Origin of the sequence: Abyssibacter sp., assembly GCF_964229365.1 — a bacterium.
GTDB lineage: Bacteria > Pseudomonadota > Gammaproteobacteria > Nevskiales > OUC007 > Abyssibacter.
In genome coordinates this window covers 57,672-110,624 of the sequence record NZ_CAXRDQ010000054.1, presented here as the reverse complement: position 1 = coordinate 110,624, position 52,953 = coordinate 57,672, and the positions used below count along the sequence as shown (strand labels likewise).

Genomic DNA, 52,953 nt, shown 5'->3' with positions numbered 1-52,953 from the left:
TCGCTGCAGCTCACGGCGAAGGGCGATGGCGGGCACAGCTCGACACCCTCACGGAACAGCGCCATCGGGCGCCTCGCACGCGGCCTTGCACGTCTGGACACGCAGCCGTTGCCCGCGCAGTTGATCGAGCCGGTGGGTACGATGCTTGACCAGTTGGCGCCGCACATGGGGTGGCTGAATCGGTTTTTCATCGCCAATCGCTGGCTGTTCGAACCCCTACTGCTGGACAGTCTGGCGTCGAGCCGGACGACGAACGCACTCATCCGAACCACGACCGCGCCAACCATGCTGCGCGCGGGGGTCAAGGACAACGTGCTGCCATCGACGGCCAGCGCCACCGTCAACTTCCGCATTCTGCCGGGGCAGACCATTGAATCGGTCACCGACGCGGTCCGTGGACTGATCGATGACCCCGCTGTGACCATCGAGCCCATCGACGTCTTTGGTAGCAATCCGCCGCCACTATCCGATGCTTCGTCCGCGGCTTTCATGAGAATTCGGGCGGCCATTCACCGCAGCTTTCCCGAAGCGGTGGTGGCCAGCGGGATTATTCTCGCCACCACCGACAATCGCCATTACGCGGCCGTGCGCGACAATGCCTATTACTTCGCGCCCTTCGAGTACACGGCAGATGTTGCAGAGCGAATCCACGGCATTAACGAGCGAATCGCGGTGCCCGAATATCTTCGAATGATCAATTTTTACGAAACGCTGCTGATGGAAGAGACGGTCGAAAACTAAACCATCGCGTCGCCAGGAAGCGTCTATCTATCTGAACTGTTGAGACTTGACCGATGGAATTACAGAGAAATGCTGGTGCAGTGCATTTGTGGTCATTTCTTTGTAAACACGCTATGCGATACGCTTCGGTCTACACGCTGCCAGCGCCTCTCGAGTAAAACCGGCTTTGCCTGGACGATGGGTCTGATCAGTGGCTTTTAACCACAGATGATTCATGACCGACGCCGTGCCCGATACAACCCGGTTGCAGGAAGCCTCGGCTCAGCTAGCCGCCCTGGCCGAGCCCGCGCGATTGAGCATCTATCGTCACCTGGTACGTCACGCGCCCGACGGGTTGTGTGTCGGGGAGCTGATCCCGGAGATCGGACTGAGCCAGCCAACGCTGTCGTTCCATCTCAAAACCCTGCGCCAGGTCGGTCTGGTCACGCGCCGCAAGTCGGGGCGGCATGTGTTCTACGCGCCGGAATTTCGCGCCATGCATGAATTGATGCGATTTCTGACAGAACATTGCTGCGCTGGCGACGCCGATTTGCAGCAGCCAAACAACCCTTGCGCAGGCGGCGTCGCCTGAACATGTTCGCAGACCCGGCTTGAGTGCTGGCGGCTGGATCGGCATAACAGAATCATGAGCCACGATCACCCGAACCATCACCATGATCACGGATCGCATGGCGCAGGCCGCACACTGTGGTTGGCACTTGCGCTCACGCTGGGCTTCGCCGCCGTGGAGGCCGTGGCCGGCTGGTGGGCGGGCTCGCTTGCACTGCTGGGCGACGCCGGTCACATGCTCACCGATGCCGCTGCGCTCGGCATCGGCGCGGTGGCGGCGCGGCTGTCGGCGCTGGGACCCACGCGGCGGCTGAGTTATGGCTGGAAGCGTGCCGAGCTGGTCGGTGCGCTGGTCAATGTCCTGTTCATGTATGCGGTTGTAGTACTGGTGGCCTGGTCAGCATTGCGGCGCCTGGGCAATCCAGTGGACGTGGATGCGTCGGCCGTGATTCTTGTCGGCTCGCTGGGTCTTGGCATCAACTTGTTGGTGGCCTGGCTACTTCATCGCGGCGAGCAAACCCTGAACACACAGGGCGCGCTACTGCATGTCATGGGTGATCTGCTGGGCTCGCTGGCTGCTGTTACGGCGGGTGTGATCATCTGGGCAACCGGGTGGCTGCCCATTGATCCGCTGCTCTCGTTATTCGTCTGCGCCTTGATCGTCGTATCGTCGACCCGTTTGTTGCTCAATGCGCTGAACGTGGTCATGGCCGGCGTGCCCCGCGGGCTGGATCTCGCTGAGATCCAGGCCGCCATGCAAGACGCCCACCCGTCGATTGCCGATGTGCACCATGTCCACGTCTGGTCGGTGTCCTCGGAGACCATCGCCTTGTCGGCGCATGTAGAGATGCAGACGATGAATGACTGGCCGGCGGTCCTTGCTGCCATCCGTCACCGGTTGCACCAAGCCTTCGATATCGATCACCCGACCCTGCAGCCAGAGGTTGCGGCGGTCGACCGGGACTGCGCCAGGTGTTGAGCTCAGCGGGACCCAGCCCGAACGGGCTCGATTCAGTTATCTCGCGGCCGGTTGGTGATCCACAGGCACTGGTACGGCGACAGCTCGAGCTCGCTCCAGACATCGGGCATGGCCTGGTCCGAGATCAGGTCATACCACTGTTCGTTGCGCATGAGATTCAGATCCGCGAGGGCGAATCGTTGCGGCTCGGGCGTGAGATTGTTCACGCAAAAGATGCACTGATCCCGGCTGCGGCTTTGCCGCCAGAAGGCGAACAAGCCGTCGCGCAGCTGCAGGGTGAACTGGGTTGCGTTGGGGTGAAATGCCGGCTGGAGTCGCCGCACCGCGAGCAGATGCGACATCCTCGCAAACGCCTGTGCGTGGGAGCTCTCCGGATCGTCCAGCGCTGATTCCAGTGTTTGCCGGTCCCATCGGGCCCGGTTGATCGACCGACTTCGCCCGGTTTTCTCGACGCTTGCAAGGTCGTTGCCGGTGCCGAGCAGGCTATGGATATAAATGCCGGGGATCCCCTCCAGCGCCAGCATGACGGCATGCGCGCAGATGAAGCGTTCCAGCTGCCATTGATCCTCGCCGTCCACCGTACCGCGACAGGCATCCCACAATGCGATATTGATTTCGTAGGGCTTTTGCTCGCCGCCGGCTACCGTTCGCCAGGACACCAGACCGCCAAATGACTGCATCGCCGTGACCATGGCGTCGCGTTCATTGTCGTCCAGCAAGCCCTCGACCGGACGCAGGCCGATCCCGTCATGCGAGGCGAGAAAATTGAAGTAGGTCGTGCCGTCGCGGGCCGGCGGCATGCTCATCATCCAGGCGCGCAAATGACGGCTGTTGCCGGTGCACAGCGCATGCAGCAGCAGTGGCGGCAGCGAAAAGTTGTAGATCAGATGCGCTTCGTTGGCATTACCGAAATAGGCCAGGTTCTCGAAGATCGGAACATTGGTCTCGGTAATGATCCAGGCGTCCGGTGCAGCATGTTCGACCAGAGTGCGAATGAGACGAACCACCTCGTGGGCACCGGCCAGATTGAGACAGGACGTGCCGTCTTCCTTCCAGACGTAGCCCACGGCGTCGAGCCGGAAGGCCGTCACCCCGCGATCCAGGTAGTGCCGGAACAGACGAATGATCTCGAGCATCAATTCCGGATTGGCGAAATCCAGATCGATCTGGTCGTGCCCAAAGGTGCACCAGACATGGCGGGTGCCGTTTTTGGTTTCCACCGGCCGCAGCAGTGGGGACGTACGTGGCCGCGCAACTGCGCTCAGGTCCTTTTCCGGGTCGGCCTCGACAAAATAGCCGTCGCCGGGCGCGAGACCCGCCTGATAATTCTTGAACCACTGGTGCGAGGCCGAGCAGTGGTTGATCACGCAATCGCCCATCACCCGGAAATCCTGGCTGATCTGCCGGATGTCATCCCAATCCCCCAGTTCCGGGTGAACGACGCCATAGTCGGAGACGGCGAAGCCGTCGTCCGATGTCCACGGGTAGAAGGGCAGGATATGGACGGAGGAGACCGTGTCGCGCAGGCGATGGCGCATGAACGCCGCAAGGCTGTCCAGCGGATGCTCGTCGGGCGATGTCACCGTATCGCCGTAGGTGATCACCACCGAATCGGCTTCGCTCCACAGGTTGCGGCGCGATTCCGGCGTCGGCGTTTCCGGGTCCAGCCGCATGGCCGCGATGCAGGCCTCAACCAGCGCCCCGGTGTCCTGGTCGGGGTAGAGCAGGCGAATGTGATCATGGAGGCGGTCGCGCAGCCGCCAGGGCGAAGGTTCAGCCATAGTCCCGATGGTCCGCTTCGATGGCGTCCGACAGTTGATCCAGCACATCCGGCATGGCCGATCGGACCCGGCTCCAGCTCGGAATGAATGGCGTCTCCATCGGATTTTTCAGAAAGATTTCACCGGCTTTGACGATATTCTTCGCAAATAACTCCACGGCTTGTTCCTCCCGGTGGTTGTCGAAACTCAGACCGTTGACCCGTGCGTCGGCCGCGTAGGTGCTGACGAAATCCAGCGCCACCCGGTAATACGTCGCCTTGATCGAACGAAAGCTCTCGGTGGTGAACACCACGCCATTGGTCGCGAGCTTGCGATAGATGGCCTTGATGATGTCGATGGACATCTTGGCCAGCCCGCCGCTGTCGTCGTGGGCGGACAGCGCCTTGTGCTTGTGATCGTACTGATCGGCAATGTCGATCTGACATAGCCGGTTGGTCGAGTAGTTCCGGTACATCTCGGACAGCACCCCGATTTCCAGGCCCCAATCCGTTGGAATTCGCAAATCGGAGACCACCCCGGTCCTCAGCGAGAATTCCCCAGCCAGCGCGTAGCGAAAACTGTCGAGGTAGTCGAGGTATTCCAGCGGGCCAAAGATCTTGCGCAGCGTGCGGATCAACGGCGTGAGCAGTAAGCGGCACACCCGACCGTTCAGACGCTCCTGACCAACCCGCGCGTAGTAACCCTTGCAGAACTCATAGCTGAAATTGTTGTTCGCCACCGGGTAGAGCAGGCGGGCCAGCATGTTGCGGTCGTAGCCGAGAATGTCGCAGTCATGCAGCGCCACGGCCCCGGTGTAGGTCTCGCCATGGGTCAGAATGTAGCCCAGCGAATACCAGACGTTGCAGCCCTTACCGCGGGCTTCGGGCGCGAGCAGTTCGGAGCGCAGGCGTTCGTCCAGTGCCTGCAGCCGTGGCCCGTCGTTCCAGATGACCCGCGTGTTCTGCGGCAGCTGCGCGAAGAACTGACGCGCGGCGCGGTACTCGGCCTCATCCGCACCGTCCAGACCGACCACGATCTGGCTCAGATAGGGCACCTTGGCGATCTCCGAGACGATGGTCTGCAGCGCAGGTCGCGACAGCTCGTCGATCAGGCAGGGCAGCACCAGCGAAAGCGGTCGGGTTTGCGAGAACCGCAGCAGTTCACTCTCGATTTCATCAATCGGCCGTTGCCGGAGTTGATGCAGCGTCGTGATGACGCCGTTCTGGAAAAAATCACTCATAACGGTTGCGCGAACGCCGTGGGGGCGTCGCCGTGGTCTCCAATACAGATATTGATGGCGGCATTGACGCCTTCGGTCCAGCCGTCAGGCGCGAGGGCCTGCGTCCGGAACGTTCGAACTCGGGCTGTCGTCGAGGGTGCCGGGCCGCGGGGCGAGCGGACCCAGACCCCGATATGCGCAGCGTTGATCAGGGCTTCGTCATTGCCAGCATCGCCCAGGGCGATCACCGGCACTTCCGACAGGCCAACCGCGTCCAGCAAGGCCTTGGCGGCGAGTCCCTTGTCGGTGGGGCCGAGCACGTGGACAAACCGTCCGCCGCGCAGACAGCGCAGGCCAGCGGCTTCGACGGCTGTCTCGAAGGCATCAAGCGCCGCATCCGAATCCTGCCAGTGCAAGGGTTCGGAGTAGCCGCGGTTTGCTGCCTGCCGTGCGTCGTCCAACGACAGGCCGGTCAACTCGGCAATGCCCGTGATCGGCATCTCGTTGAACGCGACAAATCGCGCACCGGTGGATTGTCGTAATGCCGGCAAGGCATCGAGTATCTGAGCGCGTTCGGCGCCGAAACGCAGCGCGCCCGATTCCGGCGCGGCCGCACGCCACGGAGACTGTTCAGGAATGATCGCGGCACTACCGTTCTCCACAATGCAGGCCCAACGCAGCGACAGCCGCTCCATCAGGCCAAGGGTTTCTGCCGCGGTTTTGCTGGTGGTTGGGACCACCGGAATGCCCAGCTTCTCGCAACGTGAGAGACCGGCCAGCGCGCCGGCAATGCTGTAATCGTGGTGCCCGAGCAGGGTGCCGTCGAGGTCGGTGAAAACAACGGCCTGCGGCTGCGATGTTGTCACGAACGCACGTCCACCTGCTCAAAGCTATGGTCCTGAGCGATCCTGATCAGTGCATCACAGCGATCCGGCAAGGTCGCAAGGGCTCGTCGGGTCAGGCGTTCGTAGTGGCTGATGAAGCGCTGCAGCGCCTCCGGCGACATCGGCTGCGCGCCGTCGACCTGTCGGGCGTTTTCCTGCTCCTGCTGACCGCGCCACTGCTGAACCTGTTCGAAATCGGGCACCTGCAGAAAAACCAGCCGGTCCAAACGGGCGAACAGATCAGCGTAGGGGCCGAGTAACTCACGCTCGATGTACGTGCGCCAGAGGCCTTCTGCGTCCTCGGATGCCTCCAGCGCGTTGATGGGCGCGCCATCCTCGTCGGCGTCCACTGGACCAACGCCAAGACACCAGCCTTCGAACAACACGATGTCGATCGGACCCTGTACCCGGTGCCAGTCCGAAATCGGGGCGCGGTCATCAATCGCCTTCACGAATCGCGGGATTGCTACTTCGCTTTCACTGTCGGTTGCGAGCAGGGTTTTGATCAGCGCCAGTCCCAGCATCGCGTCGTGCGTACCCGGAACGCCGCGGGTGATGAACAGCGGGTGAACGCGCTTGCTCAGGCCGAGTCGTGCGGAATGCGTGAGGTAGAGGTCATCGAGGCTCAGGATGCAGCCACGCAAACCATGGCGGGCGGCCAATGCATCAAGAAGGTGCAACGCCAGAGTCGACTTGCCCGTTCCCTGTGCGCCGCTGAGGCCGATGACCGTGGCGCCGTCGCGATGCCACCGCGCGATGGCGGTACATAACGAGTCCACCGCCGCATCGTATGCGGGCGTGACAAACCCCTGATCGCGTTGGGCCGGGCTGTGCTTCACGGTGTTTCCTTTGCAAGCGGCGAGCCAATACAGTGCGGTGACGGTCGATCATGAACGCACGGACAACAGGAGCGCAGCCAACTCAATGCCGAGCAGACTCTACAAGCATCCTCGCTTGTTCAAAACCTTTCTTAACGTCTATCCGCCGTACTGGGGAACCGGCATCCGGGTCACGGCGCTGGCCGCGGATTTTTCGCGCATGGATGTACGCATGGACCTGCGCTGGTACAACCGCAACGCCTTCGGCACACAGTTTGGCGGCAGTCTTTACTCCATGTGCGATCCACATTGGGTGCTACTCCTCGTCGGGCGGCTAGGGCCGGGCTACGAGGTATGGGACAAGGCTGCGAGCGTCGAATTCCTCAAGCCCGGTCGCGGGGCAGTCTTCGCAAGCTTCGAGTGGAGCCAAGGGCAGGTGGACGACATTCGCCGTGCACTGGCCGACGGGGCGCGCTCCGTGCATCCGGAGCGCACCGTCGACATTACCGACTCAGGCGGCCGGCGCATCGCCCGTGTACACAAGACGCTGTATGTCCGGCACCGACGCGATAAACCGCCGCCCGGCTACTGACTGGCGGCGGCCTTGAGCTGGCGCCGTTCACGGTTCAGGCCGATGTAGAGGCTCACACACATCAGCAACAGCAACACCACAAACGGCAAGCCCGTGGAGATGGCGCCTGCCTGCAGTGCGTCGAGCGCCTGCTTGCCTCCGCCAAACAGCAAGGCGCCGGCGATCATGCCTTCCATGACTGCCCAGAACACGCGCTGGGCAATGGGGGCATCCAACTTGCCGCCTGCGGTGATGCTATCGATGACCAGGGAACCCGAATCGGACGACGTGACGAAAAACACCAACACCAGCACGATTGCGACACACGAGGTGACCAACGTCCAAGGCAGTTGATCCAGCATATGGAATAGCGACAGCGACACCTTGTCGATTCCGTCGGCCAGGGCGCCTGTCCCGTTTGCAGCCTGCTCCAAGCCGTTGGCACCGAACGCCGCCATCCACAGCACCGTGACGGCCGTCGGCACCAGCAAAACAGCGGTGACGAACTCGCGAACGGTTCGTCCACGCGACACCCGCGCGATGAACATGCCCACGAATGGTGACCAGGACACCCACCAGGCCCAATAGAACACGGTCCATCCGTGTAGCCAGGATTCGTCCTCTCGGCCGATCCAGTTGGACAGCGGCACAATATTCGTCGCGTAAGCGCTAGCCGTGGTCAGAATGTCACCGAAGATGCCGAACCCGGAGCCAACGGCCACGACAAAAGCCAACAGGATGATCGCAAGCGTCATGTTCAGATTGCTCAGCAGCTTGACCCCACCCTCAAGCCCCCGGATCACCGACATCACCGCTACGGCGGTCACGCCGGTGATGATGGCAATCTGGGTGTTGAGCGTCGCCGGGATGTCGAACAGAAAATTGAGCCCGCTCGCGGCCTGCTTGGCACCCAGGCCCAGCGACGTGGCGAGCCCGAAGATGGTCGCCAACACCGCCATGGTGTCGATGATATGTCCGGGCCAGCCCCAGCAGCGTTCGCCCAGCAGGGGATAAAACGCTGAACGGATGGTCAGCGGCATATTCTGGTTGTAGGCGAAAAACGCCAACGACAAGCCAACCAGAGCGTAGATCGCCCAGGGGTGCAAACCCCAGTGGTACATCGTCGCACCCAGCGATTTACGGACGGCTTCGGGCGTGCCGGCCTCCACGTTCAGGGGCGTGCCGTACCAGTCGGTGTAGTAGGCCAGCGGTTCCGCGACGCTCCAGAACATCAGCCCGATGCCCATGCCTGCCGCGAACAGCATCGCAAACCAGGAGAGCGTGGAAAATTCCGGTGTCGCATCAGCCCCGCCCAGGCGAATTCTGCCGACCGGAAGGATCACCAGGGCCAGGCAGAACAACACGAAGAGATTGCCGCTCACCATGAACAGCCAATCAAAGTTGTTGATGACAAATGCCTTGGCAGCGCTGAGCGCCACGGAGGCGGGCTCGGGGAACATGATGGTCCCGATCACGAACAGCACGACCAGAACGGCGCTGATGAAGAACACCGGGTTGTGCATGTCCAGTCCGAGAAACTGCACGTTGTTTTCGCCGATCGAATGCTCGGTGTCGTAGGTTGAAACATCTGACATTGCGATTTCTCCTGTCGCGATGGGCGGTGGGATGATCGCTATCGCCTCAGGGGCGAGAACGTGCGGCAGGTGCCGCGGTCAGCCGGTGAGTGGCTAGAGATAGAAATCCATGGACAGGTAGACAGCATCGAAGTCGCCTTCGCCAACCTGTCCGTTTCGGTCGACAAAACCTGTTTGGCCGAGGTACTCGACGTAAATCCAGCCGGGCCCGTAGTCGTAGCTGACGCCCGGGCTGTACGAGTAGACGGTGTCTGTGGTCGATCCCGCCGTGTCGGGCAGTGCGGCATGCGCGTCCAGATACCAGAACCACGGGCCGCGCTCGTAACCCAGCTCGAAACCCGCACGCTGATTGGCGATCTCGCGGGGCAACGCTGGTTCGCTGGCCAGATAGGTATCCGGCAACTCGCGCTGCGTGTCGATGAATTCTGCTTTGACGTAAAACGCGTCGAACTTGCCGTGATAGTGAAGCGCCAGCGCATGATGCCGGCCATCGACCGCTTGCTCCATCATCGGTACCAGCGCCTGCAGCCGACCCGCCTGCACGGACAGGGACAGGGTCTGGTGTTCAGTCAGCGGCCAATCAACGTTACCGACTACGGTCTGCACTTTGCGATATGTCGTCGAAGAACCCCAGTGGCCGTTATCGTCCACCGTGTCGGTGCTGGTTTCGCCCCAGTCGTCAGCATGGAAGTACGCGAGTTGGTAACCGATGGGAGTGGCCGATACGAGCTTCACTCCCACGTCCATTTGATCGCCATAGCCGGCCTGCAACCCGTCTCCGGGCCAGAAATTCACGGTTTTCCAGGCAAATGGCACCTGGCTCTTGCCCACAATCAGCTGGTGAGCCGGGGTCAGCGCAAAGCCGACCCAGGCCTTGTGCAAGGCGAAGGTATCCCCGGTGGAATTGTTGGCGGTGTCGGTGAAGCTGCCAGGGCCGATGCGTAGCTCGGCCGAATAGCTCCAGCCCTCATCCGTCTCATCCGCTGCGCCGTCGGCGTAGATGATGAGCGCTTCATCGGCAACATCACCGAACGTCTCGTCATCTCGATTGTCATCGAGTACGTAACGATAGTTTGCCCACACGCCCGCACCTAGCGACGAGTCTGCGCCACTGATCGCGGGTGAGAGCACAGCACCGATACTGATCGCGCTCAGCCAAATCCGTTTCATGTCCGCTCCCTGGACCCATGTCGCTTACCGCGCAAGACCACCGCGGGCAGCCGGAAAGGGCCAAAATGCATTCATTCCATTGAGCGACGACCCTACCCAATCAATCCCAGGAGTGCGAATACGCATAGGGTAGGGCTAGCGAAGGAGATTCAATATGGAAGACTGGGTACAACGTGCCCTGGCGAAATGGCCCAATGTTCCGCACCTGTACGGGTGGATCCATCTGGACCGTCGAGGGCAGTGGTTTCTGCAAGGCGAGCGTGTGGACCGACCCAAGCTCATCGACATGATGCGATTCAACTATGCGGCCGACGATCGAGGCTGCTGGTTCTGTCAGAATGGTCCGCAACGAGGCTACGTGACGCTGGCATACACACCGCTGGTGTTTCGTGTGCAGCCGGGCGGCGATTTGATCGCCCACACGGACCAAACCCCCATGCAGATCCGCCAGTGCTACCTGGATAGCGATGGCAGTGTCGTGCTGGACACGGACGTGGGCGCAGGCTGCTTGGATGGCGAAGACCTGCCCTGGGTGTTGGAACACCTGGACGTGCAGGGTGGGGGCTCGGTTGAGTCTGCCGTAGACGCGGCACTTGGGCTGCCGTCTGGCTCGCAGACCACCCTGCGCCTGGACTGGCGTGACAGGTCGATCGCGGTGATGCGCCTGGATGCCAACGCAATGCCGACAAGCCTCGGCTTTGAACGGGAACCGCAGCCACCCGAAGCCGGCGCCTGAATAAAAGAAGGGCCGGCAAAACCGGCCCTTCTAATTGCGGATGCGGTGAACTAGCCGCGGCGCGAACGCCGGGCCCGGATGAGCAGTCCGGCGAGCATCAGCATCGTCAACAGATCCAGTACCGCGAGACTGCCACCGCCCGAGACGCCGCCGGCTGAGTCGCCAGGGTCGGTGGGATCAATAGGGTCCGTCGGATCGGTCGGGTCGGTTGGATCGACCACACCCGCTTTGCAGCTAAAGGTCTGGACTTCGTCCACATACCAGCCGAGGTTGCCGTTGCAGCCATCCTGACCAAAATCCCAGCGGAACACGACGGCATCGCCGGCAGCCGCCAGCGCCGACAAGTCGACGATGCTCGTGCCCCAGCTTCCGGTCGCCAGCCCCTGGTCCGAACCAAACCAGGCCAGCTCGCCGGCCTTGGGGTTGGTGTTGGTGGCGGCGGCTTCCAACGCGGCGCCATGGGGGTTGTGCAGGAACGCGTTGGCCGGGACCACGGCAAAGTCGGCTCCGTTCACGCTGTACATGAGGTTGCCGCCGTCGTACTCGGCTTCCGTTTGCACGTAGTGATCGAATGACAGGTAGGCGTTGTCTTCGTCGACCGTCACGGCCGGCGCATCCAGCGTGAAGTTGCCGGAGATATCACCGCCAGCCGCACAGGTACCTTCCAGCGAATCCAGCGCGAAGGCCGCAAAACCGGAATGAGCCTCCGGAACGTCAGCGCTGACCTCCCAGTTCGTGCCCGGCCACGAATCGCCGGTGCCATTGCTGGCGATCGACCAGCCCGCGGGCAGGGCGCCGGATTCCCAGTCTTCCGAGAAGGCGGTGACAGGGCCGCTGCCTTCCTCACAAACGGATGGCGTTTCGGCTTCGGGCGCAAGCACCGGCAAGTAGCCACATTTCTCGGTGGGATCCTGCCGCATCTCCACTGCCAGCATCGCTGCAGCCACGGCGTCGCAATCAGCGGCGGCGATGACCTGATCCGACGGGTCGCCGAATACATCGGTGAGCGGCTGACCGATCAGATCCGCACAGGACTGCTCCAACGCGTCGGCGTGCTGGGCAAAGTTGGTGGTCGGCGTCTGGTAGACCGTCATGGCGCGGAAGTAGATGTTCGCGGCCTTGATCATGCCAATGCTGGGAATATCCACGCCGTTGAAGCTCTTGCCATCAACCAGCATGGCGAAGGCATGGTTGGGCACGCCGGAGTTGGTGTGCACACCGCCGCCATCGGAGGTGCCGCAGAAGTAATTCTCCGAGGTGATCACGCTGCCGGGCGAAGGTGACGGGAATCCGTCCGGGTCCCACATGTCCCGAAGCAGCAATGCAGCGGCAACCTCGCTCAGATCTTCGCCGAGCACCCAGCGGCTGCCCCGGTTCTCGTAGTACTCGCCTTCGGTGAGGGTGACGCCCAGCGGGCCTTCCAGGCCGTTCACCAGATCGTACATTTCACCGAAAATGTCCGAATAAGCTTCATTCAGGGCGCCGGACTGATACTGATAGATCAGTCCATGGGTGTATTCGGTGTAGCCGTGGCTCCATTCGTGGCTGACGATGTCGTCGGCATCAAAGCCAGGGCAGTAGTTTGTTGACTGCCCATCCCAATAGGCGTTGGGACAGTTCTCGTTGACCAGATAAACGCTGAACTGGATCTGATCTTCCGGAGCGGTGTCGCCATCGTCGTAGCCTTCGCGGCCAAACAGATTGCGATAGAGGTCGTAGGTGCCACCCGCGTAGATATAAAGGTTGTTGAGCGGGGTATTTGGCGTACGGTCCGAACCGGTGACATCGCCCGCGAATTCCGGATCTGCCGGCGCCAGCGCACTGCCTTCGGTGACCACCGCAGGCACATCGATGGTGGGCGTGTGAATCGATCGATTCAGCGTGTGCTGAATATTGTTGATCCGATTGAGCACGGCACCCGTGGTGGCATCAATGAACAGCTGCTCCCGAACCGGGTCGGCCGGACGGCGGTAGCTGTCGACGACATTCACCTCGTAGGCCAGCCGATTCTCGCCGGGCACGCCCTTCAGCAAGCCCATCGGATAGACGACGAGGCGACTCGACTCGATCACGGGATCGGCGCCGGGGTGGAACTTGCGCGTCATCGCCTTGGCGGTGGCCGCGACCTCGGTGGATGACTTGTGCGGCGTCATCGCCAAACTGTCCAGCCCTTCGATGAACACACCGTTCAGCCCCAGCGCGCCTGTCTCGCTCAGATGCACCACCGTACGCGCACCAAAAACGGGCACGCCCTGATGGCGCTGATCCAGATGCACATGCGTGCGTCCGGCTCGGTCGGTAAACACGCGCTGTAGCGCCAGCTGCTCGGTCGGCGTTTGAACGCCGATCAGCGCGCCGTATTCGGCCAGAAACTCGGTGGCGCGATCCAAAGGCGAGCCCGCGGCATCAAGCGTCATCAAAACACGCTGATCGGGCGTCGAAACCGCGAAATACCGCTCATTGGGTCGCGCCGTGCTGACCAGCGAACCCTGGGTCGCTGCATCCAGCTTGGCGAGAAGATCGTGCTTGGTTGCGGCAGCGGCCGGTTGGCCTGCTGCCATCATCACAGCTGCCGCTACCAGCGACGCGATGCGAGGTGCTTTCATGGATGTCCTCTTGGTCCATGGCCCCGACAGGAAATGCTATGCCCCAGTGTCGGCCGTGGACGGTTTAGATTGAGCCAAGTCGGGGATCGCGGACGCCAATCGGCACCGCCGGACCACCCGGAACGGCGACAGCATAAGCACAGATCGCGCCGATGCGGGACTTTTGTCCCGATCTTGCGGCTAACTGGTATAAATATCCCATGTTTCCAGGGCGATTAACGCGCTGGATATTGATTCGGGTGCGATCCGTCTCGGGTTCATCTGCGGGATTGCTGGCCACCGCCGCGGGAGTTTTAGCCCTCGGATGGCATGGCGTTTGTATCCCGTGTTGCCAACGTGAGGAAGCGGCGACTGCTTCGCTCTGTTCGAACGTACATTCTGGGGAATACAACATGAAACCAATATTCGTGGCGACACCGGTCGCGGCGATTGCTGCGGCTATGGCCGTCAGCATGCTGGGATGGCGAGATACGCCGGACGCCGACTGCGCGCCGGGGTTTTCGCCCGTCGACCCGGTGGCCTACGCCCGTGAATTCCGTCCTGATCTGAATAAGGGCCAAATTGACGAGTTGCGGCGACAGTATGGCGATACCGCTTGCCTGAATCAGAAGCACCCGGAGCCGTTCACAGAAGTCCAGCAGGCGATGCAGGCTCGCTCGCCGGGTGTTGGACTGGTGGAACCAGGCTCCGTGCGCGCCGCGCTCGAGGCCAAGAACGCGATGCTGGAACGCAAGGCGATCGCAGGCGCCGATGGTCTCTGGGAGGAGTACGGGACCGGGGTGCTGATCACCAGCGATCCGCGCTACGGCACCTCGGGGCAGGGGATTCCCAGTTCCATGGGCCGCGTGGACAGTTTCGCCTACGACCCGGAAAACATTCGGCTGTTCGCGCTGATCGGCACCGGCGGGCTGTGGATGAGCGATACCGATTCGGTCGAAACCCTGGGAGATTTCTGGGTGCCGATCGGCGACACCATGCCCACGCTGGTGAACGGCGCCGTGGAATGGGTGGCGCCCAAGGGCGATCGGCCCGGGCGCCTGGTCGTCGTGTCCGGGGAACACGTCATGGGCGGCTCCACCTACATGGGGCTGGGCGCGTTCTGGTCGGATGACCTGGGCGTGACATGGAATCAATCGACCGGCGTGCCCGATGGCGCGATGGGCTTCGAGGTCGCCGTTGATCCAACCAACACCGATGAGGTGTATGTCGCGACCTCGATGGGTCTCTACAAGTCGTTGGACGCAGGATCCAGCTTCACCAATGTCAACCTGCCGGTCTCGGCTGAATGTGCTGGCGCTGTGGGTTATGGCGCCTGCCAGTTCGCGAATTTCGTCACCGATGTGGTCGTCAAGGAGCCTGGGGGCATCACTGACGAGGCAGGCGGTGAAGTGCTCGCCGCGGTTGGCTACCGCGCCGGCAAAGCCGTGTTTCCGGATGGGACGATCCATTCGCCGGGCAACGGCCTTTATCGTTCGGATTCCGGTGATCCGGATACGTTCGTGCGCCTGGATGTCTCCGGCGATGGCTTGACCAATATCGGGTTCACCACGGAAGAACGTATCGGGCGAACCGAGCTGGGTATCGCCACGGGACCTGAGCAGGATCACAACGTCGTCTACGCCATCGTGGGTGACGCCGTGCTGTTCAACGGCGGCGTGCAGGGGATCGATGTGCCGGACGACGGCACCGGAAACACGGGGGTCGGTCTGAACTCCACCTCAATCAATGGGGTGTACGTATCGACCGATTTCGGTGATAGCTGGATGCGTTTGGCCGACGATATCGAGATCGCCGCCAACCCGGCCAGCGGTTCCGGGTTGTCCGTCGTCGGCGCCGCCCTGTTCAATGGCCCCGGGGTTCAGGCTTGGTACAACCTCTGGGTTGCCCCCGACCCGACGCGCGCCGACCTGCTCGGCGGTGTACCCACGCGACTGACCTTCGGGCTTGAGGAGGTTTGGCAATCCCGGACCACGACCGGGGTCGGGCAGGACGGTCTGGCGCAGGTCGGACCCAACGATTACAACGTCGTCGGCGTGTACTACGCCGGTGAATCCTGCCAGCTGCTCACTACGGGCGTGCCGGCCTGTCCGACCAACTCCGAGTTGATCACCGACACCACCACCCATCCGGACCAGCATGACGGTATGTGGATTCCGACCGGTGACGGCGGAGTGTGCCTGTTTGCCGGGAACGACGGCGGCGTGTTCCGCCAATGCGTTGGTGCAGGCGAGGAGATCAACAACAACGGCTGGGCGCAAGGCCACAACGAGGGCTTTTACACCTTGCTGCCGTATGGGCTCGCCGTGGCGAAAGACGGTCGCGTCTACTTCGGCCTGCAGGACAACGGTTCCGGCCACATCGAGGGTGATACCCGCGAGATGTATCAGTCCCTGGGCGGTGACGGCTTCTTTGCCGCGGTCGACCCTGACGACAGCAACTACGCCTATCTGACCACGCAGAATGGCGGTCTGAACGTCACTCTTGATGGCGGTTTGAGCCTGTCCAGCGTCAGCTCCGGTGCCGCGGACGTGATGTTCGCGAATTACTTCACGATGAACGAGACCAATGCCGAGCATGTGATGACCGGCGGCTCAAACATCGTGGAGACGCTGCAGGGCCGAACAACCAACAACTGGACAGAGGTCTTCACCTTGGGCACCTCCGACACCGGGGGGCTGAGGCAGATGTCCACCATCCACCTGCGGGACGAAGCGGCCTACGTCGGTTTCTGCGGCGTCTGCGACATCCTCAATCGCTGGGATCTGGGCTTCGAGAACGGCATCGCGACCAATGTCGGTGGCGATCTGCCGCCGAATCCAGGTTCATCCGACGGATGGCATATCGCGACGGCCGCCGGGTTGCCGAACCGCTACATCACCGCCATCGAGCAGGACCCCGAAGACGTCAATACCATCTACGTGACCCTGGGCGGCTACTCCGGTCGTGACTGGGTGCCACCGGGTTCGTATCTGGATACGAATGACGGGCTGGGCACCGGTAACGTGTTCAAGTCCACCGACGCTGGGGAAAGCTTTATCGATATCTCGGGCAACCTCCCCGACTTGCAGGTGAATACGGTCTTGCTGCACGACGGGCAGCTGCTGATCGGCACCGATCTGGGCGCGTTCATCTCCTCGGACACGGACGGCTCCGAGTGGGGCGTGCTGGGGGGCGGCTCGCTGCCTAATGTCGTGGTCACGCAGATCGTGCAGGACCCCGGCGACCCACTGAGGGTGTTTGCGTCCACGTTCGGCCGCCATATCTGGAGCTACAGCTTCGAGGAGGCAGGCGTGACGCCGACGCCCACGCCAGCCGCGACCGGCAAGGGCGGTATGCTCGGCGTCTGGTTGCTGGGTCCGCTGGGCTTGCTGGCGGCACTGCGTCGTCGCGCCCGGTTGGCCGCACGCGAGAATCCCGGGCTAGTCGCCGGTATGTAACCTCGGCTTGATCGGGCTGGGGGGCATCTGGACGTAGTAGCCAGATGCCTCCAGCCCGGCCAAGACCGCGTTGACATCGACGCGAGCGAGCCGGCGTTCGGGCGTCAACTCCAATTCCATCGCCTGTTCCAAGGGGCCCGTCAGTCGGCGGAGCGACACAGGGAGCTCGTCTGCCGGCATATCGCCTGTCACGAACACATAGAGTTCATCGTGTCGGCGGCTGCGGTACACCGTGCATTTCATGGCAAGCGACTGGGAAGCGGGGCGCGGCATCTTGGCGAAAATCCCGGGCTTGAACAAGCCTGATGGGCGTTCTGCCGCAACCGATTCGTGGGTAGTTGTCAGGGTATCAACCGCTATCCTGAGCCGGATGGCGCCGCCGTCGATCCCCATTCGGTTCTTAGCACCACGGTCTGTGTTCAGCGGCCGCTTGAGAATACGCGTGGGTCAGTCACCCGCGCACTGCTTGTGGCCGCCCCGACCGACAGGCAGGATGCGGTCACGCGCCCTCGGCGGAGTGTTTAAGGAAGCGCAGAGAGAACAATGAACGCCACCGCGCTCGATCAGATCCAGCTCAATTTCAGTCCGGCGGCGTTGGGCGCGCTGAACGTGATCATCGCGATCATTCTGTTTGGCGTTGCTCTGGATTTGAGGGTCGCCGATTTTCGCGCGGTTTTGCGCAGGCCACAGGGCTTGGCCGTAGGCCTGTGTTGTCAGTTTCTGCTACTTCCATCATTGGCGTGGCTCTGCATCATCGTCTTGCAACCGTCGGCGAGCATCGCGCTGGGCTTGTTGCTGCTTGCCGCCTGTCCCGGCGGAAACGTGTCCAATTTCCTGACGGCCATGGCGCAGGGCAATGCGGCGCTATCGGTGAGCCTGTCCGGCCTATCGACCTTGGCCTCCATCGTGATGACTCCGGTGAATTTCATGTTCTGGGCTGGCCATTACGCGCCGGCTGAATCCTTGTTGCGCGAGCTATCGTTGACACCGTCAGACATCGTGCTGACGGTGATGTTGATTCTGGTGATCCCGACACTCTGCGGCATGGGCGTCACCGCGCGATTTCCCGCCGTGGCAGCGCGCATCAAACAGCCGATGCGGCGCTTGTCGATGATCTTTCTCGGGTTGTTCATCGTCGCGGCCCTGTTCGGCAATTGGCGTGCGTTTCTGGGCCATGTCGGGGTGGCGTTCTGGATTGTCGCCATCGTCAATGCTCTCGGTCTGGCCTGCGGCTACGCGTTGACCAAGCTGGCTGGCCTGCCCGAGACCGACCGCCGCGCGGTCAGCTTCGAAACCGGAATACAGAATTCAGGATTCGGTCTGATCATCTGCTTCAACCACTTCGCAGGGCTGGGCGGCATGGCGATGATCGTGGCGTGGTGGGGAGTCTGGCACCTGATTTCCGGCTGGAGTCTGGCAACGTTCTGGAGGCGCCGAGGTCTGCGGCCGCGATCCAGCTGAGCAACGACGGATCTCACCGGGGCGGTTTCAGTCCTCGGTCGGGGGCCAGGATGGCGCCAGCGTGCGCTCTGCTCTGCGCTGCAGAGATCCGGTCTGCATTGTTGCGGTCGTGAGGTGACGGACCGAGCAGCGATCCCGCCCGGCGCGTTTCGCGATGTAGAGCTCCGCGTCGGCCGCGCGATACAAGGCCTCCATATCTGGCGGGCTTGACGCGGGCAGACATACCGCGCCGACGGATACCGTGACCTTGCACTCCGGACCGTCGGGATGAGGTATTGCCAGATCGCGGACTGTCTTGCGGCAGGCTTCTGCTGCCGCATACAGGGTGTCAGGTTTACGGCCGTACCAGATGACAACGAACTCCTCACCGCCGATGCGACTGACAACGTCTTGGGCGCGCCGCGCCTGCGCCGCCAACGCCTGGCCTACGCGACGGATGCATTCGTCCCCCCGCTCATGGCCCCATTCGTCGTTGTAACGCTTGAAGTGATCTATATCGATCACTGCAAGGGCAATGGATTGATGCTCGCGCTGCGCCCGTTCGGTCAGCTCGTCGCCCAGGCGGGTCAGCGCGCGCCGATTCGGCATCAGCGTCATGGGGTCGGTTTCCGACATCACGCGATTCCACTCTTGCTGCAGCCAGGCCCGGCGCGAGTGATATTCCTGCCCGTAGAGGCCGACAAGCAGTCCGGATAGGGCGACAAACCCGGCGAACAGAACATTGGTCGCGGTCGCGGGGTTATCAAGATAGAGGACTTCGATCACGCTCCAGACGATCAGAAACAGCACACTGGCCGGCAATGCCAACCAGAACCGCAACCGGGCGCTGATGGCGCCGGTGACGACGGCAACCGGAGCGAATAGCGCTGGCATGTCGAATCCCTGCGATAAACCCAACACGCGTTGAGCCTCCACGCCGAACGCCACCAACATGCCTGCGACGATGAACACCGGGTCCCAGAGCCACTTCAGACGGCGGCTGAGATGGACCAGCAGCGCCACGACGGCCGCGGGGCATTCAATGCCCCATTGGATCCAATGCGCCAACGGCAGAAACTTCGCCTCGGGTCGTAGCAAGATGAATTCGTTGGCCGTGTTGATCGCCAACAGCGCGATCACGACCACTGCGAGCGCGATGCGGGCGCCCCGGCTGCCTTCTGCTTGCCACTCCTGATAAAGCGCCTCGAGCGCAACCTGGTCGCACGACGCGCGAGTTCATGCTGGACGGCATCGGCGGTTCGACCGATATCGTCGCGCACTGGGCGTTCGCTAGAACTGGGGACAGGCATGGTCGTGAACCGTTGGAGCGGGGCGGGCTATGCGGTAACAGCATCGGCCAGATTGACCTGGAACTGTAGCCGCTCCGCGCACATCGACCAATCGCAGCGGCGAATCGGCGGCGTATGCTCGATGCCATTCAATAATCTGAACGGCCACGACAACGGCCGCGACGGAGGCGACACATGAGCACCAGCGAGATTGTGCAACGCAAGGGGCCAAGTTTCGGTCTGGATGACCCGGATCTACCGCGGTACTGGTTCGCAGGCGACCCCTTCAAATCGAGGTTCTTCGATGCGATGAGTCTGTTGTTCCCAGAGGGTGAGCGATTCTTCATCGCCTGTGTCCGTGACTTTCGCCATGCGATCACAGACCCGCAACTGGAACGTCAGGTCAAGGACTTCATTTATCAGGAAGGCCAGCATGGACAGGTGCACACCCAGTTCAATAATCGCGTCAAAGAGCAGGGCGTAGCTGTCGACCATATCCTCAAGGAAGAGCATCGCTTTCTCTTCGATGTTTTCCGCAAACGGATGTCGCGCAAGTACACGCTGGCGCAAACGGCGGCGGCCGAGCATCTGACGGCGTTAATGGCGCATGGCTTTTTCGCCAAGGGCACGCTCCGCGACGCGGACCCCCGAATCCGAGCGATGTATGCCTGGCATGCGGTCGAGGAGATCGAGCACAAGGCTGTCGCCTTTGACCTGTACAAAACCGTGGCCCGCGGCAGCTACCTGACACGCATCCTCGGCATGATTCAGGTCAGCATCACCTTTCCGCTGCACACCTTTCTGATCATGCGACACATGTTCGAGGTGGACGGCCTGCGTAACCGGGGCCGTCTTTGGATGAAGGGCTTGTGGTGGCTTTACGGACCGAAAGGCGTGTTCAGTGGTCTGTTGCCTCACTACCTCGCCTATTTCAAGCCGGGTTTTCATCCGTGGCAACAGGGCCAGCTGAAGAACTACGAAAGCTGGCGCGAAACCTACGAAGCCTCGGGTGATGCAATCAAGGCCGGAGATGTGGCCGCTGGCATTGCTGCCTGAGGCACGCGCCAGATCCGACACCTCGTCGCGGCGAGCTTGAAACCGGTTAACAGTCCCCTTATTCAACGGGAGAGTTCTGGTCCTGGTTCCTGCATGTCGATTGCCCTGAGTCATCGCTACACCGAGTCGCTACCCGCGGACTCCGAGCGCTCACGTCAGCCTCGTATCGTCGAAGGCGCGGCATATTCCTTTGTCGATCCCGATCCGGTTAGCCAGCCGCGGCTGCTCGCCTGGTCCACTGCGCTAGGCGACTCATTGGGCATCGCCCGACCGAGCGAGGACCAAGACGCTTGGTTGCAGGTGCTTTCCGGCAATACGAGATGGTCCGGCACGTCGCCATACGCCAATTGCTATGGCGGACATCAGTTCGGGCAGTGGGCGGGGCAGCTCGGCGACGGCCGTGCGATCACCCTAGGAGAGTTCGTTGACCGTTCCGGTTCGATCCATGAGTTGCAGCTCAAGGGGGCGGGGCGCACGCCGTATTCGCGCGGCGCCGACGGCCGCGCCGTCCTGCGATCATCATTGCGCGAGTACCTTTGCAGCGAAGCCATGCACGCGCTCGGGGTACCGACGACCCGCGCGTTGTCGCTGATTGCGACCGGCGATGACGTGGTCCGCGACATGTTCTACGACGGCAACCCTCAGGCCGAGCCCGGCGCTATCGTCTGCCGTGTTGCGCCATCGTTCCTGCGCCTGGGGACTTTCGAGCTACCCGCATCGCGAGGCGATACGCCTCTGCTGCGGCAGCTCGTGGACTACAGCATCGAACACCACGAACCGGACATTGACCATCGCGACCCGGACGCTTTGTTTGCGTGGTACGAGGCCATTTGTCGCCGTACCGCCCGGTTGATTGCCGAGTGGACACGCGTGGGCTTCGTGCACGGCGTGATGAATACCGACAATCTGTCGATTCATGGCATCACGATCGACTACGGCCCCTACGGCTGGCTGGAGCCTTACGAACCGGGCTGGACTCCGAATACCACTGACGCCCAGACCAGCCGCTACTGTTTCGGCCGCCAGCCAGCAATCGCACAGTGGAACTTGTCGCGTTTCGGCGGCGCCTTGACCCACCTGACCAGCGATACCGAGCGCCTGGAGCAATGCCTCGCAAGCTACGCCGAGGAATACGAACACGCCAGCCAGGCAATGTTCGCGAGCAAACTTGGCTTGGTCGACCTTCAGTCCGAAGCCCGCCAGCAGCTGCTCACCGATTTGTTCGATCTGTTGAGCATGACCGAGACCGACTACACCCTGTTTTTCCGCGGCCTTGGCGCTGTCCCTGCCGAGCGTCCTGGCGAAGCGGAGCCACAAGCAGCGCTGATGCCTGCTTACTACGACCCCGCTGCCTTGCAGGGGGAGGTCGGGCAGGCTTTGCGCGACTGGGTGGCGCGCTACCAGCTTGAGGCGAAGCAGCAGCCCGATGCTGTCCGTCAGGCCGATATGCAACGCAGCAACCCGCTCTATGTTGCACGCAACTACCTGGCACAGCTGGCGATCGATGAGGCCGAGCAGGGCCGGACCGAGGAGTTGCACAGGCTGATACAGGTGCTCGAGAACCCCTACACCGAGCAGCCGGGCATGGAGCGCTACGCGGAAAAACGCCCCGAGTGGGCACGCCATCGCGCAGGCTGCTCGGCATTGTCATGCAGTTCCTGAGCCCGTCGGCGAGGCGGATTCACCTTGAAATTGGGGGGGCGATCAGCGATTCTTGTCGGTCGCCCATCCGGGTGAAACGACCGATCCTGCAAGGACCAAGAATATGACTGGAAGCGTAACCCGCGTTCCGTTAACGGCGCGCGGTGCCGAAAAATTGCGCGACGAATTGAAGGAGCTGAAGTCGGTTCAGCGACCCGCCGTGATCAAGGCGATCGCGGAGGCGCGTGCGCATGGCGATCTCAAAGAGAACGCCGAGTATCACGCTGCGCGCGATCAGCAGAGCTTTATCGAAGGTCGCATTGGTGAACTCGAGGCCAAACTGTCGAATTCCCAGATCATCGACCCGACCAAGGCGAATGCCAACGGACGCGTGATTTTTGGCGCCACTGTCGATCTGGAAGATGCCAATTCTGGCGAGGCACTGACGTACCAGATCGTTGGCGAGGACGAGGCCGACATCAAGGCGGGACGGATTTCGGTGCAGTCGCCGATCGCCCGTGCATTAATCGGGAAAGAAGAGGGCGACGTTGTTGATGTGGTCGTTCCCGGCGGTACCCGTGAGCTGGAGATCGTCGAGGTGCGCTACCTGTGAAATCCTTGAGTTCGCCGCAGCGGCAAGTCTTGCGGGCCGCGGCGCATCATTTGCATCCCATCATCCAGACGGGTGCGCGTGGCCTGACGGATGCGGTAATCGCGGAAGCCGAACTGGCCATTGACCATCATGAGCTGATCAAGGTGAAGCTCGTGGCGGCCGATTCCGACGACCGTAAAACCATGGCCAGCAGTCTCTGCGACCGATTGCGTGCTCAGCACATCCAGCAGATCGGACATATCGCCGTCATTTACCGAGAAAACCGAGACCGACGACGCTACGCTGAGCAGCTTCGCGGCGCTTGAGCGACGGACGGCAAGCATGGGCCAGAAGCGCCGTACCGCGTCCAGCCGGCGCTGGTTGAAAGAACACGAGTCCGATCAGTATGTGCAACGCGCGCGGGCCGAGGGTTGGCGTTCGCGAGCGGTGTTCAAGCTGGAGGAACTGAACGCCCGCGATCATTTTCTCCGTCCTGGGTTGCGTATCGTGGACTTGGGCGCAGCCCCCGGTGGCTGGACCCAGTATTGCGCCAAGCATTGCGGAGCACAGTCGATCATCATCGGGATCGATCTGCTGCCCATCGCGCCGCTGAATGGCGCAACGCTGATCCAGAATGACTTCGAGTCCGAAGAAGGGTTGCAGCAGCTAGAGCAAACGCTGAACGGAAAGGGGGTAGACCTTGTCTTATCGGACATGGCCCCCAACATCAGTGGCATTGCGTCAGCCGATCAGGCGCGCGCGACCGGATTGGTGGAGTTGGCACTGGATTTCTGTGATCGCCACCTGGTGAACGGTGGAGATTTTGTCGCCAAGGCGTTTCAGGGAGAGGGATTCGACCCCTGGCTAGCCGAGGTCAAACAACGCTTTCAGCGCGTGGCGGTCCGCAAGCCGGCCGCATCGCGCGCGCGCAGCCGCGAGGTGTACGTGGTGGCGCGAAACTTTGCGCCGGGGTAGTGTCCGGTTTTAACGCATCGAGAGCATCGCCTGCGATGCGATGTGAGGTCTGAACTTGAACGATTTAGCTAAGAATCTACTGCTCTGGGTGGTCATCGCCGTCGTCTTGATGAGCGTGTTCTCCAGTTTCCAACAGAGCGGTTCGTCGAGAACCCCGCTGCAGTACTCGGAATTCCTGGACAAGGTAGACCAGGGCGCCGTCAGCAATGTCACGCTGCAAGGCCAGACAATCTACGGTCAGCTGTCCAGCGGACAGCAGTTCGAAGCCTTTAATCCGGAATCGGACAACGGCCCGTTGATCGGCACCCTGCGTGAGAAGGATGTCGTGATCGAGGGCAAGCCGCCCGAGCGTCAGTCCTTCCTGATGCAGCTGTTCATTTCCTCGTTTCCGATTCTGTTGCTCATCGGCGTATGGATTTACTTCATGCGGCAGATGCAGGGCGGCGGCGGCGGTCGCGGCGCGATGAGCTTTGGCAAAAGCCGGGCCCGCATGCTGCCGGCCGACCAGGTCAAGATCACCTTTAGCGATGTCGCCGGCTGCGAAGAGGCGAAGAACGAGGTTGTCGAACTGGTCGACTTCCTGCGTGATCCCACCAAATTCCAGCGCCTGGGCGGCAAGATTCCGCGCGGCGTGCTGATGGTGGGTTCTCCAGGTACCGGTAAAACGCTGCTGGCCAAGGCCATTGCGGGTGAGGCGGGTGTGCCGTTCTTCACGATCTCCGGGTCCGACTTCGTGGAAATGTTCGTCGGCGTGGGCGCATCGCGTGTTCGTGACATGTTCGAGCAGGCGAAGAAGCACTCGCCCTGCATCATTTTCATCGACGAGATCGACGCCGTCGGCCGCCAGCGTGGCGCCGGACTTGGCGGCGGTCACGATGAGCGTGAACAGACGCTAAACCAGCTGCTGGTCGAAATGGACGGCTTCGAGGGCAGCGAGGGCGTGATCGTCATTGCAGCGACCAACCGCCCGGATGTGCTCGATCCCGCGCTGTTGCGCCCTGGCCGGTTTGACCGCCAGGTCGTGGTGCCGTTGCCTGACATCAGGGGCCGTGAGCAAATCCTGAAAGTGCATATGCGCACGGTTCCGCTGGCAGCCAACGTGAAGCCTGGCGTGATCGCGCGCGGCACACCGGGATTTTCCGGCGCGGATCTGGCAAACCTCGTCAACGAAGCCGCGTTGTTCGCGGCCCGGTCCGACAAGAAGTTAGTCGATCAAGACGACTTCGACATGGCGCGAGACAAGATCATGATGGGCGCCGAAAGGCGATCCATGGTGATGTCGGAGAAAGAGAAGAAACTCACGGCTTACCATGAGGCAGGACATGCCATTGTCGGGCTGAACGTTCCCGACCATGATCCGGTCTACAAGGTCACCATCATTCCTCGCGGCCGCGCCCTGGGCGTGACCATGTACCTCCCCGAGGATGATCGGCACAGCTACACCAAGCAGTACCTGAATTCGCGGATTTGCTCCCTGTTCGGCGGTCGCTTGGCCGAAGAGTTGGTCTTTGGGCTGGACATGGTGACAACAGGCGCTTCCAACGACATCGAACGTGCGACCGACCTGGCACGCAGCATGGTGACGAAGTGGGGGCTGTCCGAGAAAATGGGGCCGCTGACATATTCCGAAGACGATGGCGAGGTCTTTCTGGGCCGTTCCGTGACACAGCAGAAGAACGTGTCGGATGAAACAGCACACGCGATCGACAGTGAAATTCGAACGGTCATCGATTCCAACTATTCGATTGCGAAGCAGATATTGGTCGATCACATGGACAAGCTGCACGCCATGTCCGACGCATTGATGAAGTACGAAACCATCGATAGCGAGCAGATTGCCGAAATCATGGCCGGCCGTGAACCCGGCCCACCATCCAACTGGCAGGATCCGGATTCCGACTTGCCGCCCGGCCCGAGTGCACCCGCCGGCGAGCAGGCAAAGCCACGGCCAGCGCCGGAGGGTGGCGTCGGCGGACCAGCAGAACAGCATTGACGGCCCGAGTTCGCAAAACACACAGACGGCGCCTTCGCGGCGCCGTTTCTTATTGAGACGCGGTAGCACCATGCTTTCCCGATCCGTCACGATCATGGGCATCGTGAACGTCACCCCTGACTCTTTTTCGGATGGGGGGCGGTTCCTCGACCCTCAGTCTGCGATCGCCCAGGCTCGGTCACTAGCAGCCGCGGGTGCAACAGTGATCGATGTGGGCGGTGAATCGACACGTCCCGGCGCGACGCAGGTTGGTGCACAGCAGGAACTGGATCGGGTGATTCCGGTCATCGAGGCGATCAGCGACGAGCTGGACATCACAATCTCGGTGGATACGCGAAAGGCGGTGGTCATGCGAGAGGCGGTAGCCGCTGGTGCCCACTGGATCAACGACGTAGAAGCCCTGCAAGGCGAGGGCGCGCTGGGCACCGCTTCGGCGCTGCAAGTACCTGTCTGTCTCATGCACATGCAGGGCACGCCAGGTTCGATGCAAGATGCGCCACAGTATCGCGATGTAGTCACCGAGGTTGAGGCCTTTCTGCTGGAGCGCGTGCGCGTCTGCGAAGCCGCGGGTATCCGCCGGGAACGAATTCTGCTCGATCCGGGATTCGGATTCGGCAAGACGCTGACGCATAATGTGGCCTTGTTTCGTGCTCTGCCACGCTTGGCCGCGCTGGGCTTTCCGCTACTGGTCGGTGTATCGCGAAAACGCATGCTCGGCGAGCTCCTGCAGGCCGGTGCGGCATCGCCGGCTGGTCGTGTGACGGCCGGTGCGGTAGCGGCCGTGCTCGCTGTCCAGTCAGGAGCACGCATTATTCGAACGCATGATGTGGAGGAGACCGTCCAAGCCCTGCAAATTCTGCAGGCGCTGGCATCCGATCAATGACTGAACGACGCTATTTCGGGACCGACGGCATCCGTGGCCGCGTAGGTGAGGGCGCGATGACGCCCGAGTTCATGCTGAAACTTGGCTGGGCCGTTGGCGAGCACCTTCGCCACACCACCGGACGCAGCAAGGTCGTCATTGGAAAAGACACGAGGTTATCCGGCTATCTATTTGAATCCGCGCTGGAAGCCGGATTTGCTGCAGCTGGAATTGACGTGCTTCTTGTTGGGCCAATGCCGACGCCCGCCATCGCCTACCTGACCAGCACATTCCGCGCTCAGGTGGGTGTTGTCGTTAGCGCTTCACACAACCCGCACTACGACAACGGGATCAAACTGTTCGGCGCCGAGGGGCGCAAACTTCCGGATACCGATGAACTCGAGATCGAGGCGGCACTGGAATCGGCCATGCACTGCGTGGCGCCGGAAGCCGTCGGGCGCGCCCGACGTATTGAAGATGCCGGCGGTCGCTACGTCGAATTCTGCAAGAGCACATTCAGGTCACCCGCGGCGCTGCACGGCCTGCGCGTTGCCGTGGACTGCGGCAACGGAGCGACTTATCACGTGGCCGGCGATGTCCTGCGAGAGTTGGGCGCCTCGGTCACCGAACTTGCGGTAAAGCCGGACGGCTTCAACATCAACCAAGGCTGTGGCGCCACCGATCTGGCGCTGCTGCAACGCACCGTCACAGAACAACAGCTCGACCTGGGCATCGCCTTCGACGGCGATGGAGACCGCTGCATGATGGTCACACGCTCAGGTCAGGTCGTCGACGGCGATCAGCTCGTTTATGTCATCGCCACCTCACGCAAACAGCGCAAGAAACTCCGAGGCCCCGTGGTCGGCACGCTCATGAGCAATCTTGGCGTTGAGCAGGCGCTGATGGAGCAGGGCATTGAGTTCATCCGCGCCAAGGTCGGCGACCGTTATGTGATGGAGCAGCTACTAACCCATGACGGCCTCATCGGTGGAGAGTCCTCCGGCCATGTCATCTGCCTGGATCGGACCAGCACCGGAGACGGGATCGTCACCGCGTTGCAGGTTCTGGCGGTCATCATGAACTCCGGTCAAAGTCTCGAAGAACTGATCGCACCGATCCACCTGTATCCACAGTTGCTGGTCAACGTTCGCCTGGAAAGCGGCGATGCGAACAGTGTATTGACGGCTGCCGCAGTCCAGCAGGCCAAGCAGACAGTCGAAGCCGAGCTGAAAGATGCCGGCCGTGTGCTACTTCGGCCATCAGGCACCGAGCCGGTGATCCGGGTCATGGTGGAAGGCGAGGATGGCGCCTCTGTTAAACACCATGCCGAACATATCGCCCAGGCCGTGCGTGACGTCAGCGCCGGCTGAATGCCAACACCCGACAACGAATCGCAAGGACGAACCCAATGACACGACCCACAATTGTTGCAGGCAACTGGAAAATGAACGGTTCGGTCGCCATGGCCGAAAACCTCACCGAGGAAATCGCCGCGGGCGCCAAGGACAGCAAAGCAAAGCTGATCATCTGCCCGCCCTTTCCGTATCTGGATGCAGTTGTCCGCACGCTAGGCGATTCCGAAATTCACGTTGGTGGACAGAATCTAGCCGATCAACCCGACGCGGGCGCATACACCGGTGAGGTCAGCGGCGCCATGCTCCGCGACATTGGCTGTTGGTATGCCATCGTCGGTCATTCAGAACGCCGAAGCCTTTACGGTGAATCCAGCGAAGCGGTTGCAATTAAGTTCGGCCTGGCGCGCGATGCTGGACTTGTTCCAATTCTTTGTGTTGGAGAAACGCTGGAGCAGCGTGAGTCCGGACAGATGGAAGCGGTCCTGAAGGCTCAGCTCACAGCGGTGATCGACATGCATGGCGTGGATGCTCTGCAAGATGCGATCCTGGCTTATGAGCCGGTCTGGGCCATCGGCACCGGCAAGACAGCCAGTCCCGAGCAGGCGCAGCAAGCGCACGCGTTTCTGCGAGAACAGGTCGCAGCCCAAAATGCTACAATCGCTAACGTACTCCCGATTCTGTACGGGGGTAGTGTCAAGCCCGGCAACGCGCCGGAACTCTTCGCTCAAACCGATGTGGATGGTGGGCTGATTGGCGGGGCGTCTTTGAAGGCAGAAGACTTCCTCGGCATTGCATCCGCCGCATCCTGATCACGCAATTCAACCATGTATACAGTTTTGGTCGTCGTCCAGGTCATCCTGGCGCTGAGTATTATTGGCCTCGTCTTTCTCCAGCAGGGGAAGGGCGCCGAGGCAGGGGCTGCATTCGGGAGCGGGGCATCTGGCACCGTATTCGGTGCAAAAGGTTCTGCTAACTTCCTGTCGCGCGCTACCGCGGCATCGGCAGCGCTGTTCTTTGCAGTGAGCCTGTCGTTGGCCTATCTGGTCAGTCAGCGCCATGAATCCAGCAGCGTGGTGGATCGCGTGTCACAGCCCGCAGCTGCCACGCAGGGTGTGCCTGACGAAGAATCAGTCGCACCGGCCGAGCCTTCGGACGAGATTCCGGAGTAGCGCTTTTCTTTTTAACGGCGGATTACTACAATTCGCCGCCCTCAGGGAGGCGCCAGGTTGTAGCCTGACGTTTCCCGAATGCCGACGTGGCGGAATTGGTAGACGCGCTGTCTTGAGGGGGCAGTACCGAGAGGTGTCCCGGTTCGACTCCGGGCGTCGGCACCAATCAAAAAAGCGCAGGGTTATCCTTGACGCACATGAAAAAGCCGAGCCGTGAATCCACGCGCTCGGCTTTTTTAATGGCTGGCGTTCCCTTGGCTGTTAGGCTGAACTCTGCACGCCCAACAGGGAAGTCAGTGCCTAGATCCGAAACTCTTCGCGAGACTTGCCAGCTGCTTCGGCTTCGGTAATCCAGTTGGGCGCACGGCCTACGCCAGCCCAGGTATTTCCGGTCGCGGGGTCGCGAAACTTAGGCGGACGTTTTACGCCGGTAGAACCGCCGCCTTTACGTCCACTGCGACGACCATCCAGATCCGCAATCGTGATGCCATTATCGCTCATAATCTGGCGAATCTTGGCAATGGCTTCGCTCAACTCTTCCTTGCGAGCTTGCTCGGCCTGCTGTTCCAGTTCTTGAATCTTTTGACGAATCTCTTCGCTTTTTTTCATGCTTCCATTCTCCGGTATCTGCTCAAAAGCAGGCGCATCATAAAACATTACGAAACTATTTCAACATCATAGATACAGATAAGTGGTGCAATGGACAATGCTTTTTCCATAACGGCAACGCATGGAACAGGATCACCATTAAAATTGGCAGTAGCAATCGCAAATGCAACAGGCGGATTTGCAGGTCGTATCCAACACCTTCGGCCAGTTGCTGAAGTGCGGTACTACCGTGCTCTGCGTGCTGTTACGAACAGAGCTCATCGACCCGGGGTGGACGGTGAGTAGCGGATGAGATTTCGGCGGCTGAGGCGATCGATATTCAATGTGCCGCAGTGATTCAGCTCAGCTTCTCGCCAACGATGACTAATGGCTACATGCATGACTTAACATAATATACATTATGCGCATAGACGGCTGGGGCGGGATCACGAAGATCTCAGCCACCATGCTATCTTCTCCGAATCAGTTGAGCCTGTCCTGGAGACATCAGAATGCCCGAGGCGTTTTGCTTCGAAGAATTCACCGCACTGGTGCCGATTAGCGGGCTCAGACCGGAAAACCAGCGCGACCTCTTCAAGCAGTCCCAGCCTCGGCCGCAACGCTCCGGTGATTTCCTGTTCCGTGCCGGTGACGCCAACACCGAAAGTCTCTATCTGATCAGTGGCGAAATCGCGCTTGAGGACGAAGATGGCAAGGTCCTCAAACGTATCACCGCCCACAGTGAAGCGGCAAAACACCGGTTGGCCCATCAGATACCGCGCAGCGTATCTGCGCGTTGCCTAGGCCCGGCGTCCGTGATCGGGATCGATAACAGCCTGTTGGACGTTTTGCTGACCTGGGACCAAACCGGTTCGTTCGAAGTCCAGGAGCTCAGCGCGGGTACTGCGGCCACCGATACGGACGACTGGATGACTCGGTTGTTGCAGTTGCCGGCGTTTCAAATGATTCCGCCAGGCAATCTGCAGACCTTGTTCATGCGCCTGGAAAGTATCGAGTTTCCGGCTAGCCATCCTGTGGTGCAACAAGGTGATGTGGGCGATTACTTCTATGTCATCGATCGTGGACATTGTCTGGTGACACGGGAATCCCCGACGCACCCGAAACCGATTCGCTTAGCCGAACTCGGCCCTGGGATGAGCTTTGGTGAGGAAGCGCTCATTGCCGATACGGTGCGGAATGCAACGGTGACAATGATGTCGGCGGGCACGCTGCTACGCCTTTCCAAGGACGACTTTCGCAGCCTGCTACACCAATCCATGACCCGGCAAATTTCGAAGGCCGATGCCGACGAGATGGTGGCGTCGTCCGACGCCGAATTGATAGATGTCAGATTGCCTAGCGAATACCAGCTGCAGCACATTGCAGGAGCGCGCAATTTGCCGTTGTATTTGCTGAGAATGAAGCTGGCGGGTTTGCCGCAAAACAAGCCGTATGTGGTTTATTGCGATTCCGGCCGCAGAAGTTCGGTGGCAGCATTTATCATGACGCAGAAAGGATTCGACGTACGGGTGCTCGATAGCCAGGAACTGAATCGACGATAACGGCTTGCTGAGCCGACCAAGACCGGCGACCGCGTGCCTGCTACATCGTGCTGGTCGCCTTGTCGCTGGACAGGGCCCCGGCCAGATAAGTTTCGATTTTTCGCGACGTTTGTCCGCCGTCCTGATCGCTGAATTGCACGCCAATTCCCTGCTGCCGCTTGTTTGCAGCGCCCTTGGGCGTGATCCAGACCACCTTGCCGGCAACGGGCAACCGTTCATTCGACTCGGACAAGGTCAGCAGTATAAAAACCTCGTCGCCAATCACATACTCTTTCGCGGTTGGAATGAACAACCCGCCATTTTTGATGAACGGCATGTACGCGATATAGAGCGCCGCCTTGTCCTTGATTGACAAGGTCAGGATTCCGGGTTGTCCTCCAGGTCTTGCGCTCATGCTTTATCGCTCTCCGTCTGGGTGCTCGTCTCGCATAATCTGCCGGCCAGCGCGAGCCCACTCAATTAGCTGGGTTTCCGCTAGCAACCGCAGATTTGCCTGGCTTGTTTCAATCAAGTGTAGCGCCGCGGCGTTGGCATCCGTTAATCGCTGCATCGCGGCGCGGCTGGATGCCGAAGCGACTGCCCCAACCTGCCCGCGCAGCCGATCAAGAATACAGGCATGCATTACTCGGCTGAGCCGCGACAACGCCTCATCGTCGATGTCCGCTGCAGCCAACACCGGGTCGCGCTGCTGGGCCCACACGGATTCCAGCTGCTTTCGGATGGCTGTGTCCTGTTGCGCGAAGCCCTGTGCGGTGGCGGCAAGCAGAGGTTGGGTGACCAGCGTCTCACGCAGCGATTCTGGCAGGTCCGCAAACTCCTGATCCAACCACTGCCGACTCTGCTCTGTCGACTGCACAACCGCCCTCACCTGTTCGCATCGGCTCCGGATCGTCGCGGGCAAGTGCGCCGGGCGGTCGGCGATCAGGATCAGGTGCGCGCTCGCTGGCGGTTCTTCCAAGGTCTTGAGCAACGCATTGGCTGCGTTGACGTTCATCAAATCCGCGTGCGGCATGTAGCCGATTCGGCCGGCTGAGGTCTGCGGTGTCAGGTAGAGCTTGCGCGAGAACTCGCGAATCACGTCAACAGTGATCGATTGCTTGCCTTCAGCGGGCTTGCAGATGACCAGATCAGGATGGCTACCCGCTGCCAGCTGGTGGCAGCCATGACAGTCACCGCAGACGGAGCCATCCGGCCCACGCTGCAGACAATATGCAGACCCCACCAGCGCGTCGCCTAATTGCCGTTTGCCCACACCCTCCGGACCGACCAGCAACAAGGCTGTCGGAAACGTCGCATTGGCAAAGCGTGCACTGAGACGCGCGAATCGCTCCTCCTGCCAAGGCAGAGGCGGTCGTCGGTCAAGCAAAGCGCGCCTCCAGGTGATCAACAATGGTCTGCGAGACCTGGTTCACGGGCTGTGATGCGTTAATCACGCAATAGCGGTGGGTATCGGTCGCCGCGCGCGCTAGGTATTCGTCCCGAACGCGCTGTAGAAAATCGATATCGGATCGGTCGAATCGATCCATCGACCGACGCTGGCGGACACGCTCGATGACGGTATCGACCGGAAGATCGAAAATGAAGACGCACTCGGGTTGTCGATGGCCCACGATCTGTTCTTCCAGCCAAGCTATCTGATGCCGGAAACCACCCTGCCCGGCACCCTGGTAGGCGTAGCTGGCATCGACAAACCGATCGCAAAGGACCCACTGACCGCGATCCAGGGCCGGCCCCACCCGGTTGTTCAAATGGACCGATCTCGCCGCGAACATCATCAGCAACTCCGCTTCCAGCGGCATGACCTCGTCATGATCGGCCAGAGTCAGTGCGCGAATTTGCTCGGCCAGTGGCGTTCCGCCGGGTTCGCGTGTCACCAGCGGCTCTCCGTGACGGGCTCGAACCCAGTCGGCAATGATCGGTATCTGCGTGCTCTTGCCGGCAGCTTCCACGCCATCGAATACGATGAACCGGCCGCTCATTTGCGCTTGAGCTGGTAGCGGCGAACGGCGGCGTTATGTGCCGCCAGTGTGTCGGAAAACACGTGTGAACCGTCGCCCCGGGAGACAAAATATAGCGCCGTGCCCTCAGCCGGGTTCACTGCGGCCTCGAGGGCGGCAACGCCGGGTAGGCAAATCGGGGTCGGTGGCAGCCCCCCGCGGGTGTAGGTGTTGTAAGGCGTGTCACGTCGCAGGTCGCGGTATCGAATGTCGCCATCGAAGGTTTCGCCGATGCCGTAAATCACCGTTGGGTCGGTTTGCAGGCGCATGTTCTTGTTTAAGCGACGCGCGAAGACGCCGGCGATCTGCCGTCGCTCTGACGGCTGCCCGGTCTCCTTCTCGACAATGGATGCCATGATCAAGGCCTCGTAGGGCGATTCGAGCGGCACGGCTTCGGCTTTCTGGGCCCAGATTCGCTCCACGGCTCGCGTCATGGCGTGATGCGCACGTGTCAGGATGCTGACCTCTGAGGCGCCGCGTGCGAAACGATACGTCTCCGGCAGAAACTGCCCTTCTGCATGCACGTCTCCCAAGTTCAAGGCCGGCATCAAATCCCGAGTCGCCGGCAACGTATCACCAAGCGTCCACTGGATGGCATCATGCGCGCGCAGCGCTTGCAACAGTTCACGCACGGTCCAACCTTCGATGATGGTGAAGCTGTATTCAAGTACATCGCCCGCGATGAGCAAGTCCAGCAAGCCTAGCGCCGTCGTCCCCGGTTCCAGTGCGTACTCACCGGCTTTCAACTGGGTGGCGTCACCTCGCACTCTCGCATAAAGCCGCAGGTAGAGCCCGGTCCGGGCCGGCGTGAGAATGGATTTTCCCTGTAGTTTGCGGATCAGCGCATTCAAGGACGAACCCGATTCGAACTGAACCACTTGTGGTGTCGCGATCGGGAGCGGCGCTCGAAGCCGCTCTGAGGCGTCCCAGGCTAGTGCAGCGATCGCAAGAACGCTCATCAAGGCGAGCAGGCTCACTACCCGAATCACTGATCAGCCTCCGCCGCGTCGGCGATCATCCTCTGCTGCAGCGGGTGCGACATCGACCCGGCCAGACGGCGTGTGACGGCGCCCGGCACACTCCATTGCTTTGCCTGCGTTGAATCCGCATCGCGGATGGCTTTCACCGGCCAGACTCCAATCAAAGAGTTGGTCAAAAACAGCTCCTGGGCTCGAAATAAGTCGTCAGAGGCGATCGCCTGTTCCCGAACCTCCACGTCAAGGGAGCCGAGGTGGCGCAAGACCTGTCCTCGCGTGCAACCTGCGAGCGCGCCTTCGGTCAACGCGGGGGTGCAAACCACGTGATCGGCGGTCACGAGAAACAGCGTAGCCATGCTGCCACCGACGATTCTTCCATGCTCATTGAGCAGCAGTGCCTCATCCACGCCGGACCCACCGATCGCACGTTGTGCCATCACCTGGACCAGACGATTCATGTGCTTGTGCGCGGCAAGCGCTGTGGTCTCAACACGAGGGGCGTCCACAATCTGGACGTCCACACCCCGCGACCAGGCACTCACTGGACGACGCGGCATCTCGCCGGCGAGCAAGATGCGCCGTGTCGAAGCAGGCCAATCCGGCCGATAGCCTCGCCCCGCTTGCCGTCGCGTCAGCATGATCTTCAAAACGCCAGAGCCCAGAGTCCTCGCCGCGGTTAGCATCTCGGTTGACAGTTTGCCTCGATCGAACGTCAGGCCCAGCGCGTCCGCATCATGCTGCAAAACCGTAAGCTGATCGTCGAAGGCGTGGATGCCCTGCTCCCAGACAAGGCAGGTTCGAAACACGCCATCGCCAAACTGCAGCCCGCGATCGTCTGCCGGGACGGCAGCCCCGGCCACGCCATCGACCCAGCAACGCATCACGACAGACCCAGCTCGGGGTCCAATCCCAGTGCCGGCAATAGCCCTCGTGCCTTGGCCTGCATCTCGCGTATCTCGGCATCTTCATCCGAATCCGCCACGATGCCCGCACCGGCCCGGAACCAGGCTGATGCGCCGCGGGTGACGATGGTTCGAATCAGGATATTCAGGTCCATACGACCGTCCGTTCCAAGATATCCCATCGCGCCGGTATAGGCGCCCCGTCCGGCCGGCTCCAACTCCTGGATGATCTCCATGCAGCGGACTTTCGGACAGCCGGTGATGGTCCCGCCAGGGAACGTCGCGGCAATCGCCTGCCCGGCACTGACATCTCCGCGCAATCGTCCGCGCACGTTCGACACGATGTGATGCACGTGCGCGTAGGATTCCAGCACCATCAAATCATCAACCTCTACGGTTCCCGGCAGACACAAGCGTCCCAGATCGTTGCGCTCAAGATCGATCAACATCACATGTTCAGCGCGCTCTTTCGGATGTGCGAGCAGTTCTGCCTGAAGATCGTCGTCACGACCAAGGTCGCGATCTCGCCGACGTGTTCCCGCGATGGGACGGGACTCGATCCAACCATCATCGACCTTGACCAGCCGTTCTGGCGATGAGCTGATCACGGCCCAGTCGTCCTGGCGGAACAGTCCGGCAAACGGGCCTGGGTTGCTGTTCCGCAGCCTGCAGTAAACCGTGCTGGGGTCCAGCGTGCTGCTGTACTTCGCCGACCATCCGCGCGACAGGTTCACCTGGAACACATCGCCGGCAAGGACGTACTCGTGAATACGCCGCAGCGAGGTTCTGAGCCGGTCCGTGGATTCAACATGAGCCTCGGCCACAACCGGCAGATCCGGCAGGGCTTGTGTGCGCTGATGCCTGCCGAGCTGTTGCTCAATCGCGGCGAGTGATTGCGCATCGTCTGCGACCAACCAGGTTCGACCGGATGCATGCTCGCGAATCACCGCCCCACGGCAGCGCTGGGCGCAGGCGATCGGCAGCTCGGCTGGATCCGTTGAAACGGGCACACGCGGCTCGCATTCAGACAGCAACTCGTAGGCTAGAAACAACAGCCAGCCGCCGTGGAACGGCAGATCATCCGCGGGGGCTTGTGTGCGTTCGGCCTGCGCCCAGGCATCAAGCGCCGCCAGAAAGGACCGCTCGGCGTCTGCGTGGGGACCAGACAGGCCTGAGGCGTCCAACACCAGTCGCTCGCCGGGTGCTGCGAAAAGGATATCGTAGCGACCCGTGGCAGAGCCTTTGGCTACGCTCTCCAGCAACCCCGGGAAGTAGCTCGGATTCGCCGCGTGTAGCGCGAGAAAATCACAGGGCGTATCCCACAGGACACGCAACCGCTCCGAGTTCAAGAATCAAAATCCTGTCGAGTCGTGCCGCGGCGACTCCGTCGCCCTGCGCAGGGAATCAGGTATAGCGCCGGAACACCAGCGATGCGTTGGTGCCACCGAATCCGAACGAGTTGGAGAGCACGCAGTCGACCGATGTCTCTCGCGCGGTGTTCGGGACGTAGTCCAGATCGCAACCCTCGTCAGGCTCATCCAGATTGATCGTCGGGGGGACGACCCCATCGCGGATTGCCAGAATGGAGAACACCGATTCAATGCCGCCGGCCGCGCCAAGCAAATGGCCGGTCACCGACTTGGTCGAGCTGACCGGGATCTTGTACGCCTGATCGCCGAACACGCCTTTGATGGCCTGGGTTTCGGCTGCGTCACCCACCTTGGTGGATGTGGCGTGCGCATTGATGTAGTCAACGTCGCTTAATTCGACACCTGCGTCGGCCAACGCTGCCTGCATGGCGCGTGCCGCGCCGTTACCGTCGTCCGCGGGTTGCGTCACGTGGTACGCATCCCCGCTCATCCCGAAGCCGGCCAACTCGGCGAAAATCTCGGCACCACGGGCCTTGGCATGTTCCTCGGACTCAATGACCAACACCGCCGCCCCGTCAGCCAGCACAAAGCCATCACGGCCGCGGTCCCAGGGACGGCTGGCCTGCTCTGGTGCATCATTGCGCATCGACATTGCGCGGGCGGCGCAGAATCCGGCCAGGCCCATCGGGCTGGAACCCGCTTCGGCGCCACCGACGACCATCACGTCCGCATCGCCATGCATGATCATCCGGGCGCCCAGGCCAATGCTGTGCGCTGATGTGGCGCAGGCCGAGACCGTGGCCAGGTTGGGCCCACGAGCTCCCAACTGAATGGACACGTACCCCGACACCATATTAATGATCGAGGACGGGACAAAAAATGGAGAGATCTTCTTGATCGAGCGCGTACTGTCGAGAATGACGGCGTTCTGCTCGATCGTTCCAATACCGCCAATGCCAGAACCGATATTCACGCCGACGCGATCCGCGTTGGTCGAGATATCGAGGCCCGAATTTGAGACCGCTTCCTTGGATGCCGCGATGCCGTAGTGAACAAAGGCATCTGTCCGCCGCTGTTCACGCGGATTCAGGTAAGCGTCGACATCGAAGCCGTCGACCAGCCCGGCAAATCGGGTGGGATAGTGACTGACGTCATAGGTATCGATTGTCCGGACGCCGGAACGCCCTTCCACAACCCGGTTCCAGGCGTCCGCAACCGTCGAGCCGACGGGCGAGATAACGCCCATTCCAGTGATAACGACACGTCGTTTCATGGACATCGTCTTCTAGGCGAAATGAATGGGCGCGGATGCGCCTGGAGAATGCGCGAGCTAATCAGCTTGCGTCGGGTGCGTTGGCTTTGATGTAGGCGATCACGTGCTGGAACGTCACGATCTTTTCGGCTTCCTCATCCGGAATGTCGATTTCAAACTCTTCTTCAAGAGCCATCACGAGTTCGACGGTATCCAGGGAGTCAGCTCCCAAGTCATCCACGAACGAGGCCTCGGGCGTGATCTGTTCTTCCGAGACGCTCAGCTGCTCGGCAATGATTTTTTTGACCCGATCTTCCATTCCGCTCATCCGAACTAACTCCTCAGTAGTGCTGTAGCGCGGCGCCCTCGCGCCGTGGCGCGCCATTGTATGGGAACCCGGGAGACGCGGCTAGCCTGAGCCGGCACACCCGAATTGCCCGGTTGATACTTAAACCATGTACATGCCGCCATTCACGTGCAGCGTGGTGCCGGTAATGTACGCGCCCCCTGGGCCACAAAGGAAACAGACTGCCTCGGCAATGTCGTCGGGTTTACCCAAACGGCCCAGCGGAATCGCTGCCAGCAACGTTTGCCGGGTATCTGCGTCCAGCACATTGGTCATGTCGGTTTCGATAAAGCCAGGGGCAACCGCATTGACGGTGATGCCGCGAGATCCGATCTCCGCCGCGAGTGACTTGGTTGCCCCGATCAGGCCGGCTTTGCTCGCCGCATAGTTGACCTGCCCGGCATTGCCGGTTGCGCCAACGACGGAGCTGACATTCACGATACGACCCGCCTTCGCTTTCATCATCCCGCGAAGCACGAGCCGCGACAGGCGCACCGCACCGACCAGATTGGTCTGCAGCACATCGAGAACGTCGGCGTCCTTCATGCGCAGAAAAAGATTGTCTCGGGTGATCCCCGCATTGTTGATCAGCAGTCCAATCGAACCCAGCTCCGTGCTGATGGTTTTCACCACGGTTTCGCAGGCATCGCCGTCGGTGACATCGAGCACGACACCGCGGCCGGACCAGGGCTTTAGCGCATCCGAAATCGTGGCAGCGCCGGCTTCACTGGTCGCTGTACCAACCACCGTGGCGCCGCGCTGCGCCAGCGCCGTGGCGATCGCAGCACCAATACCGCGAGACGCACCGGTCACCAACGCGATCTGGCCTTCCAACGGTGTATCACTCAAGAGACTGACTCCTCAATTTGTTGCAGCGCCGCCTGCAATGACGCCCATTCGCCCAGGGCATTCGCCTGGAGCGAACGATCAATGCGGCGCATCAGGCCAGTGAGCACCTTGCCCGGCCCACATTCCAGGAACAAGTCACCCCCAGCCCCTGCGAGATATTCAATCGTCTGAACCCAGCGAACTGGTGCCTTGACCTGTTCGATCAGCCGGGCGCGCAAGCCGTCCACGTCCGGCTCCGGCGCTGCGGTCACGTTATGCACGACCGGGCACGTCGGTGATGCGAATGCAACGTCCTCCAATGCTGCCTGCAAGGCCTCTGCCGCGGGTGCCATCAACGCGCAATGCGACGGCACGCTCACCGGTAGCGGCACGACCATTCGCGCCCCGTGTGACTTGGCATTGGCACTGGCCCGGGCGACGGCGGCACCGTGTCCGGCGATCACCACCTGGCCTGGCGCGTTGAAGTTGACCGGATCGAGAACGTCATCACCCGCATACTGATCGCACAAGCCCTGCACGGCGGCATCGTCCAGACCGACGACCGCAGCCATGGCGCCTTGACCGGCAGGCACGGCGGCTTGCATCGCCCGCCCACGTAGTTGCGCCAACTTGATGGCGTCGGCGAACGTCAGCACGTCGGCGGCGACCAGCGCGGCATACTCACCGAGGCTGTGGCCGGCGACCAGCGCTGGGGCTGGGCCACCCAGGGCGCGCCAGGCGCGAAACACCGCGATATCAGCGGCAAGCATGGCTGGCTGCGTGTTCTCCGTCGCGTCCAGTCGTTCGGCCGGCCCCTCCTGAATGAGGGTGGACAGTCCGAAACCGAGGGCGTCGTCCGCCTCTTGCATCGTCTCGCGAGCGGCGTTCGATTCCGCAAGAACATCGCTCAGCATGCTCACGCGTTGCGATCCCTGCCCAGGAAACAGCATGACTACATTGTTCAAGCTCGACTCCAATCTATCCTGATGTCGCGTTGTTTTCGTTTAAGTTTCTGACACTACCGTCGGCTCGAATCCAGCGATCTGGCAACAACATTTCAAGCCCGATGAGAGGCAGGGCCGATAAGGCACCGAACAAATGCGAACGCGTCGCGACCGGAACACCGATCGCCGCTTCGTTTGAGACGGCAATACCGACCCACTCCTCCCAGACCAGTTTGCCCACCAGGTAGGCCAGACAGGCTATGGCGATCCAGTCACGTTGCATCGCAGGTCTGCGCAGGCCCAGCAGATAGTAACCATGCATTAAACCCGAAAGGCCAACGTACCATTCGATGCCTCCACCGAACCAGTACAGCCCCGCACTGGTCAAAGCTGCCATCAGCACAAACCGTACCGTCCACCAGGACAGACGGACACGCTCGGGGCACAACAACACGAGAATGATCAGACCCAGTCCGTTGAGCAACAGGTGATACCAGCCGGCATGAACCAGATGCCCGGACCACACACGCCAGTATTGACCGGCATCGATCGCGCCGTGATCAAAACGCAACCATTCACGTCCAGACTCGCCCAGACACGCCAGCAACAGAATCACCAGACCCAACATGGCTGGAAACAGCCATTCCTCACGAGTCACGCCGCGCTCGTTTGTTATCATCGCGGCCCCAAAATAGCGAGTAACTCTCGGTTCATCATGCGTTCTTATCAGCATCTGTCGCGACAGGGCGGCTTTACCCTTATCGAGGTGATGGTCGTTGTCGTCATTCTCGGAATTCTGGCGGCCGTCGCAGTGCCGCGCATTATGGACAATCCGGACAAGGCTCGTGTTGCCAAGGCTCGCCAGGATGTACGAGCGATCGAAGCAGCCTTGGATATGTACCGGCTGGACAACTACAACTACCCCAGCACCCAGCAAGGCCTGGAAGCACTGGTTCGCCAGCCGAGCGGTGAGCCGTCGGCACCCAACTGGAAAGATGGCGGCTACCTGCGCGCCGTGCCCAAGGACCCATGGGGCAACGACTATCTGTTCCTTTCGCCGGGCTCCAAATCCGACATCGATGTCTATAGCCTCGGCGCAGACGGTCGCCCCGGCGGTGACGGTGTGGCCTCGGATATTGGCAACTGGCAAACCGGCGGGTAGGTCAGCGCATGTCGCGGGGCCGCGACATTCTTGCTCCCCACGACCGCGATCGAGGGTTCACCCTGATCGAGGTCATGGTGGTCGTCTTTATCGTTGGCGTACTCGTCACGCTTGCCGTGTTGTCGGTGAGCGGTCGGGGGCGCAGCGATCAGGTCGAGTTGGAAGCCCGGCGCATTGGTGAACTGATCCGTCTGGCGGGCGAGCGCGCCATCATCTATGGCGAGGACTACGGGCTCGCCGTCGCCCAGCGCGAGTACGCCTTTCTGGTGTTAACCCAGCAAGGCTGGGTGCCGGCTGACGGTCCGCTCCGGCAGCGCCAGGTGCCCGAACCCATGCAGCTAAGTCTCAGCGTGTCACTGGACCAGGAAAACCGTTTCGCCCTGCCCGCACCGGACCGGGACGAGGACGACGACGAGAAGTCGGAGCGTCTGGAACCCGACGTCCTGTTCCTGTCCACGGGTGAGATGAGCCCGTTCGAGGTCACCGTCGCATTACCGGGCTCCGACATCCAATACCGCATCAAGACCGAACTGACGGGCAAGGTTGAGACAGAGCGGGTTCAGCGTGCGTACTGAGGGTGGATTCACGCTGCTGGAGGTGCTTGTGGCCGTCGCCATGGTCGGTATCGCGCTGGCGGCCGTGCTGGTGTCGACATCTGCCACCATCAGTAACGCAGGGCGATTTCGAGACGTCACCATCGGCACACTGGTCGCGAGAAACGTATTGATCGAGTTCCAGGTCCGCGACGAATGGCCCGATGTCGGCGAGTCAGATGGCGACATCGAAATTGGGGGACGCGACTGGACCTGGGAAGCACTGGTCTCCGAAACGCCGGACGAAAATATCCGCCGAATCGACGTGTCGACTTACGCCGGAGAACGACAGGCGGCCGCGTTGTCTGGCTTCCTCCCGAAACCATGAATCGCTCAAGGGCGGGCCACATACGGGGATTCACCCTGCTTGAGCTCATGGTCGCGATCGCAATATTTGTGATCTTTTCGGCCATGGCATACGGCGGTTTAATGACCGTTCTCAATGCGCGGGCCGATATCGAGGTGTCCCTGGAGGATACCCGCACCCTGCAAATGGCCCTGTTCCGCTTGGAACAGGACATCGAGCAGATCAGGGCCAGACCGATTCGTGACGATTTCGGGGATCCGAGGCCGTCGGTGATTCTGGACGAGACGCAACGCCTCGAATTCACACGAGGTGGTCGTCGCAACCCGATGAATCGAAACGTCAGCAGCCTGGAACGCGTCGGCTACGGTCTGGAGGATGAACGGCTAGTCCGTTACGCATGGAGTCGGCTGGATCGCGTGCAGGACACCCAGGTCACGCAAACCGTCATGCTCGACGACGTCATCAACCTGGAGTGGCGCTTTCTCGACGCCCAATCCGAATGGCAGGATCAATGGCCGGTGCCCGACCCGACCACCGGCGCCCCTGCGCTGGATGGTGCCCCGCCCCAGGTCATCGAATTGCGCTTCGAAACGCGACGTTGGGGCGAGCTACGAGCGCTTTATCGCATCACCACCGCCGAAGCGGCCACGTGATGCGGCAGCATCAGCAAGGTGTGGCGGTGCTCACTGCAATCTTCGTGATGGCGTTGGCGAGTATCGCTGCCGCTTCGCTGGCCTATCGGCAAAACATCTCCTTCCATCGCACGGAAGCGCTGAAGCATTCGGAACAGGCGTGGTGGGTCGCCCGCGGGGTCGCGGATTGGGCCACGACGCTGCTTGAGAAAGACCGCGAAGACAACGAGATTGACCATTTGGGGGAGTTCTGGGCGACACCGGTGGATTACCTGCCGGTCGACAATGGGGTGGTCACCGGGCGCATTGTCGATCTCCAAGGGCGCTTCAATCTCAACAATCTGGCGAGCGCCGAGGTGCTTTACGCCGATATCTTCAAGCGCTTGCTACTGAATATCAGTCTGGATTCGAGTACCCCGACGCCGGATCCGGAACAACTGGTGTCCGCGATTCAGGATTGGATCGACCCCGATGTAGAGCCCCGCTTTCCCGGCGGTGCCGAAGACGGGATCTATCTATCCAAATCCCCCGCTTACCGCGCGGCGAACCGGCTGTTCACCAGCGTCACCGAGCTACGTCTCGTCGAAGGCATGACTCCCGAACTGTTCCGGGCACTGGAGCCGTTGATCTCCGTGCTGCCCGAGGAAACCCCGATCAACATCAATACGGCTCCCCCGGAACTGCTACTTGCGCTTAGCAGTAACCCCGCCCCCGGCGAGGTGGCAGCGTTCGTGGAGAATCGTATTGACGAGCCTGCCGAAAACCTGGACGCCGTGACCAACGACGCCATTCTCGGCCCCGCGGTGGATAGCCAGGGACTGTCGGTGAGCACCCATTATTTCCTTATCCAGGGAGAGGCAACGATTGGCAGAGGTCGGGTGAGGCTGTACAGTCTTGTCTTCCGAAGCGCGCAAGGTCAGGCGCGTGTCGTCTACCAAAGCCGGGATACGCTTTGATGTGGAGAAGCCTCCCGACGGCCACGGCGCCGTCCCGCTGATCCGCCCACCCTGATTGCAGTCAAAAAGATCCGTGCGCCGAACCCTGTTTATTCGCCTGAGCCACCCCGGCCCGGACGCCGGTGCCGCCTGCATCGTGCGCGAGCCATCGGGCGAGTTCGAGGCGACCGCACGCGCGCCGTTGCACTCGTTGCTCGATGGCGCCGACGCGGATGACCGGATCGTCCTGATTCTTCCAGCTGAGGACGCCTTGGTCACCACGGTCGACCTGCCGGTGCGTCAGCGCGCACGTCTGATGCAGGCCCTGCCATTCGCGCTGGAAGAACAACTTGCCGACGACGTGGATGCCATGCACTTCGCTTTGGGGGCGAAGACAGCAGATGGCGCCCACGCGGTGGCCGCGATGGGCAGTGAGCGACTCGCAGACTACCTGGATGGATTCGCCGAGTGCCCTGCCCGTGTCGAAGCGGCCTACGTGGACGCCCAGCTCTTGCCGCCCGAACCCGATGCCGCGTCTGTGCTGTGGATTGAAGCCGATCGCACGCTACTCCGCGACGTTCAACAATGCGCCGCAGTCGACCACGCACTGCTTCCGGTCGTGCTCGGCAGGCTAACTGCCGACAACGCTCCGAAGCTGCTGCTGGTTGAAGGTGCGGCCCGACCGGACGCCGCGCTGGCAGGTGCTATTGAAGACCGTATTTCCAACGGCCTTGAACAACTCGCGCTCTGGGCCGGGCAGTCACACGCTCTGAATCTGTTGCAGGGTGCATTTCGGCCATTGTCCGAACAATCCCAATGGTGGCGCCCGTGGATCACCGCCGCCGCGCTGGCCGCCGTGCTGGTCGTGTTGGGAACGTTGTATCAGGCAGTCGATCTTGCCCAGAAGCAGGCGACACTCACCACGCTCGAGCAAGCCAACCTGCAAGCCTTTCGTGAGCTGTTTCCGGCGGAGCAGCGCATTGTCGATGTCCGCACCCAGCTTGAGCAGCAGTTGCGTGCGCTTCAAAACCCGGAAGGCGCAACCGGGTTCCTCTTTTTGCTGGACCAGACCCGGCAGGCATTCGCCAGCGGCGCTGATTTCACGATAACCGAACTGCAGTTCCGGGATGGCACGCTGTTTCTCGGTCTGGAGGGTGAAGATTTGCAAGCCCTGGAAACCCTCCGTGGAGAGTTTGCCAAGCAAACCACCGTTGAGCTGGAAGTGCTGTCGGCGAATGCCGCCAGCGACGGCGTCAAGGTTCGGATTCGCCTGGCACCGGTGACGCGCGCATGACGCCAGCACTCGAACAACTCAAGGGCCGCTACCTGGCCTTGGAACCACGCGAGCGTCTATTGGTGACAACCGGCGCCGCGGTGCTGGCGGTGGTGATGTACTACCTGTTGGTCTGGGAACCGCTGGCCAAAGCCCGCGAACAGGCGACAACGCAGATTGCAGCAGAGCAAGCGCTGGCCGCCGAGCTGGCCGCCGCGACGCCTTTGGCACGACAGGCACTTGGCCGCAGCAGTGCTGGTGCGGCCCCAATCAGCGCCCAGAATCGCTCGTTGCTGGCCGTTGTGGATCAAACCGGCAAGGCCGCCGGCCTCGGGCAGGGCGTACGGCGCGTTCAGCCTGAGGGCGACGATCGGGTTCGCATCTGGCTGGAAGGGGTGGAGTTCAACCGAACCGTGCGCTGGCTGCACCAGCTTGAAACCCGGCATGGGATGGTGGTCGACTCGGCCGACATGGGCGCCCAGAGTGCGCCCGGTCAGGTTGAGGCCAGACTCGGATTGGCACGGCAATGATGCGCCTGGTCGCCACATTCCTCGTTGCGTTGGTGATCGGACTGGTGATTTTCCTGCCGGTCCGCACCGTATACGGCTGGGTCGCTCCCGCCGATTCTCCGGTCACCCTGCATGGACTGGACGGGACCGTGGTCAGCGCCCGCGTCAACAGCATCGCCTACCAGACGCTAACCATTGCCGAAGATGCTCAGTGGACCTGGCGGCCATGGAAGCTGCTGCTGCTTCAGTTCGGTGGCATCGTGCAGGCGGACGTGGCGCGCGGCCCGGTGATCGGCGAAGTCTCGGTCACCCCCTGGGGTACGGTGCATGTCAGTGCATTGCAAGGCCGCTTCAACATCGCGGACCTGCTGGGGCTTGCCGAGCTGGGTGGCATCGGTATCGGCGGTGGCGCGAATCTGGATGTCCGGTCGCTAAAGCTGTCGTCCAAGCAGTTCGGCGCCGTCGACGGTACGGTGACCATCAAGGACCTCGCTTGGGCCTTTGGTCCGAAAAATTATGAGCTCGGTGATTTTGAAGCCCAGTTCGTTCTGGAAGAACAGGCGCTGGTCGGCACGCTCGCCGATACGGGCGGCCCGGTCGCGCTGGAAGGCACGGTACGTGTCGACCCGGTTAGCCGCAGCTACACCCTGGACGGTCGCCTGAAACTCCGATCTTCGGCGGATCCGGTGCTCGGAAATCTCATCAGCGGGTCACTGGGACGACCCGATGCGCAGGGTTGGTACCCACTGAGACAACAAGGCCAGCTGTGAGCTGGCATCCGCATGTCACCGTGGCGGCTGTGGCCGAACAAGCCGGCCGATTCCTGCTGGTGGAGGAGCAGACCCGACACGGCCTCGCTTGGAACCAGCCGGCGGGTCATTGGGAACCGGGCGAATCGCTGATCGACGCAGTCGTTCGTGAAACCCGTGAAGAAACCGCCTACACATTCCACCCAACTGCACTTATTGGCGTGTATGTCTGGGCACGCCCTACCGACCACGACGACCCAGCACCGCCTACGTTTCTGCGCGTGACTTTCACCGGCACGGTCGATCCAGAACCGGCTGATCACGCACTGGATGAGGGAATCGTGCGAGCGTTCTGGGCCGAACCGGAGACCCTGCGCAGTGCGGCCGCTCCGCTGCGTAGCCCAATGGTGTTGCGGTCCGTCGACGATTGGATGGCCGGCGTTCGCCACCCGCTTGACCTGATCCAGCATCTGGCGCCGTGAGCCGTGTGATCGTCGGCCTGTCCGGGGGCGTAGATTCCGCTGTCGCAGCGCATCGGTTGCTCGAAGCAGGCCATGAAGTTGAGGGCCTGTTCATGTTCAATTGGGCCGAAGACGAAACGGGCTACTGCCAGGCGGCGGAGGATTTCGAGTCGGCCCAAGCGGTCGCGGATCAACTCGGAATCGTGCTGCATCGCGCCGATTTCTCCCGCGAGTATCTGGAGCGGGTCTTTCAGTATTTTCTGGACGAGTACGCGGCCGGACGCACCCCCAACCCCGACCTGCTGTGCAATCGTGAAATCAAGTTCGCGCCATTCCGCGAGCACGCACTGCGCCTCGGGGCTGACCGCATCGCGACCGGCCACTACGCGGACACGCGCGACGGCCTGCTTTATCGGGCGGCCGACGAAGGCAAGGATCAGACGTATTTTCTCGCCTTGGTCAGTAGCCACCAACTAAAGCAGGTCGAGTTCCCTCTGGCCGCATTGAAGAAACCGGAGGTGCGCGCCATCGCCGAATCGATCGGCCTGCCGAATCACAATCGCAAGGATTCCACCGGAATCTGCTTTATCGGCGAACGAAACTTCGCCGACTTTCTCGGCGATCACCTACCCGATCAGCCCGGCCTGATCACGGATGATCAGGGCCGCAGCGTGGGACAGCACAGCGGACTTTGGCGATTCACGACCGGACAACGCCGCGGACTTGGCATCGGCGGGGTCGCCGGTGCGCCAGAGGCGCCCTGGTTCGTCTGCGGCAAAGACCTCGGAACAAGGACGCTAATCGTCACCCAGGACCGCCGGCATCCCGCCTTGTCCGGCCGTCAGCTCCTCGCGAGCGACATTCACTGGATTGGCGAGCCGCCGGCCCTGCCGCATCGCCTTCAGGCCCGCATCCGTCATCGCCAGCCATTACTGGATTGCGAGGTGCGGCCAGCCATGCTGGACGACGGTGAGTGTTTACGTGTGTTTTTCGACGAGTCGCCCTGGGCAATCGCGCCGGGACAGTACGTTGTCTTCTACGATGGTCGACGTTGTCTCGGCGGCGCCGTCATCAAGACTAATGAGGCGTTATAATCGCGCCCCCGAAATGGTCCACCCTCGGTTCACACGAGTTCTTGGGAGAACTTGCATATGAGTGACAGCTTTTCCGCCCGCGGCAACCTAGATGTCGGCGGCAAGTCTTATGAGATCTATCGCCTCAATGCTCTGGAGAGCGATTACAAGGTCTCACGACTGCCCTACTCCATGAAGATCCTGCTTGAGAATCTTCTCCGCAACGAAAACGGAAAGGATGTCACCGCCGATGACATCAAGGCCGTGGCTCAATGGGACGCCACCGCCGAACAGACCCAGGAAATCGCCTTCACGCCAGCGCGCGTGATCCTGCAGGATTTCACCGGCGTCCCGGCGGTCGTTGATCTGGCCGCCATGCGCGATGCCATGCAGGCAATGGGCGGTGATCCGAACAAGATCAACCCGCTGTCTCCAGCCGAACTCGTCATCGACCACTCGGTGATGGTCGACCACTTCGGGTCCGACGACGCCATGGATCTGAACGCCAAGATCGAATTTGATCGCAACAAGGAACGCTATGCCTTCCTGCGTTGGGGCCAAGGCGCGTTCTCGAACTTCAAGGTCGTGCCACCGGATACCGGCATCGTCCACCAGGTCAACCTGGAATACCTCGCGCGCGTCATTTTCGACCGCGATGGAGTGGCTTATCCGGATACGGTCGTCGGCACCGACTCGCACACCACGATGATTAACGGCGTCGGGGTCCTTGGCTGGGGCGTGGGCGGCATCGAAGCCGAGGCGGCCATGCTCGGTCAGCCGATCACGATGCTGATTCCGCAGGTCATCGGCTTCAAACTGAACGGCAAGCTGCCGGAAGGCACGACCGCGACGGACCTGGTACTCACCGTCACCGAAATGCTGCGCAAGAAGGGCGTGGTCGGCAAGTTCGTCGAATTCTATGGCGACGGCCTCGCCGATCTGCCATTGGCGGATCGCGCGACCATCGCCAACATGGCACCGGAATACGGCGCCACCTGCGGCATCTTCCCGGTGGACGGCGAAACCATTCGCTACCTGGAGCTCACCGGCCGCGATGCGGATCAGATTGCGCGTATCGAAGCCTATGCCAAGGAACAGGGCATGTGGCGCATCGACGGCCAGCCGGATCCGGTTTATACGGATTCGCTGGAACTGGACATGTCCACCGTCCAGCCGAGCCTCGCCGGCCCGAAACGTCCGCAAGATCGTGTGCTGCTCAAGGACATGGCCTCGCTGTACCAGAAGGAAGTCGTCAAGTTCGCGGACGAGCGCGACGCCAAGTCCGGTGCCGAGGCGCGCCTGGAAGACGAAGGCGGCGGTGGTGTGGCCGTGGGCTCCGACACCTCCACCGGCGAAGCGCAGGTCACCTACAACGGTCAGGAGTTCACGCTAAAGGACGGCGCGGTCGTCATCGCTGCGATCACCTCTTGCACCAACACGTCTAATCCTGCCGTGCTGATCGGTGCTGGGCTGCTGGCCCGCAACGCGCGGGCCAAAGGCCTGAACGTCAAGCCCTGGGTCAAGACGTCGCTGGCACCCGGTTCCAAGGTCGTGACCGACTACCTGGTCAAGGCTGGCCTGATGGATGATCTGGAGGCGCTCGGTTTCCACGTCGTCGGCTATGGCTGCACAACCTGCATCGGCAACTCAGGCCCGCTGCCGGAGACCATTTCCAAGGCAATCAACGAACACGACCTGGTCGCCACTTCGGTGCTGTCTGGCAACCGCAACTTCGAAGGTCGGGTGCATGCTGATGTCCGCATGAACTTCCTGGCCTCGCCACCGCTAGTGGTCGCCTACGCGCTGGCCGGTTCGGTGACGAGCTCGCTGGTCGAGTCCCCCCTGGGACAGGATAGCGCTGGCAACGACGTGTACTTGAAGGACGTCTGGCCGACTCAAAAGGAAATCCAGGACCTGATCAGCACCTCGCTGTCCTCGGAAATGTTCAAGGCCAGCTACGGCTCCGTCTTCGAAGGTGACGCTCGCTGGCGTGGCATGGATACGCCAGAAGGTGACCGCTTCGCGTGGGAAGACGACTCGACGTATGTTCAGAACCCACCCTACTTCGTCAACATGGCGAAGGAAGCCGGTTCCATCGAACCGATTGCCGGCGCCCGATGCCTAGCCTTGCTCGGTGACTCGATCACCACGGATCATATTTCGCCCGCCGGCAACATCGCCGCTGATTCCCCGGCCGGAAAATATCTGCAGAGCAAAGGCGTCAAGCCGGTCGACTTCAACAGCTACGGCTCACGCCGCGGCAACCATGAAGTGATGATGCGCGGCACCTTCGCCAATATCCGTTTGCGTAATCAGCTGGCTCCCGGCACAGAAGGCGGTTGGACGCATTTTCAGCCGGCCGACGAGCAGATGACCATCTATGACGCCGCGATGAAATATCAGGAGCAGGACACCCCACTGGTCGTACTCGCGGGCAAGGAATACGGTACCGGTTCGTCCCGCGACTGGGCCGCCAAAGGTACCCAGCTGCTGGGCGTCAAAGCAGTCATCTCCCAGAGCTTCGAGCGTATTCACCGCTCCAACCTCGTGGGCTTTGGCGTGCTGCCCTTGTGCTTCAAGGACGGCGAAAGCGCCGACTCCCTGGGACTCACCGGCAAGGAAACCTTCGACATCGAAGGGCTCGAAGAAGGCGCCAAGTTCGTGACCGTCAAGGCCGCCGCTGAAGACGGCTCGACCACTTCCTTTGAGGCCAAGGTTCGAATCGACACGCCGAAGGAGTGGGATTACTACCGCAATGGCGGCATCCTGCACTACGTGCTGCGCGATCTCGCCAAAGCCGCGTAAGCGATTAGTCGCGACTCGAAAGGCCCCGCAGTCGCGGGGCCTTTTTTTCACCAGTGTTCGTTATCCGTACCGAGTGGCATGAGTGTTGGATGCTTCGCACAGCACCCAACACTGGTGCAACTCCGCTAGAGAGGCTGTCATGAGACGCGTGGTATTCAATCAGAAGGGTGGCGTTGGCAAGACCACCATCGTGTGCAACCTCGCCGCCATCGCAGCCTCACGTGGGTTGCGGACGCTGGTGTTGGATCTGGACTCGCAATGCAACGCAACACAGTACTTGCTCGGCGATCTCGCGGGCTCCAGCGAAGGCACGATCGGCGATTTCTTCGAGGGCACGTTGTCGTTCAGCCTACAGTCACGCGGGCTGGAACCGTATCTGGTCGCGTCTCAGCTCAACGGGCTCTATGTACTCCCGGGTGATCCCGCCCTGGAACACCTCCAACCCAAACTGGAATCCAGGCAGAAGATCTACAAGCTCCGGCAAGCGCTGGACAAGCTGCGTGGATTCGACGCGGTGTTCATCGATACCCCTCCCGCACTGAACTTCTACAGTCGCTCAGCACTGATCGCGGCGGATCGAGTGCTCATTCCCTTTGACTGTGACGATTTTGCTCGTCAGGCCTTGTACGTGCTGCTCGACAACATCGCCGAGATCCGAGCGGACCATAACGAAGAACTGGAGCTGGACGGCATCGTCGCCAACCAATTCCAGGCGCGGGCACGGTTGCCCCAGCGCATCGTCCAGGATCTCGTGGACGAAGGTCTTCCCGTGCTGCAGACGCGACTGGCGCCGTCGGTCAAGGTTCGCGAATCACATGACCGCGGCCAGCCGCTGGTCCTGCTGGACCCGAAGCACAAGATCACCAGCCAGTTCAGTCAATTGTTTGACGATCTCGAACACGGCTAGTCGCAACCTGGCGCTGACGGGTTTTCTAGGGCGAAACCGCGCCGTAGCGTTGATTGGGTGGAAGCACGATACGAGGCCGGGCCTGCTGCGGATCCCATAGCGCCGGCGGCGGTGGCGGCAAACCTTCGGTGAGGCGGGCCTCGGGCACAGCAATCCGGGCAGCAGGATGCAGTTCATTGCCGGCGTAGTAGTTGACCCAGCCTCGAAGGCGAGCGAGATTCGCCGCGATATCGACATTCTGCGGAGCCAGGCGTTCGGCCCGCTCTAGCAGTTCCAAAGCCGTGTGGTAATCGCCCTGCTCGGCTTTGGCAGCAGCGAGGTTGTTCAGCGCAACGGGATCAAAAGGATTGATCTCCAATGCTTCGGCGAACCGCTGCTCGGCGCCTTCAATGTCGCCTTCGGCCATGTTGCGACGGCCCAGCGACTGAAAGGTCTGCGGTCCATAAGCTGCCTGTACCCGCTGCGCCACCTGCGTTTCCTGCATACGAGGTGCCGCGGAAGAAACAAACGGATTGCGGTTTGGGAGCAGTGATTCGCCTTCGGCAGCCACTGCGGCAAACGTCCCGCAGGCGCTTGCGATGGCGATGGCGGCCGTCACGCCGTTCAGAATTGCTTTCATGTTGGATCTCCTACCCAATCGGGGACAAGGCGACTCGGAGGCATCGGCACCTGCGCTTGCGGCCGGAACCAATATCTCAAAAAGCCCATCCCATTGAACTGCTCGTAGTCTCGCGCGTTATCAAAGCCGATCGAGGCGCCAATCGACACCTGCGGTGCGAGCATGTATTCCAGCTCGCCACCCAAATTAAAGCCCAATCCCGTCGAGCTCTGCCCGTCATACGTCGACTCGACAGGGAGCGTTGGTTCGTTCTGCTGAAAGTCGACGAGGGCGTTCTGCAAGGCATCGCTGGTCGGGAAATACGGGGCGTCATCCTCCCGGAACGACTGGATGCCGATCGATCCAGACACCCGATACGACCAACGATTCTCCCGCCCGACCCACTCAACAGGTACACCTAGGCTCAGATAAAACTGAGGGCTGAAGTAGCCTCCGTGGCCGAACGTGAAGTACCGCAGATTGTGTTCGTAAAAGAAGCTGGTGGCGTTAATACCCCAGGTTACGCGCATGTTGTCCCGCTCAAGCGCGCGGCCGTAGAAACCGACACCGAATTCATACTGCGTGTTGTCCTGGACGTTGTTGCCTTCCAGCGCGTAGAACGCACCGTTGGTATACAAACCGTACTGCCCACCATCGTAAGCCAGATCAATACGGCCACCGGTGCGCATCACCCCGCCCCAGTTCACGCCAAGCGCCGGATCAAAGGCACCCGCATAGGACAACAG

The 52,953-nt window shown here is 61.3% G+C and carries 53 protein-coding genes and 1 tRNA gene (1 of these 54 cut by a window edge); 31 read left to right on the top strand and 23 right to left on the bottom strand.

Annotation, left to right across the window (positions count from 1 at the left end):
* The 3 genes from ACE1EY_RS09340 to ACE1EY_RS09330 form a co-directional block, all read left to right on the top strand.
* On the top strand, positions 1 to 741 hold a 741-nt coding region (locus tag ACE1EY_RS09340), incomplete at its 5' end, for a M20/M25/M40 family metallo-hydrolase (RefSeq protein WP_370300033.1).
* 214 nt (positions 742 to 955) lie between these two features.
* Positions 956 to 1,312 carry a metalloregulator ArsR/SmtB family transcription factor gene (locus ACE1EY_RS09335; protein ID WP_291513621.1) on the top strand — a complete coding sequence of 119 codons (357 nt, stop codon included), beginning with the start codon at positions 956 to 958 and terminating at the stop codon, positions 1,310 to 1,312.
* Positions 1,313 to 1,366: 54 nt separating this feature from the next.
* Positions 1,367 to 2,269, top strand: a complete 903-nt coding sequence (locus ACE1EY_RS09330; protein WP_370300032.1) for a cation diffusion facilitator family transporter — start codon at positions 1,367 to 1,369, stop codon at positions 2,267 to 2,269.
* 32 nt (positions 2,270 to 2,301) lie between these two features.
* Here the strand turns inward: ACE1EY_RS09330 and ACE1EY_RS09325 are convergent, their stop codons facing one another.
* Genes ACE1EY_RS09325 through ACE1EY_RS09310 form a run of 4 tightly spaced genes read right to left on the bottom strand, consistent with a single transcriptional unit; the run spans position 2,302 to position 6,971 of the window.
* Positions 2,302 to 4,050, bottom strand: a complete 1,749-nt coding sequence (locus ACE1EY_RS09325) for a sugar phosphorylase (RefSeq protein ID WP_370300031.1) — start codon at positions 4,048 to 4,050, stop codon at positions 2,302 to 2,304.
* Entirely contained in the window at positions 4,043 to 5,269 is a 1,227-nt protein-coding gene (locus tag ACE1EY_RS09320; RefSeq protein ID WP_291513624.1) for a glycosyl transferase, read from the bottom strand. The genes ACE1EY_RS09325 and ACE1EY_RS09320 overlap by 8 nt, the downstream gene beginning before the upstream one ends.
* Positions 5,266 to 6,114, bottom strand: a complete 849-nt coding sequence (locus ACE1EY_RS09315) for an HAD-IIB family hydrolase (RefSeq protein ID WP_370300030.1) — start codon at positions 6,112 to 6,114, stop codon at positions 5,266 to 5,268. The genes ACE1EY_RS09320 and ACE1EY_RS09315 overlap by 4 nt, the downstream gene beginning before the upstream one ends.
* A complete protein-coding gene (locus ACE1EY_RS09310; RefSeq protein ID WP_370300029.1) occupies positions 6,111 to 6,971 on the bottom strand; it encodes a kinase in 861 nt (286 codons plus the stop codon). Before ACE1EY_RS09310 ends, ACE1EY_RS09315 begins: the two co-directional genes overlap by 4 nt.
* An 85-nt stretch (positions 6,972 to 7,056) precedes the next feature.
* Here ACE1EY_RS09310 and ACE1EY_RS09305 point away from each other — a divergent pair, with 85 nt between their 5' ends.
* Positions 7,057 to 7,542 carry a DUF4442 domain-containing protein gene (locus ACE1EY_RS09305; protein WP_370300028.1) on the top strand — a complete coding sequence of 162 codons (486 nt, stop codon included), beginning with the start codon at positions 7,057 to 7,059 and terminating at the stop codon, positions 7,540 to 7,542.
* Here the strand turns inward: ACE1EY_RS09305 and ACE1EY_RS09300 are convergent.
* Positions 7,536 to 9,116, bottom strand: coding sequence for a BCCT family transporter (locus ACE1EY_RS09300; RefSeq protein WP_370300027.1), 1,581 nt, complete (start codon positions 9,114 to 9,116; stop codon positions 7,536 to 7,538). The two genes, ACE1EY_RS09305 and ACE1EY_RS09300, sit on opposite strands and share 7 nt — an antisense overlap.
* A gap of 93 nt (positions 9,117 to 9,209) precedes the next feature.
* A complete protein-coding gene (locus tag ACE1EY_RS09295) occupies positions 9,210 to 10,286 on the bottom strand; it encodes a hypothetical protein (protein ID WP_291513629.1) in 1,077 nt (358 codons plus the stop codon).
* Positions 10,287 to 10,440: 154 nt separating this feature from the next.
* Between ACE1EY_RS09295 and ACE1EY_RS09290 the strand changes: the two genes are divergently transcribed.
* Entirely contained in the window at positions 10,441 to 11,022 is a 582-nt protein-coding gene (locus tag ACE1EY_RS09290) for a DUF2946 family protein (RefSeq protein ID WP_370300026.1), read from the top strand.
* A gap of 50 nt (positions 11,023 to 11,072) precedes the next feature.
* Here ACE1EY_RS09290 and ACE1EY_RS09285 read toward each other — a convergent pair whose 3' ends face one another.
* A complete protein-coding gene (locus tag ACE1EY_RS09285; protein ID WP_370300025.1) occupies positions 11,073 to 13,628 on the bottom strand; it encodes a M4 family metallopeptidase in 2,556 nt (851 codons plus the stop codon).
* 392 nt (positions 13,629 to 14,020) lie between these two features.
* Between ACE1EY_RS09285 and ACE1EY_RS09280 the strand changes: the two genes are divergently transcribed.
* On the top strand, positions 14,021 to 17,065 hold the full coding sequence (locus tag ACE1EY_RS09280; protein WP_370300024.1) for a hypothetical protein: 3,045 nt from the start codon (positions 14,021 to 14,023) through the stop codon (positions 17,063 to 17,065).
* On the opposite strand, the gene ACE1EY_RS09275 is transcribed toward ACE1EY_RS09280, so the two are convergent.
* On the bottom strand, positions 17,048 to 17,458 hold the full coding sequence (locus ACE1EY_RS09275) for a YcgL domain-containing protein (RefSeq protein ID WP_370300023.1): 411 nt from the start codon (positions 17,456 to 17,458) through the stop codon (positions 17,048 to 17,050). The genes ACE1EY_RS09280 and ACE1EY_RS09275 overlap by 18 nt on opposite strands.
* Before the next feature lie 150 nt (positions 17,459 to 17,608).
* Between ACE1EY_RS09275 and ACE1EY_RS09270 the strand changes: the two genes are divergently transcribed.
* Positions 17,609 to 18,526, top strand: a complete 918-nt coding sequence (locus ACE1EY_RS09270; RefSeq protein ID WP_291513635.1) for a bile acid:sodium symporter family protein — start codon at positions 17,609 to 17,611, stop codon at positions 18,524 to 18,526.
* Between the two features lie 27 nt (positions 18,527 to 18,553).
* Here ACE1EY_RS09270 and ACE1EY_RS09265 read toward each other — a convergent pair whose 3' ends face one another.
* On the bottom strand, positions 18,554 to 19,645 hold the full coding sequence (locus tag ACE1EY_RS09265; RefSeq protein ID WP_370300022.1) for a GGDEF domain-containing protein: 1,092 nt from the start codon (positions 19,643 to 19,645) through the stop codon (positions 18,554 to 18,556).
* A gap of 344 nt (positions 19,646 to 19,989) precedes the next feature.
* Between ACE1EY_RS09265 and ACE1EY_RS09260 the strand changes: the two genes are divergently transcribed.
* From ACE1EY_RS09260 to ACE1EY_RS09210, 11 genes are all read left to right on the top strand, one after another.
* Positions 19,990 to 20,850: a metal-dependent hydrolase gene (locus ACE1EY_RS09260; protein ID WP_370300021.1), complete on the top strand. Its 861-nt coding sequence runs from the start codon at positions 19,990 to 19,992 to the stop codon at positions 20,848 to 20,850.
* Between the two features lie 93 nt (positions 20,851 to 20,943).
* Positions 20,944 to 22,512 (top strand): YdiU family protein, encoded by a 1,569-nt coding sequence (locus tag ACE1EY_RS09255; protein WP_370300020.1) that lies wholly within the window; start codon positions 20,944 to 20,946, stop codon positions 22,510 to 22,512.
* A 103-nt stretch (positions 22,513 to 22,615) separates the two neighbouring features.
* Positions 22,616 to 23,104, top strand: a complete 489-nt coding sequence (gene greA / locus ACE1EY_RS09250) for a transcription elongation factor GreA (protein ID WP_370300019.1) — start codon at positions 22,616 to 22,618, stop codon at positions 23,102 to 23,104.
* On the top strand, positions 23,101 to 23,409 hold the full coding sequence (gene yhbY, locus ACE1EY_RS09245) for a ribosome assembly RNA-binding protein YhbY (RefSeq protein ID WP_370300018.1): 309 nt from the start codon (positions 23,101 to 23,103) through the stop codon (positions 23,407 to 23,409). Before greA ends, yhbY begins: the two co-directional genes overlap by 4 nt.
* A 16-nt stretch (positions 23,410 to 23,425) precedes the next feature.
* On the top strand, positions 23,426 to 24,058 hold the full coding sequence (locus ACE1EY_RS09240) for an SAM-dependent methyltransferase (protein ID WP_291513641.1): 633 nt from the start codon (positions 23,426 to 23,428) through the stop codon (positions 24,056 to 24,058).
* A gap of 109 nt (positions 24,059 to 24,167) precedes the next feature.
* A complete protein-coding gene (gene ftsH, locus ACE1EY_RS09235; protein ID WP_370300037.1) occupies positions 24,168 to 26,051 on the top strand; it encodes an ATP-dependent zinc metalloprotease FtsH in 1,884 nt (627 codons plus the stop codon).
* Between the two features lie 70 nt (positions 26,052 to 26,121).
* Complete coding sequence (gene folP / locus ACE1EY_RS09230) at positions 26,122 to 26,934, top strand: dihydropteroate synthase (RefSeq protein WP_370300017.1); 813 nt, start codon at positions 26,122 to 26,124, stop codon at positions 26,932 to 26,934.
* Positions 26,931 to 28,283, top strand: a complete 1,353-nt coding sequence (gene glmM / locus ACE1EY_RS09225; RefSeq protein ID WP_370300016.1) for a phosphoglucosamine mutase — start codon at positions 26,931 to 26,933, stop codon at positions 28,281 to 28,283. The genes folP and glmM overlap by 4 nt, the downstream gene beginning before the upstream one ends.
* A gap of 38 nt (positions 28,284 to 28,321) precedes the next feature.
* The gene (gene tpiA / locus ACE1EY_RS09220) at positions 28,322 to 29,077 is read left to right on the top strand and encodes a triose-phosphate isomerase (protein WP_291513645.1); all 756 of its coding nucleotides are present in this window, start codon (positions 28,322 to 28,324) and stop codon (positions 29,075 to 29,077) included.
* A 15-nt stretch (positions 29,078 to 29,092) separates the two neighbouring features.
* Positions 29,093 to 29,437, top strand: coding sequence for a preprotein translocase subunit SecG (gene secG, locus ACE1EY_RS09215; protein WP_370300015.1), 345 nt, complete (start codon positions 29,093 to 29,095; stop codon positions 29,435 to 29,437).
* An 80-nt stretch (positions 29,438 to 29,517) separates the two neighbouring features.
* A tRNA-Leu gene (locus ACE1EY_RS09210) sits at positions 29,518 to 29,602 on the top strand.
* A gap of 135 nt (positions 29,603 to 29,737) precedes the next feature.
* Here ACE1EY_RS09210 and ACE1EY_RS09205 read toward each other — a convergent pair.
* Positions 29,738 to 30,094, bottom strand: a complete 357-nt coding sequence (locus tag ACE1EY_RS09205; protein ID WP_291513647.1) for an H-NS histone family protein — start codon at positions 30,092 to 30,094, stop codon at positions 29,738 to 29,740.
* Positions 30,095 to 30,537: 443 nt separating this feature from the next.
* Between ACE1EY_RS09205 and ACE1EY_RS09200 the strand changes: the two genes are divergently transcribed.
* A complete protein-coding gene (locus ACE1EY_RS09200; RefSeq protein ID WP_291514749.1) occupies positions 30,538 to 31,587 on the top strand; it encodes a cyclic nucleotide-binding domain-containing protein in 1,050 nt (349 codons plus the stop codon).
* A 40-nt stretch (positions 31,588 to 31,627) separates the two neighbouring features.
* Here ACE1EY_RS09200 and ACE1EY_RS09195 read toward each other — a convergent pair whose 3' ends face one another.
* The 11 genes from ACE1EY_RS09195 to rrtA form a co-directional block, all read right to left on the bottom strand.
* A complete protein-coding gene (locus ACE1EY_RS09195; protein ID WP_291514748.1) occupies positions 31,628 to 31,981 on the bottom strand; it encodes a PilZ domain-containing protein in 354 nt (117 codons plus the stop codon).
* 3 nt (positions 31,982 to 31,984) lie between these two features.
* The gene (locus tag ACE1EY_RS09190; RefSeq protein ID WP_370300013.1) at positions 31,985 to 32,953 is read right to left on the bottom strand and encodes a hypothetical protein; all 969 of its coding nucleotides are present in this window, start codon (positions 32,951 to 32,953) and stop codon (positions 31,985 to 31,987) included.
* Positions 32,946 to 33,566 carry a dTMP kinase gene (gene tmk, locus ACE1EY_RS09185; protein WP_291514746.1) on the bottom strand — a complete coding sequence of 207 codons (621 nt, stop codon included), beginning with the start codon at positions 33,564 to 33,566 and terminating at the stop codon, positions 32,946 to 32,948. Before tmk ends, ACE1EY_RS09190 begins: the two co-directional genes overlap by 8 nt.
* Complete coding sequence (mltG, locus tag ACE1EY_RS09180; RefSeq protein ID WP_370300012.1) at positions 33,563 to 34,573, bottom strand: endolytic transglycosylase MltG; 1,011 nt, start codon at positions 34,571 to 34,573, stop codon at positions 33,563 to 33,565. Before mltG ends, tmk begins: the two co-directional genes overlap by 4 nt.
* Positions 34,570 to 35,442 carry an aminodeoxychorismate lyase gene (gene pabC / locus ACE1EY_RS09175; protein WP_370300011.1) on the bottom strand — a complete coding sequence of 291 codons (873 nt, stop codon included), beginning with the start codon at positions 35,440 to 35,442 and terminating at the stop codon, positions 34,570 to 34,572. Before pabC ends, mltG begins: the two co-directional genes overlap by 4 nt.
* Entirely contained in the window at positions 35,442 to 36,812 is a 1,371-nt protein-coding gene (locus ACE1EY_RS09170; RefSeq protein WP_370300010.1) for an aminodeoxychorismate synthase component I, read from the bottom strand. The genes pabC and ACE1EY_RS09170 overlap by 1 nt, the downstream gene beginning before the upstream one ends.
* Positions 36,813 to 36,867: 55 nt before the next feature.
* Complete coding sequence (gene fabF, locus ACE1EY_RS09165; protein ID WP_370300009.1) at positions 36,868 to 38,106, bottom strand: beta-ketoacyl-ACP synthase II; 1,239 nt, start codon at positions 38,104 to 38,106, stop codon at positions 36,868 to 36,870.
* Between the two features lie 61 nt (positions 38,107 to 38,167).
* Positions 38,168 to 38,413, bottom strand: a complete 246-nt coding sequence (gene acpP, locus ACE1EY_RS09160; RefSeq protein WP_291514741.1) for an acyl carrier protein — start codon at positions 38,411 to 38,413, stop codon at positions 38,168 to 38,170.
* A gap of 120 nt (positions 38,414 to 38,533) precedes the next feature.
* Positions 38,534 to 39,280: a 3-oxoacyl-ACP reductase FabG gene (gene fabG / locus ACE1EY_RS09155; RefSeq protein WP_291514740.1), complete on the bottom strand. Its 747-nt coding sequence runs from the start codon at positions 39,278 to 39,280 to the stop codon at positions 38,534 to 38,536.
* Positions 39,277 to 40,209: an ACP S-malonyltransferase gene (gene fabD, locus ACE1EY_RS09150; protein ID WP_370300036.1), complete on the bottom strand. Its 933-nt coding sequence runs from the start codon at positions 40,207 to 40,209 to the stop codon at positions 39,277 to 39,279. The genes fabG and fabD overlap by 4 nt, the downstream gene beginning before the upstream one ends.
* A gap of 28 nt (positions 40,210 to 40,237) precedes the next feature.
* Positions 40,238 to 40,936, bottom strand: a complete 699-nt coding sequence (rrtA, locus tag ACE1EY_RS09145; RefSeq protein ID WP_291514738.1) for a rhombosortase — start codon at positions 40,934 to 40,936, stop codon at positions 40,238 to 40,240.
* Here rrtA and gspG point away from each other — a divergent pair.
* From gspG to ACE1EY_RS09085, 12 genes are all read left to right on the top strand, one after another.
* On the top strand, positions 40,919 to 41,365 hold the full coding sequence (gene gspG / locus ACE1EY_RS09140; RefSeq protein WP_291514737.1) for a type II secretion system major pseudopilin GspG: 447 nt from the start codon (positions 40,919 to 40,921) through the stop codon (positions 41,363 to 41,365). The genes rrtA and gspG overlap by 18 nt on opposite strands.
* A gap of 8 nt (positions 41,366 to 41,373) precedes the next feature.
* Positions 41,374 to 41,940, top strand: a complete 567-nt coding sequence (gspH, locus tag ACE1EY_RS09135; protein ID WP_370300008.1) for a type II secretion system minor pseudopilin GspH — start codon at positions 41,374 to 41,376, stop codon at positions 41,938 to 41,940.
* A complete protein-coding gene (gene gspI, locus ACE1EY_RS09130; protein WP_291514735.1) occupies positions 41,930 to 42,286 on the top strand; it encodes a type II secretion system minor pseudopilin GspI in 357 nt (118 codons plus the stop codon). The genes gspH and gspI overlap by 11 nt, the downstream gene beginning before the upstream one ends.
* The gene (gene gspJ / locus ACE1EY_RS09125; RefSeq protein ID WP_370300007.1) at positions 42,283 to 42,918 is read left to right on the top strand and encodes a type II secretion system minor pseudopilin GspJ; all 636 of its coding nucleotides are present in this window, start codon (positions 42,283 to 42,285) and stop codon (positions 42,916 to 42,918) included. The genes gspI and gspJ overlap by 4 nt, the downstream gene beginning before the upstream one ends.
* Complete coding sequence (gspK, locus tag ACE1EY_RS09120) at positions 42,918 to 43,853, top strand: type II secretion system minor pseudopilin GspK (RefSeq protein ID WP_291514733.1); 936 nt, start codon at positions 42,918 to 42,920, stop codon at positions 43,851 to 43,853. Before gspJ ends, gspK begins: the two co-directional genes overlap by 1 nt.
* A 55-nt stretch (positions 43,854 to 43,908) precedes the next feature.
* On the top strand, positions 43,909 to 45,126 hold the full coding sequence (gspL, locus tag ACE1EY_RS09115; protein WP_373928066.1) for a type II secretion system protein GspL: 1,218 nt from the start codon (positions 43,909 to 43,911) through the stop codon (positions 45,124 to 45,126).
* On the top strand, positions 45,123 to 45,635 hold the full coding sequence (gene gspM / locus ACE1EY_RS09110) for a type II secretion system protein M (protein ID WP_291514731.1): 513 nt from the start codon (positions 45,123 to 45,125) through the stop codon (positions 45,633 to 45,635). The genes gspL and gspM overlap by 4 nt, the downstream gene beginning before the upstream one ends.
* Positions 45,632 to 46,384 (top strand): type II secretion system protein N, encoded by a 753-nt coding sequence (gene gspN / locus ACE1EY_RS09105; RefSeq protein ID WP_370300005.1) that lies wholly within the window; start codon positions 45,632 to 45,634, stop codon positions 46,382 to 46,384. The genes gspM and gspN overlap by 4 nt, the downstream gene beginning before the upstream one ends.
* On the top strand, positions 46,381 to 46,845 hold the full coding sequence (locus ACE1EY_RS09100) for an NUDIX hydrolase (protein WP_370300004.1): 465 nt from the start codon (positions 46,381 to 46,383) through the stop codon (positions 46,843 to 46,845). Before gspN ends, ACE1EY_RS09100 begins: the two co-directional genes overlap by 4 nt.
* Positions 46,842 to 47,918, top strand: coding sequence for a tRNA 2-thiouridine(34) synthase MnmA (mnmA, locus tag ACE1EY_RS09095; RefSeq protein ID WP_370300003.1), 1,077 nt, complete (start codon positions 46,842 to 46,844; stop codon positions 47,916 to 47,918). Before ACE1EY_RS09100 ends, mnmA begins: the two co-directional genes overlap by 4 nt.
* 57 nt (positions 47,919 to 47,975) lie before the next feature.
* Positions 47,976 to 50,702 (top strand): aconitate hydratase AcnA, encoded by a 2,727-nt coding sequence (gene acnA / locus ACE1EY_RS09090; RefSeq protein ID WP_370300002.1) that lies wholly within the window; start codon positions 47,976 to 47,978, stop codon positions 50,700 to 50,702.
* 139 nt (positions 50,703 to 50,841) lie between these two features.
* Positions 50,842 to 51,609, top strand: a complete 768-nt coding sequence (locus tag ACE1EY_RS09085; protein ID WP_370300001.1) for a ParA family protein — start codon at positions 50,842 to 50,844, stop codon at positions 51,607 to 51,609.
* Positions 51,610 to 51,634: 25 nt separating this feature from the next.
* Here the strand turns inward: ACE1EY_RS09085 and ACE1EY_RS09080 are convergent, their stop codons facing one another.
* Both ACE1EY_RS09080 and ACE1EY_RS09075 read right to left on the bottom strand, forming a co-directional pair.
* Entirely contained in the window at positions 51,635 to 52,228 is a 594-nt protein-coding gene (locus tag ACE1EY_RS09080) for a tetratricopeptide repeat protein (RefSeq protein WP_291514584.1), read from the bottom strand.
* A protein-coding gene (locus tag ACE1EY_RS09075; protein ID WP_370300000.1) for a cellulose synthase subunit BcsC-related outer membrane protein crosses the window boundary here: on the bottom strand, positions 52,225 to 52,953 show its end. Its footprint extends 3,609 nt past the window's final position; the window shows 729 of its 4,338 coding nt (coding positions 3,610–4,338); its start codon lies beyond the right edge, outside the window; the stop codon is at positions 52,225 to 52,227. Before ACE1EY_RS09075 ends, ACE1EY_RS09080 begins: the two co-directional genes overlap by 4 nt.

Excerpts from the sequence above, each read along its gene's own strand:
- ACE1EY_RS09335 (WP_291513621.1), top strand. The coding sequence starts at position 956 with ATGACCGACGCCGTGCCCGATACAACCCGGTTGCAGGAAGCCTCGGCT.
- ACE1EY_RS09330 (WP_370300032.1), top strand. The coding sequence starts at position 1,367 with ATGAGCCACGATCACCCGAACCATCACCATGATCACGGATCGCATGGC.
- ACE1EY_RS09325 (WP_370300031.1), bottom strand. The coding sequence starts at position 4,050 with ATGGCTGAACCTTCGCCCTGGCGGCTGCGCGACCGCCTCCATGATCAC.
- ACE1EY_RS09320 (WP_291513624.1), bottom strand. The coding sequence starts at position 5,269 with ATGAGTGATTTTTTCCAGAACGGCGTCATCACGACGCTGCATCAACTC.
- ACE1EY_RS09305 (WP_370300028.1), top strand. The coding sequence starts at position 7,057 with ATGCCGAGCAGACTCTACAAGCATCCTCGCTTGTTCAAAACCTTTCTT.
- ACE1EY_RS09300 (WP_370300027.1), bottom strand. The coding sequence starts at position 9,116 with ATGTCAGATGTTTCAACCTACGACACCGAGCATTCGATCGGCGAAAAC.
- ACE1EY_RS09295 (WP_291513629.1), bottom strand. The coding sequence starts at position 10,286 with ATGAAACGGATTTGGCTGAGCGCGATCAGTATCGGTGCTGTGCTCTCA.
- ACE1EY_RS09290 (WP_370300026.1), top strand. The coding sequence starts at position 10,441 with ATGGAAGACTGGGTACAACGTGCCCTGGCGAAATGGCCCAATGTTCCG.
- ACE1EY_RS09285 (WP_370300025.1), bottom strand. The coding sequence starts at position 13,628 with ATGAAAGCACCTCGCATCGCGTCGCTGGTAGCGGCAGCTGTGATGATG.
- ACE1EY_RS09280 (WP_370300024.1), top strand. The coding sequence starts at position 14,021 with ATGAAACCAATATTCGTGGCGACACCGGTCGCGGCGATTGCTGCGGCT.
- ACE1EY_RS09275 (WP_370300023.1), bottom strand. The coding sequence starts at position 17,458 with ATGGGGATCGACGGCGGCGCCATCCGGCTCAGGATAGCGGTTGATACC.
- ACE1EY_RS09270 (WP_291513635.1), top strand. The coding sequence starts at position 17,609 with ATGAACGCCACCGCGCTCGATCAGATCCAGCTCAATTTCAGTCCGGCG.
- ACE1EY_RS09260 (WP_370300021.1), top strand. The coding sequence starts at position 19,990 with ATGAGCACCAGCGAGATTGTGCAACGCAAGGGGCCAAGTTTCGGTCTG.
- ACE1EY_RS09255 (WP_370300020.1), top strand. The coding sequence starts at position 20,944 with ATGTCGATTGCCCTGAGTCATCGCTACACCGAGTCGCTACCCGCGGAC.
- greA (WP_370300019.1), top strand. The coding sequence starts at position 22,616 with ATGACTGGAAGCGTAACCCGCGTTCCGTTAACGGCGCGCGGTGCCGAA.
- ACE1EY_RS09240 (WP_291513641.1), top strand. The coding sequence starts at position 23,426 with ATGGGCCAGAAGCGCCGTACCGCGTCCAGCCGGCGCTGGTTGAAAGAA.
- ftsH (WP_370300037.1), top strand. The coding sequence starts at position 24,168 with ATGAGCGTGTTCTCCAGTTTCCAACAGAGCGGTTCGTCGAGAACCCCG.
- folP (WP_370300017.1), top strand. The coding sequence starts at position 26,122 with ATGCTTTCCCGATCCGTCACGATCATGGGCATCGTGAACGTCACCCCT.
- glmM (WP_370300016.1), top strand. The coding sequence starts at position 26,931 with ATGACTGAACGACGCTATTTCGGGACCGACGGCATCCGTGGCCGCGTA.
- tpiA (WP_291513645.1), top strand. The coding sequence starts at position 28,322 with ATGACACGACCCACAATTGTTGCAGGCAACTGGAAAATGAACGGTTCG.
- secG (WP_370300015.1), top strand. The coding sequence starts at position 29,093 with ATGTATACAGTTTTGGTCGTCGTCCAGGTCATCCTGGCGCTGAGTATT.
- ACE1EY_RS09205 (WP_291513647.1), bottom strand. The coding sequence starts at position 30,094 with ATGTTTTATGATGCGCCTGCTTTTGAGCAGATACCGGAGAATGGAAGC.
- ACE1EY_RS09200 (WP_291514749.1), top strand. The coding sequence starts at position 30,538 with ATGCCCGAGGCGTTTTGCTTCGAAGAATTCACCGCACTGGTGCCGATT.
- ACE1EY_RS09195 (WP_291514748.1), bottom strand. The coding sequence starts at position 31,981 with ATGAGCGCAAGACCTGGAGGACAACCCGGAATCCTGACCTTGTCAATC.
- tmk (WP_291514746.1), bottom strand. The coding sequence starts at position 33,566 with ATGAGCGGCCGGTTCATCGTATTCGATGGCGTGGAAGCTGCCGGCAAG.
- pabC (WP_370300011.1), bottom strand. The coding sequence starts at position 35,442 with ATGCGTTGCTGGGTCGATGGCGTGGCCGGGGCTGCCGTCCCGGCAGAC.
- fabF (WP_370300009.1), bottom strand. The coding sequence starts at position 38,106 with ATGAAACGACGTGTCGTTATCACTGGAATGGGCGTTATCTCGCCCGTC.
- acpP (WP_291514741.1), bottom strand. The coding sequence starts at position 38,413 with ATGAGCGGAATGGAAGATCGGGTCAAAAAAATCATTGCCGAGCAGCTG.
- fabD (WP_370300036.1), bottom strand. The coding sequence starts at position 40,209 with ATGCTGTTTCCTGGGCAGGGATCGCAACGCGTGAGCATGCTGAGCGAT.
- gspG (WP_291514737.1), top strand. The coding sequence starts at position 40,919 with ATGCGTTCTTATCAGCATCTGTCGCGACAGGGCGGCTTTACCCTTATC.
- rrtA (WP_291514738.1), bottom strand. The coding sequence starts at position 40,936 with ATGCTGATAAGAACGCATGATGAACCGAGAGTTACTCGCTATTTTGGG.
- gspH (WP_370300008.1), top strand. The coding sequence starts at position 41,374 with ATGTCGCGGGGCCGCGACATTCTTGCTCCCCACGACCGCGATCGAGGG.
- gspJ (WP_370300007.1), top strand. The coding sequence starts at position 42,283 with ATGAATCGCTCAAGGGCGGGCCACATACGGGGATTCACCCTGCTTGAG.
- gspK (WP_291514733.1), top strand. The coding sequence starts at position 42,918 with ATGCGGCAGCATCAGCAAGGTGTGGCGGTGCTCACTGCAATCTTCGTG.
- gspM (WP_291514731.1), top strand. The coding sequence starts at position 45,123 with ATGACGCCAGCACTCGAACAACTCAAGGGCCGCTACCTGGCCTTGGAA.
- gspN (WP_370300005.1), top strand. The coding sequence starts at position 45,632 with ATGATGCGCCTGGTCGCCACATTCCTCGTTGCGTTGGTGATCGGACTG.
- acnA (WP_370300002.1), top strand. The coding sequence starts at position 47,976 with ATGAGTGACAGCTTTTCCGCCCGCGGCAACCTAGATGTCGGCGGCAAG.
- ACE1EY_RS09085 (WP_370300001.1), top strand. The coding sequence starts at position 50,842 with ATGAGACGCGTGGTATTCAATCAGAAGGGTGGCGTTGGCAAGACCACC.
- ACE1EY_RS09080 (WP_291514584.1), bottom strand. The coding sequence starts at position 52,228 with ATGAAAGCAATTCTGAACGGCGTGACGGCCGCCATCGCCATCGCAAGC.